Genomic DNA, 55,815 nt, shown 5'->3' with positions numbered 1-55,815 from the left:
CCCGCCAACCCTCCCCATCCGCCGGCCCGCGTCGCACCGTGCCCAACGCCATAGCATTCGCCGTGCCGTGCCAGCCGGAGCACGGAACACGAATCATTTCAGCGGCTTACAAGGAAGCAGAGCCAGGGGGCGCAAGCGGAGCCGGACGGCGGCCGGAAAAAACTACGTTCGCGGGCCGAACAGCCTGTCCCGGCGTACCGGCCCCCTGTTGAAGCGACGACGAAGCCCTTCAGGCGCGCCCGACAGGTGGGCGCCACAGCCGGAGCAGGTCCTGGGCGAGCAGCTCGTGCATGGCCTGTTGAAGCGAGACGAGCATCTGATGGAGTGACTCGGCGGTGTCACCGTGGGCTTCGAGCACACGCTCGTGCCGCCCGTCGAAGACGCGCAGCCTGCCCGGGACGAGCGCGATGACGGGAAGCGTCGGGTGACGTTTGCGGAGCAAGCCCAGGAAGAGCGGGTGGTCCTCATCCGGGCGGCGTACGTCCACCACCACCAGCGCGGGAGGCCGGGACGTCAGCGAGGCGAAGGCGTCGTCCGCATCCCCGGTGACGGAGATGGCCAGGTCTGGCGCCTCGAGGATACGGCGCAACAGCTCGCGCGAAGGCGCGTGAGGACTGACGATGAGGACCCGGCGCATCTTGCAGCTGAATCTAGCCCTTCCAGACGGCGATGGTGGCGCCGATGAAGGCGAGCCCGGAGCCCAGCACCCGAGGGAACGTCACGGGGCGGCCTTCCACCATCGCATCCCACACGAGGCTGGTGAGGAGCTGCGCCGCCATCAGCAGCAGGACGGACTGCACTGCCCCCAGGCGGCTCATGGCCAAGGGCATGCCCAGGACGATGATGACGCCGCACAACCCCGGCAACAGGTGCCAGGGCGTGAAGTCGCTCAAGCGGCCCTGGCCCGCCGCGGCCTCCGGCCAGAGCGCCGGCACCGTGCGCACGATGAAGTACACCGCGAAGGTGGCCACCGTCGCCACCACCATGTTCAAGAGCACGGCGCTCATCAGGCCCCACTGGCCCCCGAAGCGACGGTTGAGACCAGCCTGGGCCACGACCGCCAGGCCACACAGCATCGGAACGAGCGAGATGAAACGCATGCCGCGCGTTGGGTACCGTGAACAGCGCATGCCTGCAAGCCTGCCTTCCAGGCCTTCAATGAGACTGGCGAAACCCAGGATGACCGGCTAGGTCCCTACACGCCGATGCCGTCGCCCACCGAGCTCCACTTCGACTGCGGCACCCTCGTCGCGCCCACGCTGCCGGAAGATGCTCGCCTGCGAGCCCTCTTCCAGAAGGACGGGCGCACCGGCGTCTACCGCGCGCCCGCGTGGCATTACCGCGAGGCGGTGCTGCGGCTGCGGGAGCTGGGCATCCCCTACGAAGACAAGGCGAAGCGCTTCGAGCCGCTGGAGCTGCCGCTCACCTCGCCCATCCAACCCTTTCCGCATCAGCAGCAGGCGCTGGAGGCGTGGACACGCGCGGGCGGACGTGGACTGGTGGAGCTGCCCACGGGCGCGGGCAAGACGCTGCTGGCGGTGCTCGCCATCGCCCACGTGAAGCGGCCCACGCTGGTGGTGGTGCCCACGCTGGACCTGATGACGCAGTGGCAGGGCGTGCTGGCGCGCCACTTCTCCGTGCCAGTGGGCCTGCTGGGCGGCGGCGTGAATGACCGGCAGCCGCTGACGGTGACGACGTACGACTCCGCGGCGATGCAGACGGAGTTCCACGGCAACCGCTTCGGCCTGCTGGTGTGCGACGAGTGCCACCACCTGCCCGCGCCCAGCTACCGCTTCATCGCGGAGGGCTCGCTGGCACCGTACCGCCTGGGCCTCACCGCGACGCTGGAGCGCGCCGATGGCGGCGAGCGCGTCTGCGAGGAGCTGTTGGGTCCCCGCGTGCACCGCTCGGACATCCGGGAGTTGCAGGGTGAATACCTGGCGCCCTACGAAGTGAAGCGGGTGGAAGTCCCGCTGACGCCCGACGAAAAGGCGCGCTACGACACGGCGCGCGCGCTGTACCTGGGCTTCGTGCGCAGGCTGGGCGTGCCACTCTCCGCGCCGGACGGGTGGGCGCGCTTCCTGGCACAGAGCCAGCGCAGCGACGAGGGCCGCGCGGCGTACCGCGCCTACCGCGAGCAACGGCGGATTGCGCTCACGTCCAGCGGCAAGCAGGAGGTGCTGTGGCGCATCCTCCTGGAGCACCGGGACGACCGTGTCCTCGTGTTCACCGACGACAACGAGACGGTGTACACGCTGGCGCGCCGCTTCCTGCTACCCGCGCTGACGCACCACACGCCCGTGCCCGAGCGCAAGGCGTTGCTGGCGGCCTTCGCCTCCGGGGAACTGCCGGTGCTGCTGACCTCGCGCGTGCTGAACGAAGGCGTGGACGTGCCCGAGGCGCGCGTGGGCGTGGTGCTCAGCGGCAGCGCGAGCGTGCGCGAGCACGTGCAGCGGCTGGGGCGCATCCTGCGCAAACGACCGGGGAAGCGCGCGCTGTTGTACGAGGTGTGCTCCGCACAGACGGCGGAGAGCAGCATCAGCGAGCGGCGACGCCAGCACGGCGCCTATCAGGAGGGCGGCTGAGATGCTGACACGCGAGCTGCTCAACTTCCGCGTGCGCCAGGGCGTCCTGCGCCCCGTCTTCGTGAAGCGCGATGACACGGAACTGCTGACCTTCGCCCAGGACCTGCTCGCGGAGGTAGCGGCCTCGCACGGCGGTCAGCGCGACGACATCGAGGAGTCGCTGGGCTTGAAGGCCGGCGCCTTCACCAAGCCCAAGGTCGCGCGCGGCCTGGTGAAGCTGGCGTTGGACCGGCTCCTCTTCGATGAGCCCGCGCCCGGCGTGACGGAAGCCCGTTGGGAGCGAATCAAGGCGGCGGGGCAGGTCCTGCGTGCGCTGCCTCCCGACGCCACGGTGGAGGACTTCGAGGCACGGCTGGCCCAGACGCTCCCCCTCCCCCTTTCCGAGGCCCGAGAGGCGCTGTACTCGGACCTGCCCGGCCACCGCCGGCTGGTGGGGTGGGACGGCGAGGCGCTGGACGCCCAGGACCTGCTGGACCGCTACAACCTGGCGCTCGCGCAGGGCCCCCTGCTGTCCGCGCGGCGCCTCCGCCTGCGAGCCCAGGCGCCAGACCTGCTGCGCGTGCGCAAGGTGCTCCGATGGCTCAAGTTCTGCCGCCTGGTGGCCGAGGTGTGGCGCGACGACGACAACTGGGCGCTCGACGTGGAGGGCCCCGGGGCCATGCTGGCGCTCCAGAAGAAGTACGGCCTGCAACTGGCGACCTTCCTGTCCGTGGTGCCAGTGCTGGAGCGTTGGGAGCTGACCGCCACCGTGGAACCTTCGCGGCGGCAGGCCACGCTGATGCTCAGCCACAAGGACCCACTGCGTTCGCCCCTACCCGCCGCACTGGGTCACATTCCTCCGGAAGTGGCCTCCCTCGCGGACGGCTTCGCGGATGACGCCTGGGAGCTGGACCTGACGCCCCTTCCCCGGCACGTGGGCGCCTCCGGACTGTGCGTGCCGGACCTCACCTTCCGCCACCGCGAGTCCAAGAGAGAAGTCGCGCTGGAGCTCTTCCACGCATGGCATGCGGCGCCCCTGGCCCGGAGGCTGACGGAGCTGCGCTCGCGGCCGGACGTGGGCCTGCTGCTGGGCGTGGACCGGGCGCTGGCCAAGGAGGCCGCGGAGCGAGAGACGCTGGAGGCCCACCCGCAGGTGGTGCTCTTCAACGGCTTCCCCTCCGCGCGCAAGCTGCGGGAGCGCCTGGCGAAACTGGAGCCCGGGCGGTGAGCGCCGCGCTCACCCGCCGGCAACATGCATCAGCCGCGCGGCCTGAACTGCGCCGCGAGCACGCTGAGTATCCGAATGGACGTCCGGTCCAACTGCTTGGCCCGGCGCATGAGCCGCCGCAGCTCTGCGGACTCGCCGTAGTCACTGGGCGGCTCGGCGGCCCACTTCACCTCCTGCACCGGCTTGAGGCCCAGCGCCTCGTCCGCGGAGATGGAGAGCACCGTGCACAACCTGCGGAACGTCTGGATGCTCGGCAGCATGTGGCCGCGCTCGAGCCGGCCATAGACTTCGCTCGCGATGCCAATGCGCTCCGCCACGTCGGCCTGGGTCAGGTTCAGTCGGGTCCGAGCAAGGCGAGCCGCTCCGCCAAGGCGGGATGCGAGAGTCTTTTCCATGGGTCGTTAACCTAGCGGGTCCGCACATGTCGATATGACTTGAGAGGTTGGCATCCAAGAACTTCCTGAGTAGTCTTGTAGGTAGGCAACCTCGTGCGTTTGGCCAACCACACAGGTCTCACCCTGCTGGCGCGAAGACCATGCTGACCTTCTTGTTCGTGGACGAAGACCCACGTTCACTCGCGGCGCTGCGGCGTCTCGTGAGGGATTTACCCGGCGGGAAGCGCTTCGCCCGCTGCGTGGAGGAGGCCCTCGCGCTCGTGAAGGAAGAAGCGCCGTCCGTGGTGGTGACGGGCGATCTGCTCCCGGACGGAGACGGGCTGGGGCTGCTGGAGCAGGTGCGTGCGAGCCACCCCCGCACCGCCTGCGCGCTACATGCGGTGATGCCGCCCCTGGCGCGGGACATCACCTGGATGGACCGCGCCGCGCCACCCTCGGAGGTACATGCCCTGCTGCGGATGCTGGGCATCGGTGCAGCATCGATGGGAAGCCCGCGTTAAGGTGCCCGCTCGACGCGCCATGAAGCTCTACGCCATCAGCGACCTGCACTTGCGCCACAACGACAACCGCCTGGCGCTCCAGGCGCTTCCGGCCCATCCGGAGGACTGGCTCATCGTCGCGGGGGACGTGGGCGAGACGCTGGCGGAGATGGAGCTCATGCTGAGCACCCTCACCCAGCGCTTCCGCCAGGTCATCTGGGTGCCCGGCAACCATGAGCTGTGGACCATGCCGTCGGAGCAGCCGCAACTGAAGGGTGAGGCGCGCTACCAGCGGCTGGTGAGCCTGTGCCGCAGCTACGGCGCCCTCACGCCGGAGGACCCCTACCCTCGCTGGCCCGGCCCGGGCCCCGAGCGCGTCATCGTCCCCATGTTCCTGGGCTACGACTACACGTTCCGCCCGGACCATGTGCCCGCGGACAAGGCGCTGGAGTGGGCCTGGGAGGATGACCTGCTGTGCACCGACGAGGTGCTGCTGCACCCCGAGCCCCACGCCAGCCGCGCCGCCTGGTGCGCCGCGCGCGTCGAAGCCACGCGGGCCCGGCTGGACGCCCTGCCCCCGGGCTGCGCCACCGTCCTCGTCAACCACTACCCGCTGCGCTACGAGCACGTGCGACTGCCGCGCATCCCCCGCTTCTCCATCTGGTGCGGGACGAAGCAGACGGAGGACTGGCACACCCGCTACCGCGCGGAGGTCGTCGTCTCCGGCCACCTCCACATGCCCGCGACGCTGTGGCGTGACGGCGTGCGCTTCGAAGAGGTGTCGCTGGGCTACCCCGTGCAGTGGAAGTACCGGGGCGTGCACGCGTGGGAGAGCTGCCTGCGCGTCATCCTCCCCGGCCCCACGCCGTAGAAAGCACGAAGCCCCGGGCGCCGCGTGAAGCGGAGCACCCGGGGCCTCATCGGCGCGGCTCAAGGCCGCGCCGTCACTTCAGACTACTTGGGCAGCGGCTCGAGGAAGGAGCCGATGAGGACGATGCCCTCGAAGCCATCCTTCGCGCCGTAGACCTCGATGTAGTAGCGGCCAGCCGGAGCGTTGATGAGGTTGCACTTCTCCGACTGGTGGTCCTTCACGCTGCGGCAATCGTAGTCCGCGTGCGTCGGGGCGCCACCGCGCTTGACGTAGAGGTCGGGGTTGCCCGTGCCCTCGCCCGTCTGGATGTAGATGTTGTTCTTCCCCTGGCCCGGGCGACGCTCCGGAACGTCGAGGATGAACACCTGCGAGGAGCCCGCCGCGCCCGAGAGGTTCTCCACGGCGATGCCGCTCTCGATGGGGACGTAGCCACCCTCCCAGGTCACGGTCAGCGTGGCGTCGGAGTACGCACGGTAGCCGTTCACCATCGCGTACCACTTGCCGTGCTGCGGAGCCGCGAAGGTGCAGACCTCGTTGTTGCCACCGGCGTACGGGCGGCAATCGTACAGCGCGGTGGTGGGCGCGTTGTTGTAGCGGACGTACAGGTCGGCGTCACCCGTGCCACCCGACAGGGTGAAGCGCAGGTTGTAGGCACCTTCCGGCACCGTGACCTCGAAGTACTTCTTTTCGTTGGCGCCACCCGACACGACGACCGGCGTGTCCTTGACGATGGGGTCCGTCGGCGGAGGCGGAACCGGGACGCTGACGCCAACGGCCTTCCACGCGTTCGACACCGACTCGATGGTGGCGGCGTCGTAGCCGAGCTGCGCCGCGGCCTGCTCAGAGATGGTCTTCGCGGCCTCGAAGTTGGACGTCGGCACCATCAACGTGTTGGCCTTGTAGAAGATCTGCGCGGCCTTCTCGATGCCGATGCCCGCCACCACGATGGTGCTCTTGCCACGCGGGTGCGTGCCACCCTGCGACAGGAGGTAGAACGCCAGGTTGGAGATACCGGAGCTGTAGTGCACGCCGGTACCGGGCACGTAGTTGTGGTAGTGGTCGAGCGAGTCGCCATCCAGCGCCGGGTCGTTCATGTAGCGCAGGGCGTCGTTCGGGATGGACGGGGTCCACACGTCGTCGCCAATCAGCCAGTGACGCGGGGAGACCTCGTCCGCGCCGTCGCCGTACCACTCGCACACCGCGCCGAACACGTCGGACATCGACTCGTTCAGGCCGCCGGACTCACCCGAGTAGATGAGGTCCGACTCGTTGTCCGTCACGGCGTGGGTCAGCTCGTGCGCCGTCACGTCCAGCGAGTTGGCCAGGTTGGTGGCCGTCACGCCGTCGCCATCGCCGTACACCATCTGGGTACCGTCCCAGAAGGCGTTCACGTAGTTGACGCGGTGGTGCACGGTGCTGATGAGCGTGCCGCCCGCGTTGTCGATGGAGTCACGACCGAACAGGGTGTTGTAGCAGTCGTAGACGGTGCCCAGGTGGTCGTAGTTGGTGTTGACCACGGGGTCCGCCACCGGCGCCTGGCCCTCGGTGCGAACGACCGGACCCGGCAGGGTGGTGGTGTTGTTGCCGTTGTGGAGGCGGCGGTCGAGGGACTCCTTGATCTGCGGGATGCGCAGCATCACATCCGCGTTGCGCGCGTCCACCAGGACCCAGTCGCGAACAGGCGTGCCGTCCGCCTTGTTGCCGTGCTGGACGACCTTGTACATCAGGCGCAGCTCGTCATCGACGCGCCAGTACACCAGCTCCGGGTTCTTGTCGGTGACCCAGCCCTTGAGCGTCTCGCGGTCGGAGTCCACCGCGGACGTGGCAACCTCACCCGCGATGGTCGCCTTCAGCTCGGCGCGCAGGTCGCTGCGGACGTTGGTGTTCGCCGCGAAGACCTTGCCGTTGCGCGCGTGCAGGATCAGCTCGCCGCCCAGCACCGGGATGTCGTTGTGCTTCACGGAATAGCGGTAGTGGCTGTCACCCTGCTTGTCCGTGTGCGCCTTCTTGAAGACCAGGTTGCCCGGCTCCAGACGGAACGTCGGCGCCACGGCGTCGACGACCGGGGCCAGCGCGGACGCATTGAGCGCCTTGGGACCCGCGGCCGGAATATCCGGCAGAGCAATCGACAGACCGGTGACGAACTGCGCCACCTTCTGGTTGTCCGTCAGAATGACCTTCGCGCCATTCTCCAGCATCGCCGCCTTCGCGGCATCCGTAGGCTTGTCGGCCTCGGGGGCAGGGGTGGACTCGTTGCAACCGACAACGACAGACAGCGCCGCGACACCGAGCGCTCCGCGCACTCTCTTCTGCACCATGTAATCCTCCTAAGCGGAAAGATTAGGAGGCACGATGACACAGGGATGACGCGTATTTCAAGGTTGCGCGATTATTTCAGTTTCTATCCTCTTCTTAGACTTCAGGTTATTTACGATTAATCCTTTAGTTTCATGAACTTGCGAGGTCCACTACGAGTGCGAGCCACCTTCTACGTGACGTGACAGGTCGTCCAGGCGGGCCTCGGTTTTCCACAGGTCGTGTGAACTTTGTGCCGGACTCGGGGTCCGCCCGCGCGCGTGAGGCAACACTGGCATCGCCGTGGCTGGCCATTACGCTTCCTGTCCGGGAGGCAACGATGCGCGCATTGCAGCTACAGCGGCTGGACGGCCCTGACGGGCTCCAACTGGTGGACGTGCCCGAGCCCGAGGCGGGGGACTCGGTGCTCATCGACGTGGTGGCGGCCGGGGTGAGCTTTCCGGACCTGCTGCTCACCCGGGGGCAGTACCAACTCAAGCCCGCCCTGCCCTTCATTCCGGGCGTGGAGGTGGCGGGCGTGGTGCGGCAGGCCCCCGCGGGCGCGGCGGTGAAGCCTGGGCAGCGGGTGATGGCCTTCAGCTTCGGATTGGGCGGCTTCGCCGAGGTGGCCGCGATTCAGCCGGAGATGGTGTTCCCCATCCCCGCGGACTGGAGCTTCGAGGCGGCCGCGGGCGTGGTGATGAACTACCACACGGCGCACTTCGCGCTGCACCGGCGAGGCCGGCTCAAGGCGGAGGAGAGCGTCGTGGTCCATGGCGCCGCGGGAGGCGTGGGCACGGCGGCGGTGCAGGTGGCGCGCGGCGCGCAGGCACGCGTCATCGCCGTGGTGAGCGACGCGCGCAAGGCGGACGTCGCCCGGCGGGCCGGCGCGCACGAGGTGCTGCTGTCGACCGGAGACTGGGTCGCGCAGGTGCGGGAGAAGACGGGCGGCCTGGGTGCCAACGTGGTGGTGGACCCGGTGGGCGGCGACATCTTCGACAAGAGCCTCAAGTGCCTGGCGCCCGAAGGCCGGCTGCTGGTGGTGGGCTTCGCGAGCGGCCGCATCCCCGAGGTCCAGGTGAACCGGCTCCTGCTGCGCAACATCGACGTGGTCGGCGTGGCCTGGGGCGGCTTCCTCCTGCACGAGCCATCCCTGACGCCCACCATCGCCAAGGACCTGGAGGCCATGGCAGACCAAGGTGTGCTCACGCCTGTCGTGGGCCCGGTGTTCCCGCTGGAGCAGGGCGCGCAGGCCCTGCGTGAGTTCGACGCCCGGCGCGCCACGGGCAAGGTGGTGCTGCGCATGCGCGAAGGCTGACATGGCCAGGAGGCGCCAGCGCGAGCGTGCTCGCGCCCGGTGCCCGTTGATTGAACGCCGGGCATGCGGCCTGCCGCGTGTGGCCATGCCCGGCGCTGCCGACTTCGCGGGGGAACACCACCTTGGTGCAGGAGGTGACGCCACCATGGCGGATGACATTTTGGAGCGGCAGCACCAGCGCGAGCGGGAGCAGGAGCGCAGGCGGCTGCGCGAGGAGGAGCAGAAGGACCTGGATGTGGAGTCCCACCGGGGACCGCGTCCCCTTGAAGGCTACGCGGGGGGCCACACCTCGTGGACGGACCAGCAGGATGACGACTCCGCCCGTCAGGTTCATGCGGGCGATGCCCAGGCCTCCTGGGAAGCCAGCGAACGACAGGCGCGACTGGAGCCGGAACCCGAGCCCGCGCGCCGTGAGGATGAACCGCCACCGGGTGGCGAGCGCTCCCGGTGAAGCGCGGCCCACGACGCGTGGGTCAACGAAGCTCGGGCACCTCGCGCTCCAGCGTCTCCGCCGCGCGTGCATCCTTGGGCAGGCCGAAGCGCTGGCGCGAGCACGCCAGCAACTGCCCCGCGTAGACGGTGTCCTCGAGCGCCTCCTGGTAGCGGCCCAGCCGCGCCAGCGTGCGTGCCCGCTCGTCCACCAGCCGGGCCAGGATGCGGGCCTGCTCCGCGTGTGAGAACAAGCGGACCACGGAGCGCGCGTCGAAGCACACCAGTGTGTCGAACTCCATGCCCAGCGCGGCCGTGCAGGCTTCGCGGATGTGCAGGAGGCTCGTGTCCAGAGCCGCCTCCGCCCGTGCCCGGGCGATGTCCGGAGCCAGACGGCCGAGTTCTCGCACGGCATTCAGGGTGAAGGCGTAACGCAGGACGGGCATGCGGATGGGAACTACACCCCAGCCGCGAGGATTCATCCAGTCGCCGCGAGTGTCGAGTGTCGCCCCCAGGCCCGCCCCGGGGCACTCCCGCGAAAGAACGTCACTGGCCGGGATGGAATGGCGCCGACTACAGTTTCTCGTCGCGTTCCAGTCACCCCCACCAAGGACGACGAGACATGAAGGACCTGGACGCCATCCTCCGCGCGCGCGCACAAGCTCGCGGCCCCCTGGTCCTGGCCACGGTGGTCGAGGTATCGGGCTCCGCCTACCGGCGGCCGGGTGCGCGGATGTTGATGAGCGAGGACGGATGGCTCGCGGGCGGCATCAGCGGCGGCTGTCTGGAGGCCGACGTCGTCCGCAAGGCCTTCTTCTGGACCACCACCGGGCCCCGCCTGCTGCGCTACGACTCCACCAGCGACACCGCGGAGGACGAAGGCGCCTTCTCCTTCGCGCTGGGCTGCAACGGCGTGGTGGACGTGCTGCTGGAGCGCTGGGAGGCGGGCGCGGGCGAGGCCCTCTCCTTCGCCGCCGAGGCGCGGGAAGCGGGACGCCGGGCGGTGGTGGCGACGGTGTACCGGGGCCCCGCGGACGCCGTGGGTTCCCGGTTGAAGCTCCGCGATGACGGCACCGAAGCGGGCCAGCTTTCCGGCGCACTGGGAGACGCCGTGCGCGACGCCGCACGCAAGGCGCTGGAGACGGGCCGGACGTGGAGTGGCCCGTGCGGCGGCGCGGACGTGCTGGTGGAAGTCGTGGAGCCGCCCCATCCCCTGGTGCTCTTCGGCAGCGGCTTCGACGTGGCCCCGGTGGTGAACCAGGCCGCGGCCCTGGGCTGGCATGTCACGGTGGTGGCGGACCGGCCCGCGCAGGCCCTGTGGCGCCGCTTTCCCCAGGCCCATGCGGTGGTATCGGCGAAGGCCCCGGACGCGCCCAGTGCGGTGCCCCTGCCGCCTCGTGCGCTGGCCGTGCTGATGACACACAGCCTGCCGCAGGACCGCGAGCTGCTGGCGCAGCTCCTCCCACGGCCCCTGCGCTATCTGGGCGTGCTGGGACCTCGCTCGCGCATAGAGCGATTGCTCGCGGAGCTGCCCTCCCCGCCCACCGACGCGCACCTGGAGAAGCTGCACGCGCCCGTGGGCCTGGACCTGGGCGCGGAAGGCGCGGAGGAAATCGCCCTGTCCATCATCGCCGAGCTCCAAGCAGTGGTCGCCGGACGCGAGGGCGGCAAGCTTCGCGAGCGGCGCGCGCCCATCCACACCGCCGCGCCCCCGCCAGTGCGGAGGCTCGCATGACGGTGGGCGTGGTGCTGCTGGCCGCGGGCGGCTCCTCCCGGCTGGGCCACCCCAAGCAGTTGGTGCGCTACCAGGGCTCGACGCTGGTGCGGCGCGCCGCCGAGGCCGCGGCCTCCTTGCGGTGCGGCCCCGTGGTGGTGCTGCTGGGCGCGTCGCGGGATGCGGTCTCAGCGGAGCTCACGGGCCTCGCCGTGCGCACCGTGGACCATGCGGACTGGGCCGCGGGCCCTGGAGGCTCCCTGCGCGCGGGACTCCGTGCGCTGCGGGAGATGGAGCCCCCCGCGCTGGACGCCGTGCTCGTGTTGCTGTGCGACCAGCTTCGCGTGGATGCCGCGCACTTGCGGACGCTGCTGGATACCTTTGAACGGACTCGTGCGTCCGTGGTGGCCTCCGCCTACGAGGACACTCGAGGCGTACCCGCCCTCTTCGCGCGTGAAGTCTTCCCGGAGCTGGAGGCGCTCAGCCCGGGCCAGGGCGCGCGCGGTGTGATTGCGCGCGTGGCCTCGCGCGTGGTGGACGTCCCGCTGCCCGGGGGTGGCGATGACGTGGACACGCCCGAGGATGTCTCGCGGCTGACGTGAACCGAGGCCGCATCCGTCGCGCCGCGAATACGCGCATCGGCCCCGAGGCTGGCCCTCTGGTACGTCAGTGCGTATTGCCACCGCCGCGCACCGCTCCCCACCTTCTGCGCGCAGGACTTTCAGCAAAGGGGGGCTCATGTCCAAATTCAGGTTCCCGGCGGCGCTGGCCGCCTCGGCGGTGATGTGTTTCTCGGTCGGCTGCTCCAGAAATGCCAAGACATCCCAGGGCGGGATGCCACCCACGGCGCAGCAGATGCCACGGCAAAACGAAGGCCTGCCACCCAACGCGCAGGCGGAGATGAAAACGGACTGCCCCATGGACGTGTCCGGCGCGCAGGCCCGCGCGGAAGACATCCCGGAGGGCGTGGCCCTCATCATCGTCACGCCGGAGACCGACAAGGTGGCGGACCTCCAGCAACGCAGCCGGAGGATGATGCAGTTCCAGCAGGAGCACGGCACGGGCGGCAGCGGCATGGCCCAGCCACCGGGCGTGGACTACAACGAGATGGGCGGCCGCGAGGAGCCGGGCTCCGCGGGCGCGCCGTCGGTGCCGTCCATCGCCAGCGTGCATGACTCACCGGAGGGCGTCGTCATCGTCTACACCGCCGTCGACCCGGCCCGGCAGGACAAGCTGAGCTCCGAAATCCACCGGAACGCGAAGTACCTGGACACGGGCAAGTGCCCGGGGATGGCGGCGGACTGAGCGCGACCTGAGGCCAGCGCCCGAGGCCCTGCCCCCCGCAGTCCAGGTGGCCCGTGCGCTGGCTTCATCCCCCGAAGAGGCCCGCTGTCACGCCAGTGGCGGCAGGTGCGTCAGGAGCCGCTGCAGGTCCGGCTGAAGCTCGTCCGGTGAGGCGCTCGCGAGCACGTCCACCGGATGCGTGCCCCAGGTGACGGCGTAGGTCCGCAGCCCCGCGGCCTGCCCCGCGCGCAAGTCCAGCGCGGTGTCCCCCACCATCCACAGCCCGCCCGTGCCCAGGGCCGCCAGCGCGTGGTGGATGACGTCGGGCGCGGGCTTGTGCGGAAAGCCATCCGTGCCCTGGACGTGGTGGAGCAGCGAGCCCAGGCCCATGGCGTCCACGAACTTGCGCGCCATGTCGGGGCGCTTGGTGGTGGCCACCGCCAGCAGGTAACCCCGCTCGCGCAGCGCGCGCAGCACCTCCACCACGCCCGGGTAGGGCCGCGAGCGCCGGTGGAAGTTGAGCGGGTAGTGCTCACGGTAGGCCACGCACAACGCGGGGACGTGGTCCGGCTCGAACTGGCTGTACATCCAGTCCAGCGGGTGGCCGATGAGCGCACGCACCTGCTCGTAGGTCGGCGCCGGAAGCCCCAGGTGCCCGAAGGCGTGGAGGAAGCTGTCGATGATGTCCGGCAGCGAGTCCACCAGCGTGCCGTCGAGGTCGAAGAGGATGCCGCGAGAAGAGGAAGCGCTCACGCACCTTCCATACCCCCTCTCGCGCCCCCTGTCCTCCCTCCGGACTCAGGGCGAGGCGTGCTCCAGCGGAGCAGCGGGCGCCTGCTCCAGGACGCACATCCACAGCCGCTCCTCCTGCACACAGCGCGTACCGCGAATGGCGCGGAACTCATGGAGCCGCTGCGGAATGGAGAGGTAGATGGTCTCCGGGTCGAGCCTGCCCGCCCGGACATCGTCGTCGAGCCCCAGGCAGTAGGGCTGCGCGCGCGCGTCATCCAGTCGCGCGACATAGCCGCTGTTGAAGGTGAGCCCCAGCAGGTAGGCGCGATAGGCCCAGCGGTGGAAGTCCATGGGCCCGGCGCGGCAGCCCCGTCCGGAGCCGTCATGCATCTGCGGCGGGTAGAGCACCAGGTGCTTGCGTCCCACGGCGGCCTCGCGCAGCGCCTCGGACGGCTGTGTGTTCCAGGCCGGCCCTTCCTTCGCTTGATGACCCCGCCCCAGATTCACGTCGAAGGCTTGCAGCACCAGCGCCAGGGCCAGCAGCGACGGCGCCACCGTGGGCCGGGGCAGGCGGATGAGCGCGAGCGCGGAGCCCAGCGCCAGCACGTAGTACAGCGGCCACACGAAGCGGCCGGAGGAACGGAAGGGCTCCACCCACCGCATCACCGGCGCGTAGAGGCCCGTCAGGTCCGCGATGAACTCGCCTTGCAGGGTGATGCGTGAGGACAGCGCGAAGAAGCCCAGGCCCAGCGCCACCAGCCCCACCGGCACCAGCCTGCGCCACTGCCGCGCGACGAGCGGCGCGTCCCGCACGAGCAGGATGAGCGCGGTCCAGAGCGCGAAGAGCACGCCCAGCCCCAGGTAACCGAAGCCTTCGTACTGGGCGCCCTGCCTCGGCAGCGCCCCCAGGAAGCGCGACCAGGAGTCTCGGTAGCCCAGCGGATTGACGAACGCCAGGAGGTCCGCGGAGAACCCACCGAAGGCGTCGGCGCCCAGGGTGCGGACCGTGCCGAGGTAGCCCAGCACGTAGAACAGCACCAGCACCACGCCCACGTTCACCACGGCGCCCAGCAGCGGCCACCGCCAGGGCAGCCGCCGCTCCAGCGCGGTCCGAATGCACAGCGCCAGCGCGAGCGACAGCACCATGGCGGTAATTACAGGGTGCACGCCCGCGGCGAACACGCACAGCCCCAGCGCGATGCCCAGCGCCTGCTTCGCCTCGCGCGCGTCCCGCTGCGGAATCAGGTTCAGCCCCACCAGCAGCACGAGGGTCCAGTGCGCGCACAGCGCTTCGTGCGCCATGCTCATGCGCGCCAGCAGCGTGGGCGACAGCACGAGCAGCGCGCCCACCAGCCACTGCTGCGGCACCGTCGCGCCCATCCGCCGCGCCACCCACGCGGACGAGGCGCCCTGCAGCATCAGGCACATGCACATCCACGGACCGATGTACTGGAAGTCGGCGGGCAGCAGGCTGGAGAACGGCCGCAGCAGCAGCGCCACCCAGGGGATGGCGTCCATATAGCCGAGCGTCGTCCCGAGCGGATGCAGGTAGCCGTCGATGGCGCCCAGCGGGAAGCGGAGCGGCTCGTTGCGGAAGAACAACCAGCCCAGCAGGTGCTGGCTGAAGTCGTCACGGATGAGCCAGGCCAGGCGGGTGGGATTCAGCGCCGCTGGACCGTAGATGGCCAGGAACGCCAACAGCCCCACCCCGGCGGCCCCCAACGGGCCCGCGTTCGCCACGATGAACGATGCAACCGTGTCCAGGATGCGCCGCAGCCGCTCGGGCAGGGCGGGCCTCATGGACGGAACTCACGCGTGGCGACGGAGACGAAGGTGACGCGCGCTTCGGGCATGGAAGCGCCGCTTGAAGCACAGCCGTTTCAGGGGCGTCAAGCAGCCCCGGCGCAGACAGGGGCGCCCCTGCCCTCCACCTCCAGGGCCTCCACGTCCTCGGGCTCCGAGGTGAGCCGCCACAGGGCTTCCTCCAGAAAGCCCAGCGCGCCACGCAGGTCCGAAGAGGCGGCCTCTGGCGGGGCGCTCCGGGCCCGCGCGATGCGCCGGCGCACCGACTCGAAGGCCCGCTGCGCCCGCGCGACGTCGTCCCGGGCCGCTCGTGCCTCCGCCAGGTCCACCGCCGCGCGAAGCAGCGCGGCCAGCTCGCGCAGCACCGGGTCGTCTCGCAGCTCCGGCGCGCCCTCCAGCACGACGAAGCTCGCCTCCGCCGCCGCTGCGTCTCCCACGCACGCCTCCACCACGGCCCGGTACACCGCGAAGCGCAGCACCTGCCCGCGCGACACGCGCCCCAGGCCGGACACCGCCTCCGACAGCCGCGCCCAGGCTTCGCTCCACGACCCCAGGGCCAGCTCCGCGCGCCCCAACTCGCCCAGCGCGGTGCCCTCCAGCAGCCGCTGCCCCAGCTGCCGGCCAATGCGCGCAGCGGCAAGCAGGTGCTCGCGCGCCTCCTGCGGGCGCCCTTCCTCCAGCAGGTAGCAGCCCAGGTTGAGGCGAGCCAGCGCATGCCCCGCCCGGTCTCCCACACTGGCCGAGCGCGCCATCGCATCCTCCAGCAGGCTCATCGCCTCGCGCGTGCGCCCCATCTCCCCGATGGCCACCGCGCAGTTGGACAGGAAGCCCACCTCGAACGTCACGTCGCCCACGCCGTGGAAGAGCGCCTGCGCCGCGCGCAGGTGGGGAATGGCCGACTCCGCGCCGCAGCGGGCCTGCTCCACCAGCCCCAGGTTGCCCACGGTGTAGGCGTCCAGCCAGCGGTCGCCCTCCGACGACAACAGGCGCGCCTCGCGCACCAGCGCCCAGGCCTGGGACAGCTCACCTTCGTGACGGGCCACAATCGACAGGTCCACCAGCACGCGCTTCTCGCCCGCCACCGCGCCCAGCGTCCTCAGTGATGCGCGTGCGCACTCCAAATCCCTGCGGGCCGACACCAGGTCGCCCGCCTCCAGGAACACGCGGCCACGCACCGCCACGGCCTCGGCCACCAGCCTGGGCGCGCCCATCACCCGGTCCGTCAGCGCCAGCGCCGCGTCCAGCCGCTCGAGCAACAGGCGCACCGGGCCGCGCGTCACCACCTCCGGCTCCAGCGCCACCAACGCCTCCAGCGCCCGCTCCACCGAACGTGACGTCGCGGGCGTCACGGCCAGGGCGTTGTCACACGCCGCCAGGAGGTTCTCCCGCTCCAGCGCCAGCCGCTGCAAGGCCTCCGCGCCGCCCTGGCTGCGCACCTGCGCGCGCAGGCCGTGGGCCAGCGACAGGTACCAATCCGCGTGCCGCTCCGCCAACGCGGCCGCATTGTCCACGCCCTCTTCGGCCAGCCGCGCCGCGGCGTACTGACGGATGCTCTCGTACTGGCCCAGCCGGGAGTCACCGCCGGGCAGCTCCGCCTCCAGCACGCGCAAGAGCGACTTGACGCGCAGCGACTGGAGCACGTCCAGCACGGCGGGCCCGTCCGCAGGCAGCCCCAGCACCGCTTCCGCCGCCTCCAGCGTGAAACCGCCACGGAACACCGAGCAGCGCGCCAGCGCGGTCCGCTCCTCCGGCTCCAGCAGGTTCCAGGACCAGTCGATGGCGCCTCGCAGCGTCGCCTGCCGCGCGCGGCCATCACGCCGTCCCGTGCGCAGGAGCTCGAAGCGACGCGTGAGCCGCTCCCGAAGCTGGCTCACGCTCAACAGCGCCATGCGCGCGGCGGCCAGCTCGATGGCCAGGGCGATTCCATCCAACTGCCGTACGATGTCCGCGACCATCGGCGCCTCGCCGGCCGTCAGCTCGAAGTAGCCTCGGGCTTCCCGCGCCCGCTGCGCGAACATGCGCACCGCGTCCGACCGGACCAGTTCCTCCAGCCGGGACTCGCCTTCCTCCGGCACCGAGAGCGGCGCCAGGTCCAGCAGTCGCTCACCGGGAAGGCCCAGCGCCTCGCGCGACGTCGCCAGGAAGCGCGCGCGAGGCGCCAGTTGGAGCCAGCGCCCCAACGTGGCGGGCAGGTGCTGCACGGCCTGCTCCAGGTTGTCGAGGATGAGCAGCACGTCGCCACAGTCGTTCAGCGCGCGCCCCAGCCGCTCCGCCGGCTCGGTCGGGTCACCGTCCGCGCGCAGGGGGATTCCCAGTGCATGGCCCACCGACAGGCAGAGCGCCTCCGCGGTCTGGGCCTCGGCCAGCTCACACAGCCACACCCCGCCCTCCCATTCCCCGGACTCCAGCTCCAGCGCACCAAAGGACGTGGCCAGCCGGGTCTTGCCCATGCCTCCCGGCCCCAGCAGCGTGACGAGCCGCGCGCCATCCGAGAGCCAGCGGCGGAGCTGCCCGAGTTCGGTGCCTCGCCCCACCAGTCCCTCTTGGAGCACGGGCACGTTCCCCTGGCGATCTCTCGGCGCACGTGGAACTCCGAAGCGCCGCTCCGACAGGTGCGCGGGCAGCACCTCCACCAGGGCCACGGCATCATCGATGCCCTTCAATCGGAACGCGCCCAGGGGACGCACCGCAGGCCGGCCCAGCGGCTCCAACGCCTGCGCGGCCTGCGCCCAGGCACCGCCACTCACCAGGACCTGACCTCCATGGCCCGCAGCCGCCACGCGCGCCGCCACGTTCACCATGCGGCCCAGGTAGTCCGTCCGGCCGGAGCGCGCGTCCACGCGGCACTCCGGCTCGCCCACGTGCACGCCCATGCGGACCCGCAGGCCCCGGAACAACAGTCCTCCGGGCCCCACCTCTTCGGCGGCCTCGGGCTGGGAGAGGATGTCCAGCGGCCAGGGCGCGCGCAGCAGCACGTCCTGCGCCTCCAGGCACCACGTCAGCGCCTCCAGCACCGAGGGGAACGCAATCATGAAGGAGTCCCCCTGCGTCTTCACCTCGTAGCCGGTGCTGCCGACCAGCAGGGAGCGCAGGACGCGGTCATGCACCTCCAGCGCGTCACGCATGCCCGCGCCACAACGCTCCCACAGCCGCGTGGAGCCCTGGACGTCGGTGAAGACCAGCGCCACGGAGCCCTCGGGTGGCGTCGCGGAGGCCGGCTGGGACTCCTGGCCGGGCAGTGCCCTCAGCATGCCCGCCGCGGAGCCTGCCAGCCTTCTCGAGGACACATCACCCATCGCACGCTCCTGCGATGCCCGTTCCCGCTGAAGAGATGACACCACGCGGAACGAACACCGCCCATGCGTGACGGGCACATGCTCCGGGCCTCAACACAGGCAGCATCCGGCACGAGACGCTCGCGCGCGGACGCGTCCACAACGCCACGGCACCCTCGCCCCGGGAGGCACCGCCGGTGTGACCCCCGTGCCCACCTCCAGCACGCCTCGACTGTCCGCGACCGCAAACATTGCCCGCGGGTACGGGTTGCCCGCACGCATCCCTGGTGCAATTTTTCGCGCCGGCCACCCTTCACCCTGCCCGCACTCCTCGGGGTGGCCCCGCCCGGACACTTGCACCGCGAGCCGTCCGGCGACCTGGACCCACTGGGGAGTCGATGAAAAAGACACTGCTTCCGAAGACGTTTCCGATGCTCGCCCTGACGATGCTTGGCATTGCGGGCTGCGAGCCGCCGCTGCCAGACACCGCGTCCCCGACCGGCGCGCTGACGCAGCCGCAGGAGTCGTTCAACGGGCTGTCCTTCAATGGCCTGTCATTCAACGGGCTGTCCTTCAATGGCCTGTCATTCAACGGGCTGTCCTTCAATGGCCTGTCGTCGGAAGCCTTCAACACCTGGTTCCAGGCCAATCCCTCACTGGCCGACATGGCGATGCGCTACGTGGTCCGCTGCGCCGTGCCCGCGGGGCAGACGCGCACCTACACAGAGCCCACGATGGAGCAGTCGTACACGTGGGAAGGCGGCCTGGGGCTGGCGCCGGACTGGGCCAGCGGAAGCCCGGCCACGCTGGCCGAACAGCAGGTCGTCTCCGCGTGCCTGGCGGCCCACGCCAACCGGCTGGGAGAGGAGCTGCTCATCTCCATCCTCGGCCTGGACGGCGCTGGCGCCGTCATTCCCTACACGGCGCAGGAGCTCGCCACGCATTCCCGGCAGGAGTCGTGTTTCTTCGGCAACCTCTTCAACGCCGAAGGCATCCACGTGGGCGCGGAGCGCGCTCCGCTGAGCGCCCAGGAGAGCACCTCGCGCGCCTGCGCGGGCCTGCTCCACGATGGCACGGAGACGCTCGTGCCCTGCGCCCCCATGGTGTACGTGGGCGCCTGCACGTCCCACTGCGCGCTGGACTCGAGCGGCCTCTACTACGAGTCGTGCACGCTCGGCGGTGTCACCTACCGCCCCATCACCACACGGCTGTCCCCCACGAATGTGAATGTGTGTGGAGACAGCGTATGTCAGGCCACGGAGCAGTGTGGCACCTTGGACCGGTACGACAGTTGCGCACAGGATTGCGGCCCCTGCCCGTGAGGTGAGCCGCGAGAGCGTCTGCTGTTGGACGCTTGACGTGTGCGCGTGGAGGAATGGATTGGAAGGCGCATGGGCGTGGCTACTTCCCTCTCTCATGCACCTCACCCCATCCCGCCCCATCCCCCTGGGCCTGCCAAGCGCGCTGCTCGTCGCGAGCGTGCTGCTGGCCTCGACGTCCCACGCCCAAACCACGCCGCTGGAGGACAACAACCGCATCACCGCGGGCTACATCGAACTGGCCTATGAAGTCGGCGGGCTGCTGGACCCCACCCTCACCCCGGGTGGCACCAGCGCCGTGCGGCCCAACTGGTTCGTCTTCGCGCCGCATGCCTCTCGCACCGGCGGCGAAGGCCTTCTCGGCGCATCACTGGCCCGCAGCGTCATCCGCGCCGCCCGCGTCCAGCCGTCCCTGTCGCTTCAGCAGGCGCTGGGACGCGTGGGCCTCACGGGCGCCCTGCATCTCTCCGTCCAGCAACTGGGCCTGCAACTGGTGCTATCGGGCCTGCCCTTCGACGTGGCGGCGTCGCTCGCCTCGCTCACCACGGCGCTCAATGGCGCGGCCCTGCTGGACGCGCGCACGTTGCTCACCACCACGGCGCGCTTCGCCGCGCTCTACGCGAGCGCGCCAGGCGTGCTCCCGCTCGACAAGGCGGAGCGCATCGTGGACACGCTGGAGCACACGCTGAACGAGAGCAACCTCGCCATCTTCACGGACATTGGCGGCTCGGGGCGCCTCTACATGGACTGGCGCGCGGGGGCCGGCGTGGTGACGCCCGAGCGCGTGCTCACGGAGTTCACGCTGGTGGGCGCCGTGCCCACCCAGTCCCGTCAGGCGTATGACTACGCGCTCGCGCACGCCTTCGACACGCCGCGCCCGTTCGAGTTCGACACCCTCTTCCCTGGCATGCACTGGAAGAGCCTGCTGGTGGCGGCCTTCGCGCTCTACGAAGAGGCCCGCCTGGCGCCCACGCCGGCCGCGCGTGACGCGCTGATCGCCATGGGAAACAACTACATCGCCTGGCGTGAGCAGCACGACATGGCCCAGCCTGTCTTCTCCCCCGCCGTTCAGCGCCCGGACGAGGTCTCGCGCGTCGAACTGCTGCGCGCCATCACCCCGCTGCTGACCACGGACTTCGGGACGATGACGTGGACGTACGCGGACTTCGCCTACAGCCGGCCGGACCGCGACGGCAACCCGCTCACCTCGCCGCCCACTGAGTACAACTGGGCCATCTTCTGGGACCGCTGGACGGGCATTCTCTTCGCATTCGACGCGGCCTATCTTCAGCCCACGGCGCTCTGGGTCATGCCTGAACCCCTGGTGGACCCCACGGCGGCAGCGAACGGAGGCTGAGCGCGCATGGGCGAGTCGGGGCGGCCTGGGGGGGGCCGGAAACGGGGGCGCAGGGACCGGCGCCGTGAGCCTCCTGACTCACCAGGAGACCCCGCGAGCGCCACGCCGGGCGGCTTGACGCCTCCGGATGGCCGGGAGACCTTCCCGGCCCCCATGAGACTCGCTCCGTCTTCCGAGCCCGGTCGTCCCTCGGAGCCGCCCCCCGCAGTCACCACCGAGCTGCCTGCTCACGCCGCCGACGAAGTCGGCCTGTCCGCCGAGGCCCGGTTGTGTGTGCTGCAGGAGATGATGGGCGAGGCCTTCTTCACGCTCGACGCCCACGGCCGTGTCCGCGAGCTGAACACGCACGCCGCCGCCCTGTTGGGTGTGTCGGCCGAGCAGGTGCGCGGCCAGGAGCCCTGGCTTGCGCAGCCCGAGCTTTCGGGCACGGTGCTGCACGAACGGCTGATGACGGCGCTGACCACGCGCGAGGGCGGCCGCTTCCTGGCGGAGCTGCCGTCGCGGACCTGGCTGGAGGTGACGGTCCGCGTGGTGGGTGACGAGACGTGGGTGCTGGCCACGGACATCACCCAGCGCCAGCACGCGGAGAACGAAGTGGCGCGCACCGAGGAGCGCTTCCGCCAGTTGGGCGAGCGCTTCCAGGTGGCGCTCGACTCCGCGCAGATGGCCGTCTGGGAGACGAACCTCGTCACCGGCCAGGTGTTCCGCTCCGAGGCGCATGACCGGCTCTACGGCTACGCACAGCCGCAGGCGGAGTGGACGCACGAGAAGTTCCTCGCCTCCATCCACCCGGAGGACCGCGCGGAGGTGGAGGCCCAGGTCGCCGCGCTCTTCACCCGGCACGTGGACGCCTACACGTCCACCTTCCGCACCTGCTGGCCGGACGGGAGCTGGCACTGGCTCACCAGCCGGGCGACGGTGATTCGCGATGCCACGGGCCACGTCGTGGTGGTGCGCGGGGCCATCCTGGACATCACCGCGCTGAAGGAGACGGAGGCCGCGCTGCAACAGGCGGTGCGCACGCGGGACGACTTCCTCTCCATGGCCAGCCACGAGCTGCGCACGCCGCTGACGTCCCTGCGCCTCCAGTTGCAGTTGCTGCGGCGCCTGGGCGCCTCCACGCCTGGCGCGACGCTCGGCTCGGAGAAGGTCGCCGCGAAGCTGGACAACACGGAGCGCCAGTTGCGCAGGCTGGGCGCGCTGGTGGACAACCTGCTGGACGTCAGCCGCATCCAGACGGGGAAGCTGGACTTCCAGTTCGCCGATGGAGACCTGGCAAGCGTGGTGTCGGACGTCGTCTCCCGCTTCGCCGAGGAGGCCCGCCTGGCGGGCGTGCGCCTGGACTCGCACGTGGACGCGCCGGCCCCGTGCCGCTTCGACCGGCTGCGCATGGAGCAGGTGGTGAGCAACCTGCTCACCAACGCCTTCCGCTACGGCACGGGCAAGCCGGTGAAGGTGTCGCTGACGCACGCCCCTGACAGGCTCCGGCTGGTGGTGCAGGACAGCGGGCCGGGCATTCCCGCCTCGGACCGGGATCGCGTCTTCGAGCGCTTCACCCAGGGCGACAACGCCCAGCGGCGCGGCGGCCTGGGGCTGGGGCTCCACATCGTCCGGCAAATCATCGACGCGCACGGCGGCCGCGTCCACGTGGAGGAAGCGCCCGGAGGCGGCGCCGCCTTCGTGGTGGATTTGCCACGGTAGGGCAGGCGCCACCCCGTTCCGCGGGGCGCGTACGACATCCACTTGTGGACACATGCGGGGCGCGGCCCACGGGGTGACACCCGGCCCTTCCTCCGATTTCTTACACCCTGACGCTTTTCGGGAAGGACTTGGCGTCATCAGTGAATCGGGGTTCGCCGAACATGTGCAATATGCCGTCCCGGTTCGGCGTCCAAGCGGGCGTGGGTGGGTTGCTCGTCATGGCCGCGCCGGTCGTTCCGTCAGGAGGCGCTCCGATGTGGATTGAGAGCATCATCATGCCGCGCGAGGACGACTCGGAGCCCTACGTCCCGGCGCCACAGCGGGACCGGCGCAGCGGGCTCGCGGCGGCGTTGGACGAGAGCCGCAAGCTGCGCGACAGGGTGCAACGCTTCGTGAGCGCCCACGACTTGTCGGACGGCGTGAGGTGGCTCAGCGAGCCCGGCCTCCTGCCCGTCATCACCATCCACTGCACGGACTTCGCGCTGGCGAAGCTGCGCGAAGCCGCGGACTTCGTGGTGGGCTGCGCGGCGCCCATCGACGTCTACCCCGCGCTGGTCGGCGCGCAGGGCCAGGTCGCTCCCGAGGCCCTGCTCACCTCAGCCGTGCCCCAAATGCAGCGCCGCATGTAGGGCCGCATCACGGCGTGGGGATGCGCCGGTAGCGCGCCACGCACAGTTGGTAGATGGCATAGGCCACCAGCCCCAACGCCACCAGACCCAGAAGCCAGGGTCCGAAGGGCTGGCGCGCCAACGTGCCCAGCGCTTCACCCAGGCCGCCCGCCTCTCCCGGGTCCGCGCGCAGCGCCGCCTGGATGAAGAACCAACCCACCAGCAGGAACACCACGCCGCGTGCCGCGACACCGGCCTTGCAGATGCGCTCCACCCAGGTCCGCCGGCGCGCGGCCAGTCCGGACAGACTCAGCTCCGCCAACATGTGTCCCTTCCAGGACTGGTAGAGCTGGTACCCGGCGAACGCCATCACCGACAGGCCCACCATGACGACCAGGACCTGACCAAAGGGCTGGGACAGCAGCTTGGCGGTGAGCCCCTGGTTGCCGCCGCCACCACCGCCACCTCGGCCGCGAAGGAGGTTGAAGGCCGTGAGCGCGAGGCTGGCGTGAATCACGCCGCTGCCCGCCATGCCCACGCGCGCCGCGATGCCCTTTGCGGAGCGGCCTTTGTCTTCCAAGTCCCAGGCGGCCTGGGCGAAGCGCCACAGCGCGAAGGCGACGAGTCCCACCCCCAGCAGCGCCAGCAGCACCGAGCCGAAGGGTTGGCGCGCCACCTCCTCCACGGCGCCATGGGTATCCGTCGCCTGGCCTCCTTCACCCGCGGCCAGCATCAACGCCAGCACCCCAATCACCGCGTAGACCGCCGCACGCGCGGCGTAGCCCACGCGGGCCGCCCACTCCACACCGCTCCGGCTCGCGCCCTGCCCCGCCCGAGCCACCCGATGGAGGTCGGGCCGGCGCAATGTCCCCGTCGCCATGTGTCCTCGTTCCTTTCCGGCGCCACCGCCATGTCCGAGCAGGAACGATGCACATGGACACGCCGCGCCCCAACGGACGCTCGCCTGGCCGCTCGCCCAGGCCTCCGGGGTGGCGTTCCCGCTTCAACCGAAGCGCTGGCGAAGCATGCCCCGTGTCCCGAATCCCAACACCGTCCAGGCCACACAAACACTGCCCTCACCACAATCAGACGCTCAACACCTACCAAGCGTCGTGTCCCCGCTGGCACGATTGCGTCACCATCTCCCATCCCATCAGGCGAGGAGGTATAGCGGTCTCACGTGGGCGCTGGCGCCCCCATGCCATGGAGGGCACGTCACTCGCATGCGGCTCATCATCACGTTCCTGCTGGGTGTGGTCTGCGGCGGCATCGGCGTCTGGCAAATCAAGCCAGATGCGACTCCATCTCCCATGGAGCACTCAGCATCACTGAATGCTGTCGCCACCAGGCAGTCACCCACTCCAGGCCCATCCACTCCCGCCGTCCGGAGCAAGGCCCCTCACCCGCCTTCGCCCGTCACTCCAGCACCGCTCCCACCCCACGCCGCGCCTGGAGCGACGGCCCAGCTCGAATCAGAAAGGCAGGCACAGGTCGCCAGCCTGGAGGAGAAGCTCCGGATGGAGCGAGAACTCCGAACACTCGACCAAGGCGAACCGGTGCCCGTCCCCGCTTCCCTCGACGCGAGATTCCAGGAAGCAGCACTGGTGGAGTCCATCGGGAAAGCGCTCGCCCAGGCTGGATTCGAAGATGCCTCTGTCTCCAGCATCGACTGCACCGAATATCCCTGCATCGTGTATGGCGAGGGAATGGGGGCGCGTGATGACTTCGAGCGGCTCTCGGTAACGAGCGCGTTTTCAGACTATCGCACCGACCGGCAACAAGCATTCGGGTGGCGGATTGGGGGAACCGATGCGCCAGAGAAGCGATACTTCGGGCTGGCGCTGTACTCGCGCGACGAATCGCCCGAGCGCCAGGAAGCGCTCAATCAACGCATCCAATACCGCAGCCGGCAGATGCAGCAGACCCTCCCGCGTCCGTGAATTGACGACGGGCCTCCCTCGCAATCTCGCAGCATTGAAACGCACAGCCAGACAGCCCGTCCTGAGGGCCGCATGGCCGTGCCCGTTCCTCTTGCCACGGAACTTCGTGCGGACGCCCTAGTCGCAGCCGACGCGCTGCGTGCTCACCACGACGTTGTCAATCCACGTCTCGGAGCCGGACGCTCCCAGCGGGTGGACGAAGCCGTAGCCCACGGAGAAGTTGTTGAAGGCGCGCATACCGATGTTGGTGAAGTCGTGCGCCAGCGTGCCGTCCACATAGACGCGGGTGTTGCCGTGCGTGCTCGACGGGCTGTCGCGGCGGACCTCCCACTCCAGGCACACCCAGCGCCCCGCCTCCATGCCCAGCCGGACGGGCTCGGGCTGGCGGTTCCATCCCTGCCCTTCGCGGAAGGACCAGTCATCCAGCGCGAAGCCGCTGTCCTGCATGACCTGGAGTTCGAAGCCACCAAAGTCCGCGCCGAAGTTGGACAGCACGAAGAAGGTGCCCATCTGCCCGAACACTCCCGGCAGCGAGCGCATGTAGACGTGCGCGCGCACGAAGAGCCGGGTCTCGAAAGCCGGGATGCTCTTCTGCCACTGCGCGATGGCCTTGCCAGGACGCTGCCGCTCGTCGTGTCCATCCTCGGTGAGGACGTGCAGCGCGCCCGGGCCGTTGCGGGTCCGCGTGCTGTCCACCTGGAGGGAGGCGTTCTCCGCGCTGGCGCTCCAGCCGTTGGTGTCGTTGCCGCTGTCGAACAACTCGCAGAGCAGCGCGTTGGAAGGACAGGTCCCGGGCTCGGTGCTGGGCCCCGGGTTGTCGTCGCCCGCGTCCGTGCCGGAATCCGTTCCCGCGTGGGTGCCCGCATCGGTGCCGGCGTCATTGCCAGGAGGTTGGTCGTCACCATCGTCCGAGCACGCCGGCAGCACGCCCAGGGACAGGACCGCGAGGGGGAGCAGGAAAGACTGCTTGAGACGCATAGGTTCAGGTATCCGGACAGGCCCGCGGGGCCGGGCATGCGCTGAGGGGACGCGGTCGGCGGGCTCCCCGGACCGGTGCCGACCGTCACTAATCCCTATCACTCGCAGTGCCTGCGGGTCACCTGGGCTGGACCGACCCAGGGGGCAGCCCGACCTGCATCCGAATTCATGGCGAACGGCGCCGGAGTCGTGCAGGAATCTGCGCCATGAAACTCTTCTACTCCCCTGGCGCCTGTTCGCTGTCGCCCCACATCATCCTGCGTGAGGGCGGCTTCTCCTTCACCACCGAGAAGGTGGACATCCGCGCCAAGAAGACGGCGGCGGGCGAGGACTTCCACGCCATCAACCCCAAGGGCTATGTCCCGGCGCTCCAGTTGGATGACGGCAGCCTGCTGACCGAGGGCCCCGCCATCGTCCAGTTCCTCGCCGACCAGGTCCCCGACAAGAAGCTGGCCCCGGCCAACGGCACGCTGGAGCGCTACCGCCTCCAGGAGATGCTCAACTTCATCTCCACCGAGATTCACAAGGGCTTCAGCCCCCTCTTCAACCCGGCGTTCCCGGATGACGTCAAGCGGCTGACGCGTGAGCGGCTCGCGCAGCGCCTGGGCCTGCTGGAGGCGGTGGTGGCGAAGCAGGCGTTCCTGCTGGGCGACCAGTTCACCGTGGCGGACGCGTACCTCTTCACGACGCTCAACTGGGCCGGGCACACCAAGGTGGACCTGGAGCCCTTCCCCGCGCTGCGCGCCTATCACGCCCGCGTGGCGGACCGGCCCTCCGTGCAGGAGGCCCTGAAGGCGGAAGGCCTCGCGAAGTGACGGCGGCCTTCGTCAAGCTGCTCGTCACGGACAGCGCGCGCTCAGTGGCCTTCTATGAGGCGCTGGGCTTCACGCGCGTGAGCGCCGAGCCCCCCTTCGTCCACCTCCGGTGGGCGGAGGCCCTGGACGTGTACCTGGTCACCCCGCCGCCGCAGCTGAAGCTGGAAGGCCGTCGCGGCACAGGGGTGCTCGTCGGCCTCCGCGCCGAGGCGCCCCACAGCCTGGACGAGGTGCTCCTGCGGGCCCAGGCCCAGGGCGCCGCCGTGGACGGCCCCACGGTGCAGCCCTGGTACACCCGGGAGCTCATCGTCACCGACCCGGACGGCTACCGGCTGAACTTCATCGAGCCGGCGTAGCCGCGCTTCACCGCGGGCCAGGGCGCTCGGCCTTCACCCGAGGCCGCCGCCCTGCGCCCCCGCTTGTCGAACCGCTTGCCCTCCAGAGGCGACGTCCGGCAGGCACCTCTCCGAGCAGCTTCTGCGCACAGAGGAGCCGGACAGGTCCGGGGCATGGAAGCGACGGCCCTCGCCGGTTACGGTGCGGGCCTCCGCTCCCGTCTCATGGAATCCCGCGTCGCCGCCCTCTTCACCCACGTGCGCGAGCACGCCGAGAATCGCCCAGGCATCTACCGGATGCTGGGGCCTTCGGACGAAGTGCTCTACGTGGGCAAGTCCGTGCGGGTGCGCACGCGGCTCTTGTCGTACTTCCGCGCGGAAGCGCACGAGAAGGCGGCGGAAATCATCGCCCACGCGCACCGCATCGTCTGGGAGTACACGCCCAGCGAGTTCGCCGCGCTGTTGCACGAGTTCCGCCTCATCAAGTCACAGCGCCCCCTCTACAACGTGGAGCACAAGCGGGACCGGGGCCACTGCTTCATCCATCTGACGCGCGAGCCCGTCCCCCGGCTGCGCGTGGTGAGTCGCGCCAGCAGCGAGAGCGGCGACTACTACGGGCCCTTCCACGGACGGAGCGCCATGTCCGAAGTGGTGCGCGCGGTGAGTGACTTGCTGGAGCTGCGCGACTGCGCGGCGGACACGCCCATGCGACTGGCGGACCAGGGCCAGCTCTTCCCACTGAAGCAGGAGCCGTTGTGCATGCGCGGGCAGCTCTCGCGCTGCCTGGCGCCCTGCGCCGGCGGCTGTACTCGCGCGGAGTACGACGCGCGCGTCGCCCAGGCCCGCGCCTTCCTCGAAGGGACGTCCGACACGCCGCTGACGCTGCTGCGTGAGCGCATGGCGCTGGCGGCCCGCAGGCTCCAGTTTGAATACGCCGCGGAGCTGCGGGACAGGGCGGAGCGGCTGGAGCTGATGCGCTGCTGGGTGGTGGAACTGAGCCAGATGCTCAAACGCCTCTCTTTCGTCTACACGGTGCCCGGCCATGGCGGCGATGACCGCGTCTACGTGGTGCGCCGGGGCAGCGTGCGCGCGGAGCTGCCCGCGCCCGTCACGCTCGAGCAGCAGCAGGCGCTGGAAGCGAAGGCCCGTGAAATCCTCGAGCGGCCCGAGCCGGAGACGCTGGGCTTCCGTGCACACGAAGCGCAAGAGGTAATGCTCATCGCCCGCTGGTTCCGCCTGCACCCCGAGGAGCTGAACGAAGGGCCCTGCCAACTGGCAGGGCCTTCTTGTTTAACACGGGCCTCGCGATGAAAATCGCAGGGCCTTCGTGCTTGAGCCCCTGAATCTCAAGGGATTTTGGCTCGCGGTGCTGAAGAGGGCGCTCTCAGCTCTCCACCCTGCAGAGCGAGACGCCCCCTCTTTTCCACCGCCGGTTGGGCTCTCTGGAGCGCTCTTTCGCCCATTTTGGGGAGAGAGAGGCCGAGAGTGGTTAACAGAACTGTTAACCACTGGGTCGGCCTCATTCTGAGAATCCGGGGCTTTCGATGTCGCACCTTCCAGGGTTGCATCGTTTCCCGGTCTCCAGGTCGGCTCGGAGCCTTTTGAAGCCGGCTCGGACCCTCGTGGCTGTTAACCAAGAGAGCGAATCGCTGCTGGCATTTACCGGGTACTCACGATTTCGTCGGGTGGCGCGGATTTTCCTCGGGCATCCACTGCTCTAGACAAACGCGCCCTCGGATGCTGGCGACGGCAGGAGACGCCGCCAGTGGGGGTAGTTGTGCCCTGAGCCGCCGAGGTCCCTGGAGGATGCACGTCATCGACTGGATTGCTTCGCCCGGCTGGAAAGCATGCGCGACGATGAACCGTCGCGCTTGCTCATTTGAAAGCAAACTTCGAGAGATGGGCGTTGGAGCTAGGTTGGCCGTGTCCTCACGTCATCCACAGAGGCCGTCACAGCGAAATTGATAGAAAGTCCCGCATCCACTTGTCTGCATCGTGCATGAGTAGGCTCGGCAAGTGTTGCTCCCACAGTATTGACTAACCCTGCTGCACTGGCACAGCGGCGCCAATGCTGGCGGAGCATCCGCGGGTGCTTCCACGGGCCCCAGCGTGGCCACGATGGCGATGGCTTCCTCTGCTCCAAAGACATCCCGGATCTGCGCTCCAATGAGGGCGAGGCTAGGATGTTCCTCCTGGGTGAAGAGCTCGGGAGTGAGCAGCGCGAGCGCCGACTTCAAGGCCGCGGCTTGCGGCTTGGAGAGGTTCGGATGGGAGGCGGCGTACTGGTTGAGATGCTCACGCCACAGCGACGCCTTTTGGACAGGCGAAAGCTCCGCGACGACGGCCTTTCGATAAGCCATTGGAAGGTGGCTCAGGTCCTTCAGCTCTGTCGGAAGATTTCCTGCATGGGCATTGACCCAGTCTTGAACCTGCTTCTGGGCCGCCTCGCACGAGTCTTCCGCGGACGCCAACGTCGGCGCCAGCAGCGTTGCAGCAGCCAGAAGCGCGACTCCGAGAGACAGCAGTGTGGATTTCACGGTGTGTCTTCCTTTCCGTACATGAGTCACCCCATCGGGAATTCCGCTGGGAGCTCGGACGAGAAGAGGGACTGCGCCATCACGCGTCCCAAAAAATCTCTCGGTCGTTCGTGTTTATGTTCCCACGCGTCATGCATTCCCTGCGGGGGCAGTGGAGGCAATTCCTCCCAATGCGCGGCCGCTGGTTGATCGGAGTGTCCACGATTGGTCAAAACGTGCGTCGCGGACACTGCCGCCGCCGCGAGCGAGTTGGACGTGATTCGTGTCAGTGGACACAGGAGAGGTGGCAGGTCTGGTGTCCGACATGACGGACGCTCCGCGTTGCCTCTCATTCATGCGTCGGCTGATAGGGTCAGAGTCCAGGACGAACCGAGAAGATGGAGTACGGCCTGGGGCCGCGCGCCTGAAGCATCCCCTCACTTTCGATTTTCCTCGGAGCTAGCTCGTTCGGCTGTCCATGCGTTGTCCGAGGAGAATCTTCAACTGAGAGGATAGCTCAGCCTTCCTGCGGCGAGGGAAGGCTGAGTGGGCTCAGCCCGGGGCGCGGTCTGTAGGCATGAGGGCAGCAGGCGCCCAGCTCGGCCTGGCGCTCACCTCCGCCATCTACCTGCGGCCAGGGGAGTTCGAGTGGGTGGACCTTGGGACGGTATCCCAGCAGATCCCTCTGCATCGCCGGCCCAAGAAATCGACGACCTCGCGCGCTTTGCTCACTCGCCTTGACGCACCGCCAGGGGGGCCTTGGCGCACCCATGACGCGGTTGCCGAGTTCGGAATAATACGATCTGGTCACGTCCTTCGGCTTTCGAGCGACTTCCCTCGGGAGAGTCTCTTGGACACTGGCAGGAAGCCCTGCGGAGCTCTTGCCTTGTGAGAAAGCTCGATGTGACCGCGTAGTGCTAGGGGCTGTCCCTGATCTCGTGTTCGGGAGTCGACCCGGCGTGCCGGACTATCTGGCACGTTGGGGCAGGGCCTCAATCGAGGAGGTTTTTCAACGAAAGTTCACGCCGTCACGACGGCGGGAGGTAAGCCGCTCCACGTCGCGCTGACGCCCGGCCAGCAGCACGAATCCACAATGGCCGAAGAGCTTCTGGTGCACGCAGAGGGCGCCGCTTTCATCGCGGATACTGGCTATGACGGCGACCGCATTCGCGCCAACGTTCGAAACCCAGGATGAAGCCTGTCATCCATTCGAACCCGAGCCGCAAGCGGGCGTTGCCGTTAGACCGCGCCCTGTACCGGCTGCGCTACCGGGTGGAGTGCTTCTTCCACGACCTCAAGCGCTTTCGGGCTGTCGCCACCCGCTACGACAAGACAGCGAAGTGCTACCTCGCTGTCCTGCACGTCGCATCCATGCTTCTTTGGCTGCGCTAATCCGGGACAACCCCTAGGATTGAGAGATGACCCCGTTTCCCAAGGTATTGAAGCGCCAGGACTACATCCAGGAAGGCGCGAACCCGGCGCCTGGCGCGATGCTACTGGCGTGCACCGTTGGCAGTGACGACGATGTCCCCCAAAGCCGCGTCATCGTCGTGCGTGACGGCCTTGAGCTGGCGTTCCGCTTCACTGGTGACGCCGCCGTATCAATCGACGCGGCGGCAAAGGGGCCCGGGTATGTGCTTGGAGAGAACGGGACGGTCATCCGCTTCGATTGGAGTGGGGCGACCTCGCCCGCGGAACTCGAGCAGTCTCAGCGGAGCTTCTTGAATCCCGCTGTCGAGGACCTGGGGCCATTGCGACGACTGCGGCTGCTCGGCAGGGACCTCGTCTGCGCCGGTTCGGTTGGACAGGTCTACCAACTTGTCGGTGACCGGTTCACCGCTTTGCCCCAGCTCATCATCGATGGCGAAGACGTGACCATCGAAGACATCGCGGGCCCGTCCGCCGCCGACATGATCGCGGTGACCTCCGATGGCCATGGCGCGCGATTTGATGGCAAGACCTGGCACAAGCTGCCGTTGACCAGCAACTCCAGCCTCAATTGCGTATGCCGCCTGCCGAGGGGGCGATACGCAATCGCTGGCGACAACACGACGCTGTGGATTGGCGCCGCGAACAAATGGCAGGCTGTGCAGGCACCTGAACTGGAGCGCGACTACACAGGCATCGCCGCAGACGGCGCGACGCTCTATCTGGCACACCTGGGAGGCATCGATGTCTACGAGGGAGGTGCTTTGCGTCCGCTGAAGATTCCGAGCCGACGACGGAATGAGTTTGTGGTGCTTCGCTCCGGGCCAGATGGCATCGGTTCGTTCGCCGGGCGCAGCGTCGGGATGATCGTGGCAGGACTGTGGCAGGTGATGGTCTAGGGGCTGTCCCTGATTAGCGCAGCCAGAGAAGCATGGATGCGACGTGCAGGACGGCGAGGTAGTTGGTTGCCGTCTGGTCATAGCGGGTGGCGACAGCACGAAAGCGCTTGAGGTCGTGGAAGAAGCACTCCACCCGGTAGCGCAGCCGGTAAAGGGGGGTGGGTAACGGCAACGCCCGCTTGCGGCTCGGGTTCGAATGGATGACAGGCTTCATCCTGGGTTTCGAACGTTGGCGCGAATGCGATCGCCGTCATAGCCAGTATCCGCGATGAAAGCGGCGCCCTCTGCGTGCACCAGAAGCTCTTCGGCCATTGTGGATTCGTGCTGCTGGCCGGGCGTCAGCGCGACGTGGAGCGGCTTACCTCCCGTCGTCGTGACGGCGTGAACTTTCGTTGAAAAACCTCCTCGATTGAGGCCCTGCCCCAACGTGCCAGATAGTCCGGCACGCCGGGTCGACTCCCGAACACGAGATCAGGGACAGCCCCTAGTTCTACCGCTCCAGCCTTGAACTCCGGGCTGAACCTACGCCGCTCCCGCCGATTCTCTTTCTTTTCGCTTCTCTGCCATCGAACCCCCTTCCATCACATCGGAGGGCCACGGAACTGGCTCTCCGGCAATAGGTGAGCGTCCCCTCGAAGGTGAAAGAGAGACACGCGAGCTGCCAACCAGACTCACCCAGCAGGGAAGCCTGGTTCTGGCGCCTGTCACCACCTACGACCAGGGACTCCCCTTGGAGTTCGAGCCGCAGAGCAGCAATATGCGCAGCTTCCTTCTCGGGGCTCTCTCCACGAAATGTGGGAGAGCCACTGAACTGGGACAGACTCAGAGGCTGGCGTACTCTATTGCCAACATCTCGCCATAGCTACGACAGAGATGGCCATCTCAAAGTCCGTGTGAACATTCAATCTCAAGTGGCATCGCATCAGCCACCTCCTGGTTTACGAAGACCATCTTCATAGTCCAATGACCACCGCCGTTGGGCTCAGTTACCTTGTACCCATGTTGGGCCACACTCATCAGGTGATCGCCAACCTCGCGTCGGAAGTATTTATACACGGACAATAAATAATCGTCGCTTTCCTTCCGGGCTGCCGACCTGTCCTCGTCTCCGACAAAGGCTTCAGTTACCTCGGTGAAGCTCAGCAGTCCTAGTCCTTTGACCGGGTGAATTCTGGCGGGTCGTAGCCGAACCTTGCCCGGGCCTTTGGGACAGTGAACCGCCAGCGGATTCGCAGCCGCTGGCGGTTGGCCCACCCCTCCCATGCGTCAGTTTCCCGGTCGAGCTTGTCGAGGGTGGGGATTCGCCGCTTGCCCAGGCACTGACGGGACAACAGCGAAATCTCTACCTCTGCCTGATTGAGCCAACTGCCATGCACGGGCGTGAAATGCACCGTGAAGCGGCGCCAGAGTCGACGACCTGCTCGCCTCCCATATCGTAAACGCCCGATCACGAATTTCGCACGCACTCAGGCGGCGCGCCGCAGATGGACCATGCGGAGGATAGGACTGGCACGCCGCTGGACGTTGCGAGCGTGCAGGTAGGAATGGACGCGCCGCATGAGCTTCTGGAGGGTGCGGCAGCGATGGTTGCGAGTGACGTTGGCGTGGAGGTCCAGCCAGACGCGCTCAATGCGATTGGCGTCCGGGCAGTAAGGCGGCAGGAAGTGGAGGACAATCCGGCCGCCGAGTTGCTCGTGCGCCTTTCTCGTCTTCTGGCTGCTGTGGATGGAGGCGTTGTCCAGGATGAGGTGAATTCGTGGGGCGCCAGGGTACTCACCGGCGATGCGCCAAAGCAGTTGGATGAAGAGTGAGCTGGCCTTCGACTTGCCTTCCACCCAGGTGAGGCGGCCCGTCTTCGAGTCCAGGGCGCCAGCCAGGTATCGCTTCTTGTTGTTGCCTGGCGTGAGTACCACTCGGCGCTGGCCGGGCAGGCACCAGTCGCGCCCCACCTTCGGGTTGAGATGGATGTCCACCTCGTCCACGTAGAGGACCGGCTCCTCGGACCGGGCATATGCTTCCAGGCACCGCAGCTCGAATAGACGCCGGCGCCGCTTCCAGCCCGGCCAAGGGCAGCCCACGACGGGGTTGGCCGCCTTCAGGCTCGCACCGAGGGTGGCAAGCGCACGGCCCATGGTGGCAACCGACACCCGCGCCAGGCCCCGGCGCTCCATCTCCACGCGAGCAACTCCCGCGTCCACGTCGGGCGGCACCAGCCCACCTCTTCGGGAGTACCCGCCAGCACACGCGAGAGAATGGCGAGGAAGCGCTCATCCACCTTCGCCTCGCCATTGGCTGCCCTGCGGTCCAACAGGGCTTTACGCCGTCCCGTCCGGTAGCGATTGACCGCGGAGACGACTGTGGAGGTGGCGCACGCCAGCGCACGTGCGACCTCGCTGCACGAGTGGCCGCGCGACACTCCCACCACTGCCATGCACCGCCGCAGGGTGAGCGGGCAGCCGCTCCTTTCACCCCAGAGGATGAGAGAGCGGCGCTGCAGCCCCGACAGACGGGGCGTACCTTTGTCCCTGGGCGGGGCCTTCTCGCACTCAGGATTTCTGCGCACACAGAGCCGAACGGGAAGTGCCCCTGCCACTTCTTCCGTCGGCTCCGTGCCTGCCTGTCCTCCAACCTCGTTCGAGATTCGTGAGGGTCGGTTGACATCGTCAAGGGCACGAGAATCCTCTAGCGGTTCTGTGCAAGACCGCAGGACAAGGATTGCTGCAAGGGAGACCGAGAGAGGGAGCGCCAGCCCTGACTCAAAGCCTGACCTCAGGAGCTACGAAAGAGGCCCTATCATCGCACTTGTCACGACAGGTCGGAATCAGGCGCATGGGCCTGCGCAATGGCAAAATCCTTCACTGTTCGTGGCCAGGCCCGGCAAGTGTAAGCACTAGGTCCAATATCCAGGCGCTGGCACCTAAAGTAGAAGTGGCTTCCCTCCTCCACTTCACAGCAACTGCAGCCCTACAGATACCGTCGCTGGGGTGAACCCCTGGTCTCGCTTGAGTCAGAGACGTTGAGCGCCCTGCCGCTGCGTTCGCGGACACAAGTCTCCATGTGGGCCCTCTTCGGCCTCACATTGGATTCACCCACATAGACAAACCTGTTGACCCACGCGGCCTCGGCTCTATCCAGGAGCATCGGGCCTTATTGAAAAGGAGCCTATGACAATGAGCGCTGACTTGGATTTCGATACAGCATATGAGATCGGCTGCGAGGGATATTCCTATCTCTATTCCCTCGTGTTGATGGACGTGACGCGCCGGCAGATGACGAACGTCAAGGAAATAGACCTCCCCACCTGGCGCGGTCCAGCCAACGTGTTCATGAACAACGCGCGCTTCCCGGGACCGGAAGATCGTACCGTGGTGCGCCCCAACTTCGACACGCTCTATTCGAGCGCGTGGCTCGACCTCACGAACGAGCCCATGGTCATCAAGGTCCCAGCGTCCGATGACCGCTACTACCTTCTGCCCATGCTCGACATGTGGACGGACGTCTTCTGCTGCCCTGGCCCCCGCACGACGGGTACCGCAGCCCAGGAGTTTGTTGTCGTCGGTCCCGGCTGGAACGGGACAGTCAACCCCGCACTGAACCTGCAACGGATCGACGCACCAACGCCGTATGTCTGGATCATCGGACGAACGCAGTGCAACGGGAGCGAAGCGGACTACGCCCTCGTGCACCAGTTCCAGGAGGGCCTCCAGATCATTCCCTACTCCGCCTATGCAGCCGGGAAGCCGCCGCCGCCGCCCGTCGGGTCAGACGGCGATGACATCAGCCGCGAAGAGCCGTTGGTCATCGTAGAGAAGATGACACCCGAGGAGTTCTTCGCCTATGGCGCGGACCTGATGCGCCAGAATCCAGCGCACGCCAATGACTACCCCATTCTCGCGCGCCTGGCGCGGGCAGGACTCGTGGCGGGCCAGTCATTCGACCTGAACGCAGCCCCGGCGCTGGTGCGAGACGCCTTCAAGAGAGCGGCCCCCGACACTCTTGCCGACATGAAGGCGAAGCAGCGCTCCATCACGCCATTGGTGAATGGCTGGACCTACGCGAACGAGTTGATGGGGACCTATGGGACGAGTTACCTCCGCCGCGCGATCATCGCCCTGATCGGCCTGGGCGCCAATCTCCCGCAGGACGCCATCTACCCCGTCGCCTACTCCGCCATCCATGTGGACTCCCAGTTCAAGCCGCTGGACAGCGCTTTGCGTTACACGCTTCGCTTTGAGGCCAATGGCCTGCCTCCAGTGAACGCGTTCTGGTCTGTGACGCTGTACGACGAGCAGGGATACCAGGTCCCGAACGATATCGACCGCTTCTCGCTGGGCACCCGTAACAACCTCGTCCCGGACCCCATCGATGGCTCCGTGACGTTGTACGTCGAGCGATCCATGAGCGAGACCGATTCGAGGCGGCCGAACTGGTTGCCGGCACCCCAGCAGGGCCCGTTCAATCTGACCCTGCGGCTGTATTCGCCGAAGACGGAGGCCATCAACGCGGATTGGAAGCCGCCCGCGATTACGCAAGCGAAGTGAGCCTCGACAGCCGGGAATGAACGGCTGCGGCACCCTCTACTCCTGTGCCAACCCCAAAGCATGCCGCTGCGTCGAGAGTGCGCCACGACCAGCACGTCATCGCGTCAAGACGAGTGAGCGAGGCGCGCACGCGGGCCAGACCGGCCCAGATGGGGCCACCTGGCAAGGGCTTCGCCCCTGAGCCTGCGCGCGCCTCAAAGCATGCGTCTTTCACCCACCTCAGCGCGTCGCCCGCGAGCCTACGCGCACCACGGCGCCACGTACTCATTGTGAAGCGGACGTCGGCGAATCTGAATCATGGACGAGAGGTCACCCACGGTGTCATTTGCGGATATTCAGTCGGGGCCGATTGAAGGGCTCGCCCAGCCTCCTCTTTGAAGCCGCTGGATATTACTCGGTTTTCGGCCCTCAGAGAGGTTGAGCCCTCTCAGGGAAAAGCCGAGAACGAGTTCGCGCAGGGCTTCATTCGGGGAGCTGACTGAAAGGCCCTGCCAACTGGCAGAGCCTTTTTGTTTAACGCGGGCCTCGCGATGAAAATCGCGGGGCCTTCGTGCTTAAGAGGGTGTTGTCGAACCCTCATGCAGGAGCGAGTCGTCGCAGCAGGAGCGCTGTCATGGCCAGCCAGCTGAAAGCCTCGCTGGAGGCGGGCTTCTGCTCGTAGTCTTTGCTGAGGCGGCGAAAGAGATTGAGCCAGCCGAAGGTGCGTTCCACGACCCAGCGGCGCTCCACCACCATGAATCCGCGAGGAAGCGGTGGCCGCTCAAATTCGGGAGGCAGGCCGTACCAACGCTGCCGCCCCTCGTTGGGGCGACGGACGACGTCCCCCCCCATCCGAACTTCTCCTCCAGCCAGCACTTGCACCGGCCCGCGTAGCCCGAGTCCACCCAAAGCCTCCGCATCCGTGGGAAGTCTTCCTTGGACTTGCCGCCCAGCAGCAACTGCGCGCCGTCCCTGTCCTGGACATTCGCCGGATGGACGTGCAGCGCGTGAACGAGACCTTCTGTATCCACCAACAAGTGGCGCTTGCGGCCCTTTACCTTCTTGCCACCGTCATAACCGGCGGCCCCCCTTTTCCGTCGTCTTCACGGTCTGACTGTCCAGCACGCCTGCACTGGGATGGGCATTGCGTCCTAACCGGTGGCGTGTCTCCGCGCGCAGGGCAGCGTGGATGCGCTCGAGTAGCCCAGCGTCACGCCAACGTCGGAAGCAGCTGTACGCCGTGTCCCACGGTGGAAAGTCGCGCGGCAACATCCTCCAGGAGATGGCTCCCCTCGTGATGTACGGGAGGGCATCGAGAATGCGCCGACGTGGGTGGAGGGGTGGCCGACCGCCCCGTCGGTTGAAGTCCTCCAGCACCGGCTCAACCAGCCGCCACTGCTCGTCCGTAAGGTCTGATGGATAGCTCTTCTCCATGTCCTCACGGACAACCCCCTCTAAGACAGAGCCTTCCTAACGAGGAAGGCGAATGGTGAAGGCCGCGCCACCACCAGGCAGATTGCGGGCGCTGATACTTCCCCCATGAGCCACGACGATTTCGCGCGTGATGTAGAGCCCCAGCCCGAGCCCCCCGTAGTGGCCGCTGGAGATGGCACGCTCGAACCGGTCAAAAATACGCGAGAGCGCTTCCGGCGGAATCCCGGGCCCTCCATCTGCAATCTCCAGCACCGCATCCCTGCCATCGCTCGTCAGGGCAACCCCTACGGTTGTCCCAGCCGCATACTTGAAGGCATTGGTCAGCAGATTCGTAATGGCCTGCTCCACTCGCAGAGGGTCCCACGCCCCCGTCACACCTGGCTCAATGCGCGCGGACACCGCGCAGCCTGCCCCCATGGCGGAGAGTTGGTGCTGCTCCAGGAGCTCATTCACCGTCTGGGAAAGACTCAGTGGCTCAAGCTTCAGCTCCAGCCGGCCGGTCGAGAGGCGTGCCACATCCAACAACGTCTCGACCAGGGTCGTGAGCCGCCAGGTGCTCCGGGTCGCCCGCTCAAGGGTGGAGAGCACTTTCGGGTCCAGCGTCTTCCTGCGCATGAACTCCAAATGTAATTGCAACGCAGCAATGGGGGTCTTCAGCTCATGCGAGGCGACGGCAAGAAACTCGTCGCGAAGCCGAATGGCTTCGCCGGCCTGTACCAGCCGCAGCCTTTCCTCCTCGGCGAGCTTGCGGTCGGTGAGGTCACGCGTCACCTTGGAGAAGCCACGCAGGACGCCCTGGGCGTCGCGCACTGCGGAGATGACCACGTCCGCCCAGAAGTGCGTACCGTCCTTGCGCACGCGCCAGTTCTCGTCCTCGACACGTCCCAGCCGCTTGGCGTCGGACAGCAGACGTGCCGGGCGCCCGCTGTCGCGGTCCTCAGGCAGATAGAACCGAGAGATATGCTGGCCGATGATTTCATCGGCGCGGTAGCCCTTGATGCGCTCGGCGCCGGAATTCCACGTCTGCACCCGCCCCTGGGGGTCGAGCATGAAGATGGCGTAGTCTTTCACGCTATCGACGAGCAAATGAAGCTGCTCCTCTGCCACTGCGGCTCGCAGGTCGGCATGGCGCGCAGAGGGCGAAGAAAGCCCTCCTGGCTCCACTTCCTGTCCCGGGGTCGCAGGGGGCGAGGAGGCTGCGGCCGGTGCAGTCATCTGGTCTGAGCGAGACTTTCTAGAGGGAGGCATGTTCGCGGAGTTCGAGCAACCGTCCATGGACGGAGGGCGAAAGTTCAGGGGTTTATACGAATCAACACCTCGGACATAGGTGGTTTTGAGCACGCGCCTGTTCCCGTCGATGAGTGACGGGAAGTAGACGCTTGCCGCATCCTCCTCAACGGATGCCACAGGAGTGCGTTCGGCGCGCTGCCTCCGCATGCCTGCCGACCTGGTAGGTGACCAGAGGCCCTTGGGAGCCTTTATTAGCCCCCTGGAGCGGCAGCCAGCATCCCTGCAGACTGGAACGAAGAGCGGCTTGAGACCCAAAGGGGTTGACTCAATACACGGCCCCCTTCTGTGCCGCCCCCATTCGGTAGTCGCATTGTGAGTGTGCCGATGTCACGCCTCGCAGTGCGTCGCTGCGAGTGAGCGAGGCGCGCAGCTGTCGCGTTTCGAGTGCCGGCGATGCGAAATCCGAACCACCAAGGTCTCAGCCCGGCCTTAAGATTCGAGCCCCTACCTCTCCGCCTCCATGGACTCCAGGGCTCACGTCCGGGTGGACGCATGCGCCAGGCCGAGCGAAGCAACAAGCGCCTCGAGCAGCAGCGCTCTCGTAGTCAGTGGTCCGAAGGAGCCAGGCCGATCTCTCGGGGGGAGAGGCAGGCACGGCACCTGCGTGACGTCGTGGTGACGCGCTATCCTTCGCGAGCCCTAGCGCTTGAGAAGGAAGCACACCGTCCGAAGGCCCGGAGGCACCCCATCATGTGGCTGTGGAAGGAAGGCGAGGACTGGCACGTGCGGCTGCAGCGCCCGGGCGGGGTGCGCTGGGGGTTGACGCTCCTCCTGCTGCTCTGGAGCGTCGGGTGGCTCGCGACGACGGGGCTCGGATTGAGCGGACTGTTCCTCCTGGGCTCGGCGCTGCTGAGGCCCGTTCCCCTGGTGGAGCAGGCCCCGCTGGACATCACCTCGTCGTTGCTGGCGGTGCCGGCGGCGCTGTTCGTCCTGGGCTGGGTGCTCGCCTGGATACCCGTGGGCGCGTACCTGGCGCTCAGCCTGGTGCGAGCTGTCAGCCAGGAGAGGCTGAGCTTCAACCGCCACGGCGTGACGCGGCGGTTCTCGTGGGGCCCGTGGCGCCGGAGGCTGCAGCTCCGATACTCGGACATGGGAGACCTGTACCTCAGCAGTAACGCGGCGACCCTGACCGCGTTGTTGCCCACCGGGGCATCGGTGACGGTGGCCACGTGTGGCACTCCGGAGCAGCACCGGGAGCTGTGGGCGCGAATGCATGCCTTCTGCGAACTGGGGACGGGGACGGCTCGGCTCGCGCGCCTCGTGCCACAAGACCGGGAGGTGGAGCCCCTGCCGGATGGAGGCGAGGTGCTCCGGAAGGTGCGTTGGGAGCGCGCCGTGTGGGCCTGCGTCTGGTGGGTGGCGGCGGCGCTGCTCGGCGCTGGGGCGCTGCTACTGGTGTGGCGACAGCGCTTCGACGAAGGAGGCTTCGCCCCGGCGTTCCTGGCGGTGGTGCTGGGCGCCCTGGCGTGGCTGATGGGCCTGCGGGGCTGGAGGACGCTCCAGGCGCGGGAGGAATGGGAAATTCGACGTGGCGGCTTCGTTCGCGCCTTTCGCGGGCTCTTCGGGACGCAGCGGCTTCGCCACCGCGTGACGGAGTTCGAGGTGCAGTGGCGTCCGGATGAGGAAGGCTCGGGGTCCTTCGTGCTGTGGCTGCGCTCGCCCGATGGTGACGTGGTGCTCAAGGAGGACACCGCGGACCGTCGTCCCATCGAACACCTGGGAGTCTGGCTTGCCCACCGCGCGTGCACGACTCTGAGGTGGAACGCGACGGCCCCTGCTCCCCAAGAGAGGCTTCGAGACGACGCGGCGGTGAACGAATGAGAGACCGAGATGGCGTGCGGTGGAGCATCAAACCCAAATTCGGTCGCCGCATTACGCATGCACCAAGGCGATGCGAAACCAAGCGTCAATGCGAGCGAGCGAGGCGCGCGGGCTTCGCGCGTCCCTGCTCGGCGAGGCGCTCCGAAATCATCGTCAGGCTCATGACCACGCCAGGTCGATGTGGACCAGCGGGTCCGCAGGCATCTCCACCTTCGCGGTTCGTGCCGCGCGGAAGGCCTCGCCCACCACGCCGATGTCCGGGGCCGCGCGAGCCTGGCCGTCCAGCCAGTAGCGGCTCTCCGTCTCCGCATGCAGGTGGCTCTGCACCCAGCAGACGAGCATCGGCATCTGCTCCTCAACGTTGAAGCGTGGCAGCTTCGCGCCGCGCGCCAGCATCTCACTGAGGAAGCGATGGACAGCACTCGCGCGGACAGCGCGCGCATAGGCGGGCTGCTTGTCGCTGACTCCGCCTCACCCGAGCCGACGCCCCGCCTCCCATCCTCCTTCTTCTGGGGATGGATGAGAGGCGCGGGCGCCGGCCGGGAGCCTGGCTCTGGCGGAGGCGACTGAGGTCGCCGAGCGCCTAGCGGCAACTCCTGTCGAGGACGTAGCCGACGTACATGGAGGTGTTCGCGCTATCCACCGCGAGCCCGCGGAGATAGCCATTTGTGCCACAGCCGAAGGAGTACTCGGGCAGGTTGCCCACCTTGCAATTCGTGTCTCCTCCGCCCACCTTGGGCATCACCGTGATTTCCCCCGTCTGGAGATTCCTGCACGACAGCACAATCGTCGACAGGTTTTGCTCACTGCACCATGTTTGATTTTGCGCATCCTTTGCCCAGCCGTTGATTCCGGCGACCTTTTGGACGACTTCTCCCGCCGCACAGTCCTGGGTGAAGGGCTCGCCGCCCGTGCCGCCAATCGAGGGAGCGCTCGTGGTGGCACCGATGATTCCTCCGGAGTCGAAGCGGGCACAGCGCATCCCGAGCGCATCCAACCATTCGCCTGCCCGCCCGTGGATTCCGACCGCCACCTCGTCGTCCCCGCACGTGAGTACCTGGACGGTGTCGTTCTTCTCGCACTTCTTCCCCGTGGCGTCGCGCAGATACCCGGCTTTGCAGGTCCAGGGACAGTCGGCCTTGGCAGCGGTTGGACTCGTATACACCGCATTCTCGGGTGCGTTCGTGCAGGCATTACGGGTATTGGAGCTCGCGGGCGACCAATACCCGATTCCCACGTCGACACAGACTTCGCTGGAGAGGTACTGGCCCGCGCCGCAGACGAACGACACACAGGTGTGAGGACTGGTCGACGTATCGCACTCCAGACCCGCGGCGCAGTCACTCTGCTGGAGACACACCTTTCCTTGAGAACAAGGTGCGCAGGCCCCCCCGCAGTCCACGTCGGTCTCATTCCATTCCTTCTCCCCATTATCGCACATTGAGGGAATGCAGGCCCGAACGTTTGGGGAGGCTTCGTAACAATACAGGTGGTACCCCTGCACCTGCAGCATACAGTCGGAGTTCTGCTTGCACGCCTTGAGGACATTGCAGCGTGCACAGACGGGACCGCCGCAATCCACGTCCGTCTCGTCACCGGATTTCTTGCGGTCCTTGCAGGAGCTCGGGACACAAAAGGTGCCGTCGCTCACCCCTGACGCACAATCTGCCCCCACCGCGCATCGCGCTTTCACCTTGCATTTCGCGCAGTCCTTCCCACCGCAGTCGATGCCGCTCTCGTCCGCGTCCTGGACACCCGTGTTGCAGTGGTTCTGCACACATACTCCAAAGTTCACTCCAGACACCTCGGACTTCTTGCAGTACCCGGATGCGCAATCCTCGGGGCGGATACAGCCCTTCTTATTGCCGCAGGGCTTGCACTTCGAACCGCCGCAGTCGATGCCCGTCTCGTCTCCGTCCACGACGCCATTGGCGCAGTGGTCCTTGGCCGAGCACTTACCCGCGTTGCAATACCCAATTGCGCAGTCCGAGTTGACCAAGCAGCGCTTGCCCGCAGCACAAGCGCCGCAGGAACCACCGCCACAGTCTATGCCCGTCTCACGCCCATCCCGCTTCCCATTGCCACACGTGTTCGCGCAATAGCCCAGGCCATCCTTCAGACTGAACGTCTTGGGCCCCAAGAGAGAAAACTGAGTGGTGTAGACTTCGAGGGGGCCAATGTCCCATCCAAGCCCCGCCCCGGAGGAACCCAAGTAGCTGGTTCCCGGGGGCTGGACCCGCCCGCCCACCTGGACACCGAAGTTGGCGTCGAGCCCCAGGGTGATGTCCGCCTTCGCCTTCTTCCCCTCGCAGCGTGACGCATACTTCGCACTGGCCACCAGTGACGCTCGGACACCAGCATTCACACCGAGGGCGTCGTACACGTACACGTTCAGGCGGGGGATGAGCCCGCAGACGACCACCAGGCTGCCTTCGCCAGTCACCTTGACATCGGTGTTCTTCGCAGTGGCGAGCTCGGGCTGCGTGTTCGTCAACACTCCGTTCTCGTAGTTCGCCGTGAACTTGAAGGTCGCGTTCTGCTCATACTTCACCTTCGCCTTGACGCCCGCCTTGGCTTCGAATCCACACTCGAGGTCCAGCTGGAGGGTCTGGGTAAAAACAACCGGCACGGGCCCAACAAGGACGGTCTGCACGGCTGGCTTCGTGACGAGGATGTTGCGCTTCCAGCCTCCTGCGGGCCGCATGTCCGGATTGCCCAGGTACTTCTGCTTCGCATCGGCAAGGGTGTCCTCGGCGAACTTCGTTCTCTCCGCGAGCTTCTTCGCGAGTGCGGGGCCCTCCAGCGTGCCCACGGATGCTATCGTGGCATTCAGAATGGCCTCGAGGTCGAGCTTGAACTGGGCCTTGCTATCCACGTTCAGCGTCATTCTCGTCGAGTCGCGTCCCGCCAGAAGGCCGGGCACGTGCAATTCCACCTGCGCGCCTGGGTTGAAGGTGTACTCCACCGCCGCGCTTCCACTGCCCGAAATGGAGAGCGTGTACGGAGTCTTGCCTGTCTCGTTGAAGGTCTTCTTGTATTCCTTGAGCGTGAACAAGGGGCTGGCGTAGTTGTTTTTGATTTCGGGCTTGATATCCACGCCCTTGGTGATTCCCTCGACCGTCACGGCCTTCCAGATGTCCACCGCCGCTTCAGCCACCGCCCTGGCCGCTCCGCCTATGGCCTCGCCCACCGCCTTGATTGCGTTCCAAATGGAGCCCAGGAAGGGGTCTCCCGGCTGACTCGGGTCCAACCCCTCCTCGACTTCGGGTAAGGGCTCATCGTCGGGATTACCCTCGGCGCTGGGGGACATCACATTCGCATCGACGTACAGGTGGCTGGCGGCCCATTCGAGGTCGAGCTTCGAGATGTCCACGGTCTCCATGTTCGAGTAGTCGAACGTAAGCCGCATCTCTCCCTTGACGATGTCCTCGAGCGCCGCGGCCTCCGTCGCCACGACGAGGGTGTCATCCACCTCGGTGACGGAGACGACTCTCCGGGCGAAGCCCAGGGGATTCGCGCCCGGGCCGTCACTCGGTGCGGACACCACGATTTTGCCGGCTTCCCACTCCAGCACCTCAGGGTTCTCCGCCCTCGGGAAGATGAGCACGTCTGGCCGGACGACGACGGTGCGCGCCTGGGTCTCCGTGACGACCTCCACCCAGGGCTGGGGTTGAAGGTTGTTGTAGTCGGGCTCGAACTGGGGCTCCCACACGACGCTGTCGAGGTCCTCGTGCGGGCTCTTCGCGGTGAATTCCGTTGGGGGCTCGTCCTCGGGGAGCGTCTCCGCGCACGAGCCAGTCAACAGGAGACAGGCGAGAATCGCCAGTGCAGGGAGTCGGCTGCCACCCATCCAGCGGCGCCGGGAACGTCTTCTCTTGGACATGGAGACTCCGGGGGTAGGGAATCTCGAGGCTCAGCAAGTGCCGTTCCACGGACAACCCCGCGCGGTTCCTCCGAAGAGGAGGACGTGGTGAGGGGGGCTGACGTGTCATTGAGGCAGCGTTGACGTGTCAATGGCGCTGTACCTACCGGACGCACATCGAGACCTGGACCAGCCTGAAGTCGTTCCGCCCCAAGGACGAGGAGGCTCAGGACGATAAGGGGCCGCCGGACGACAAGGGCAACCCGACGGTGGACTTCCACGGCCACAAGCGCAGCAACGCGAGTATGAGTCGAAGATTGCCCCGGAGGCGGAGCTGGTGCGCAAGGGGAAGGGCAAGGAGGCGAAGACGAGCTACTGCCTCAATGGGCTGATGGAGAATCGGTGCGGGCTGCTCGTCGACATGTGTCTGCTGGAGGCCACGGGCAGTGCCGAGCACAACCCGGCCATCGACATGCCGCACGAATCCGTTGTGCTACCCCAAATTCGGTCGCGGCCTATTGAGCACGTCAAGACCACATTCAGTAGTGCGTCAATGCGAGCGAGCGAGGCGCGCCAAGTCCTTGCTTTGTCTAGCTAGGGAATGAGCAAGGCGAGGCTGCTGATACCCGGCCTGGGGCGCCGGGCCAAGGCCCTCATGAAAGCCCGCGTACTCTCGCGAGCATTTCAAACACCTCGAATCACAGCTCATAACAAATATCAGGACAGAGGCGGCGCAAGAGCATGACGCAGCAGCCGATTACGAGGAATCCGACGTGGACGTCGTCCCTGTGCTCGTCGCGGACTCGACTGCAGCGTAGCTGGTTCTTCCAGGCGAGTGTGCGCTCCACAACCCAGTGGTAGCGTCCCAGCCGCTCCTCGGATTCGAGGTCTGGACGCGCGATACGAGCCGTGATGCCGCGCAGCCGCAGCCCACCCCGCTTCCTCTGGGACACGTAGACCTTGTCTCCGTGCAGCTTTCTGGGCCGGAGTCGTCGCTGCCCCGGAGGCGTCCTCACCGCAGGCACAGAGTCGACAAGCGGGAAGAGTTCGTACGTGTCGTGTACGTTGGCCGCCTCCACCGACTCAGTGAGCGGAAGCCCCTGGGCGTCTACGAGAAGATGATGATTGCTGCCCGCCTTCGCTCTATCCGCCGGGTTTGGGCCCGTGAGAGCCCACCTTTTAGAGCCCGGAGGGTCGTCCAGAAGCCGACGCTGCAACTCGTTCCACACGCCAGCTCGAGTCCACACCTCAAACTGCCGCCAGGCCGTCATCCCCGACAGGCCGAACTGCTTGCGAGACAGCATCTCCCAAGGGATGCCGCTTCTGAGCACGGAGACGATGGCCTCCAGCGCCGCCCGGTCATCCGCTCGAGGACGTCCGGGCTTTTCTTCGGCTTCGGTGCCGACAGCAGCGGTGCCACTCGCTGCCAGAAGGCGTCGGGAATGAGTTCGCAAACCGTCTTCCTCAAGGAGGAGATGGCCCTTGCTGCTGGCCAGTCCGGTCCGCACTTTCGTTAGGTACTGTGAGCGCTTCCAAATAGCGTCCAACACTGTTAGTATGACCACGGAATTACTTGATGCCCCACAGCACGCCGTGGTTCATCCACAAGACCGAGGCCCCCTGTTCCCAGGCGCGGCGCGGACTCTCTTCACATAGCGAACAGTATGAACTTACCCATGCGCCACATCAGTTCATCCTTATCGACGCGATTCTCCATGTTTGTCCTGGTCTCTCTGGCGGCGGGCGCCGTGGCCACGGGCTGCGTCGTGGCGCCCACCGACTCGCACGACGAGCCCCCCGGCTCGACTGATTCCATGTTGACGGAAGCGCAATGCGAGTACTTCGCGGCCAAGGGCAAGGTGCAGATCTGCCACGCGACCGGCTCGGCCACGCATCCTTACTCGCTCATCACGGTCAGCGAACGCGCGTGCATCAACGGTCACGCTTCCCACCCCGGCGACTACGTCACTAGCACCGACCCGAGTTCCCCCCTCTACGACCCCACGTGCCAGGGGCAGGGCTGCCTGCCCGAGAACGCGCCGTGCGACGCTACGATGCCCTGCTGCGACGGCTTCACCTGCAGGGAAGGCACCTGCCAATTCGACCTCTGCGCGGGCGTGCTCTGCGAGCCCCTCGACGCGTGCCACACCGCAGGCACCTGTGATCCGTCGACCGGGCAGTGCTCTCATCCGATAGCCCCCAACGGAACGGCGTGTAACGACGGCGACGCCTGCACCCAGCCGGACACCTGCCAGGAAGGAGTCTGCACCGGTGGCCCGCTCATCGGCGACACGACCAGCAACATGGCCCACCAGTGGACCTTCGACGAGGTCGGCGGCAGCACGGCCCTGGATTCGGCGGGCACGTCGGACGGAACGCTGGGCAGTTCGGCGTCGCGGACGGCCAGCTTCGACGGCTCCGGCGCCATCACGCTCACGCCCACCCAGCAGTGCGATCTCAATGCCCATGTCGACTTCGGCCTCGCGCCCGGGCAATTCGGGACTGGCGCGTTCACCGTGAGCTATTGGCTGAACACGACCTTCAACATCAACAGCAGCGGCGAGCTCATCGGGAACCGGGTGGACGGGAGCGCAGGCAACTTCCTCTCGGCCAGGCTCAACGGCAGCGCCGCGACGTCGCTTGAGATTTACGAGGACGGGGCAGGCACCAACGGAGCAGGTTTCAACGTCTCTCCGACGCCGCTCAACAACGGCAACTGGCACCACGTCGCCTATACCCGCAGCGGGACCTCGCTCAAGATGTACATCGACGGCGTGCTGGTTGGCTCCGCGACCAGCGCTGCGACAACGAACCTCACGGGCGCCAATTCGTTCCGCATTGGCCGCAGGCTGCCGTTCTGCCCGGACAACCACTACAGCATTCCGGCTTCGTTCGACGATGTCCGGATCTACAGCCGCGAGCTCACCGCCTGCGACGTCGCCGCGCTGACGACGCCCTAGCGCCGGAGCCGCGGTAGCGGCCTGGAGCAGAGGGGGCTCGGAGGGCCTCCGACAAGGGGGCCATCCGAGCCGTGTGCCAGGCCGGTGGAAAGCCTCCTTGAGGGGACTCGCATGTCCAGGCCGCCCTCCCACGAGGGGCGCGACAGGGGCCTGGGACTGGTCCAGTTGGCGATGCACCCCCGGCCTGGGGTTGGCCCTCGCGCCGGGCCCCGCCTTGTACTCGCCGTAGGCAGCCCCAGGTACTCCAGAATCGCCCGCCCTCTCCCGCTTCCTCCATGTACGACACAACCTGTGCCTACCCAAAAATCAGCTCGCAGCGGCATGCATGCGTCACTGCGAGTGAGCGAGGCGCGCGAAAGGGCGTTGTCCGCCGAGGCGACTTCTTCCCTGACACAGGGGGCTCCCTGTAGGGCAGCCTGGTCATCGTGTTGGTGCTCGTCGCCGGCTTCGTCTACGGCGCCCGCGGAGATCGCGAACTGCAGCAGAAGAAATCGGAGCTGCTGGCGGCGGGGTGCGTTGTTGGGGACGGATTCTCGGCATCGCCCCCGGGGGAGATAGCACGACCATCAACGGCAGACGGTGGATGGGGGTGCGAATCACCGTCGAGGCCAATGCCGCGGTCGATCCTCGGGGTGTGCAACCCCACGCCGTCGGCACCCGGGTAGCCGACCAGGTCGTCATCGGGGCCGAGGTCTCGGAGCTCCAGTTCGCGCTGATGATTCCAGGCTACTTCTGCGCGTTCCTGTTGCATCCCAGAGACCATCGCAACACGCGCCTGGACGGCTTCGTGACCGCCCAGGGGCAGGTCGTCGCCAAGCTCTAGCGGAGGTCAGACCTGGAGCTGTCCGTGGACGAAGGCAAGCTTCGGGCTGCGGAAGCCCATCAGGACCCACGCGCCCAGCAGCTTGACGAAGAACGAGACGGATTGGTGCTTGCCGTTGGGGACGTCCTCGGGGAGCACCGTCCCGGGCGGGAGGTCCGAGGTCATGGTCCGCAGCTCGAGCGGGGGCAGCGTCCCTTCGGGCCAGAGCGCGCCATAGAGGCTGAGCCAGTGGCCGTTCTCGAACTCGAGGAAGACGGGCGTGTTGCAGCAGGTGGCGACGACCCGGCGGGTCTTCGCCTCGGGCGTGAGCCGGAACTCCTTGAGGTGCTCGGTGCCCTGTTGGAAATGGACGCGGTCCTTGCGGTAGAGCACGAAGCGCGTCGCGCCAAGGGAGCTCAGGACCGGCCGGGCCCCGGGGAGCGTCTGAAGCCTGGCGCCGGCCGCGCGGCAGCTATTGCAGCAGCATTCGGCGCTGATGATGGGGACTCCCCGCACCTGCAGGAGGACCTTTCCGCAGGCGCAGCCGAGCTGAGGGGGTTGGGTCATGGCGATGCTTTCTCTGGGAGGGGACGGTTGAAGAGGAGGCGGATGTAGCGGTCCAGGTGGTCCAGGCTCTCGCGCACCAGGGCGGCATCGTTCCCCGCCTTGGCCAGGACGAAGGTGCCTTGAATCACCGTCTGCGTGTGGCGCGCGAGGCTCGCGGCCGTCCAGCCGCCGGAGATGCTGTGCCTACCCGAAATCCGGTGCTGCGTCATGCGTGGGTCAAGGCGAGTGCGCGCCGCATAGGGGGCCGCCGAGTTCCTGTAGCGGCAAAGAAGGGGTGGAGCAATGGGGAGGCGGCCTCGGGGCGTACCAGGCTGCCGCTGCGCGCGGCCGGCTCGGCGCCCCCCAAGCGGGGACGCAGGCCGGACCCGCCGAGATGGGCCGCGGGGCCACCTGGGCAGTGCTTCGCCCCTGAGCCCGCGCGCGCATCGAAACCATGCGACTTTCACCTACCCCAGCGAGTTGCCCGCGAGCCCACGCGCACCACGTCGCCACGCACTCACTGTGAAGCGGACACCGGCAGATTGGAACCACGGACGAGAGGTCGCCCACGGCGTAGTTTGCGGAGATTCAATCGGCCTCCGATTGAAGGGGGGCCCCCAGCCCTCTCCTTGAAGCCACTGAATATTACTCGGCTTTCGGCCCCTCAGAGAGTTTGAGTCCTCTGAGAGAAACGCCGAGAACGAGTTCGCGCAGGGCTTCATTCGGGGAGCCAAGAACCACAACGGGACACCTGAACCGCAGGTGGAGTTTCATCTTCCGCCCCATACTGCACGCAGAGAACTGCAAGGAGTGCTTCACGTCTTCTCGGCCAACATAGAAATGCTCACACCAGCCACTGAGCGCTGGCTGGTGCGGAGCCAGATTGTCAGCGAGCCGAACCACGGCCGCATCTACCTGGAGCTGGCCGAAGGCGACGAGGCCGAGGCGATGCGCGGGATGGCGCTCCTCAACGCCCTGCTGGGCTGAGCGGCAGAGCAAGGGGAACCCGCGCCGCCGCACCGCGCGGGTTCCAGACCAATCCTGAGACATTGAAACACCACGGAAAACACACCCAACCCTGGGCGCTAGCCACATTCAACGTAAGACACCCAGCACGATTTACTTCACCTTCCCACGCAGGGATGTATGCGTTTATCCACAGCCACCGAGGGCCCCGCCAACCCCAAAGGAACGCACGCCATGAAGACCGCCCCAAAGTCCCGCCACGCTGGCAATACGATGGCAAACCGAGCCCCAGAACGTCACGTTGAATCTGAGAGCACCTAACGAAAGTCAGGGATGGACTGGCCGCAGACAGGGGCCAGCCCCAGGTTGAGGGGCATGGTCCGCGAACTCGTCCCCGACGCCTCGTGGCAGCGCGTCGCTCCCTTGCATCCTCCTCCTCGCCCCAAGAAGAAGCTGGGTCGACTCGAGCGGACGACCGGGCGGCACTGGAAGCCATCGTCTTCGTGCTGCGAAGTGGCATTCCCTGGGAGATGTTGCCCCGCAAGCAGTTCGGCCTGTCGGGCATGACGGCCTTGCGCAGACTGGAGGAGTGGACCCGAACAGGCGTGTGGCAGACGTTGCAAGGACGGTTGCTCGACGAGTTGGGCCTGCGCGGCAAGGTCGACTTCTCCAGGGCCTCCATCGACTCCTCGTACGTCCGGGCGTCGAAGCCAGGGAGCGACTCGGTCCCTACCGATGGGTCGTGGAACGGACCCAGGCCTGGAAGAACCAGTTCCGCCGACTTCGAGTCCGCGACGAACGCAGGGACGATGTCCACTTCGGCTTCCTCGTCTTCGGTTGCTGCCTCATGCTTCCGCGCCGCCTCTACCCTGACTTTCGTTAGGTGCTCTCCCCCCCCCCGCGACCTTCTCGACCATGCCTGTCTGTGCGGCCGTTTCCCAAGCAGGACGATGACGGAGTGGGAGTTCGAGAAGGATGGCGAGGTCGTCAAGGTCGAGCCGACAGGGCCGTTGAGTGTCCGGGTCGGAGGGGCGACCGACCTCGCCGTCGACGCGGCGATCGCCGGTTGCGGCATCGTCTACCTCTTCGAGGACTGGCTGCGTCCTCACGTGGAGCGCGGTGTCCTCGAACCCGTCCTCGAGCCCTGGTGGCTGTCCTTCTCCGGGCTGTTTCTCTACTACCCCGGGCGGCGTTTCGTGCCAGCGCCGCACCGGGCGTTCGCCGACTTCATCAAGGCATCGGCGGAGCAGGCCTGCCCCCCCCGGCGACGTCACAACGCGACGTTGACCGCGACACCCTCGCGCCCGGTCGCCCACTCGCGCAAGTACGTGTTGAGTTCCCCGAAGAACGATATCGACACCAGGTCCGACACCGTGAAGAGCTCCCGGAGCAGTGCGCCCACGTGGTTGTTATGTGTTTCGGCCGCGTCAGCGTCCACGTACTCTTCGATGATCGAATAGTGACCGGGCTTCTGCGTGGTGAACCACTGGTAGCGCAATGTTCCCGGCTCGGTCGCGGCGACGGAGGCCAATGCCCGCGCCGCTCGGAGGAACTCCGTCTCCCCGCCGGTCCGTGTCTTGAATTCACAAATCACCAGAAGGCTCATTCGACGCTCCTGCACTGGCTGCATTTCGAGGGCTGGCGTCCGTCATACCATCCGACAGGCTTGAAGTCGTCAACGAACGCATGCCGGTGGAGCCGCCCTTCCCGCAGCATCCTCTTGACGCACGCATGGCGCAGCGTCCTGATTCTGGCGCGGCGCGGGGCAGGTTCGGTCCTGCGCTGGCGTGCGGTGCGGGGACGACTCCCTGGAGGAGGGTGACGGATGCACGAGTACGATTTGATCGCGGACTGATATGCCTCCCACCGTACGGGCCAGATGGGCGTCCCGGAAGTGACGGCTCTCGCGGCCGCGCTTCCGGCCGGCGCCTGGGTGTTGGATGTCAGCTGCGGCACGGATCTGCCGCTGACGCGGATGCTGCTGGAACACGGCTGCCGCGTGCTGGGGGTGGATAGCTCTGCGAACTGCTCGCGCGATTTCAAGCGAACTTCCCCGATGTGCCGGTCCTCTGCGCGCCAATCCAGCCGTGTGAGCTTCAGGCGCGGACGTTCGACTCGGCGATCGCATGGGGCGTCCTGTTCCACCTGCGCCACGAAGAGCAGGCGCAGGCGATCGCCAATATCGCGAGGGCCTTTGAGTCTCGGAAAGAACCGATACGGCACGCCTCAGCCGCAGGTGGACATCCGCCTACCGCGCGGCTCCAGCCACCGGGCGACGAGCGCGATGCTCTACACCTTCGCCGCCAGCCTGGAGCTGCGCACGCCCACCAGCGAGCGATGGATTGTGCAGACCGAGCGCCTCGAGGAGGCGAACCACGGCCGCATCTTCCTGGACCTGGCTGAAGGGGACCATGCCGAGGCCATGCGGGGCATGGCGCTCCTCAACGCCGTGCTGCCGCGCTGAGCAGCAGGAGCTGAGGGGGAACCCGCGCGCAGCACCGCGCGCCCGCCAGCAGCCCGGCGCCGGTGGAAGGCCCCTCTGGCTGAACCAGCGGACGCGGCGGGGAACTCCGCGCCGACACATCCCGCCAATCCCCCCGGCCTATCGCCAGGACAATCACACACACTGGAGTTCCGCCTGCCGCCCCGAGCCCAGAAACGCCGGGCTGCGCGCCCCCCACAGAAGGCCGGCGTGAAACCCCACGAATTCTCGCGACAACTCCAGACAGCCAAATCCACATCGCCAGTTGCCGAAGATGACTTGCTTCATTCGCACGCCAGAGCGTGTATGCGTTTCGCGACGGGCGCCACAGCCCCGCGCGAACGCGAGAGGCAAACTCCATGAAGACGCTCCGGTTTGGAATTGAAATTGGGATGGTTGGCGCCAGCCGCCAGAAGCTGGCCCATGCGATTCAGAGCGCGGTGGGCGGGCACGTTTCTGGCGACTACCGGGGCTGGCAGGTGACGGACGCCCAGGGCCGCATCTGGAAGGTGGTGTCGGACGCCTCGCTGAGCGGGGGCGAGTACAGCGGTGAAATCGTCTCCCCCATCCTCACCTACCAGGACATGGACGCCTTACAGCAGGTGGTGCGCGCCGCGCGCGAGGCCGGCGCCCGCGCCGACGCCTCCACCGGCATTCACATCCACGTCGACGGCAGCCGCTTCGACGCCAAGGGCGTCACCAACCTCGTCAAGATGGTGCACAAGCAGGAGCGCCTCCTGGAGGCGGCCCTGGGGGTGAGCGCGGCTCGGCTCGCCCGGTACTGCCGGCCCGTCGACGCGGCCTTCCTCCAGCGGCTGGAGGCTCGGCGCCCGCGCACCCTGCAGGAGGTGAATGAGGCTTGGTACGGGCGCCGCAACAGCATGCCCAGCCGCTACGACTCCAGTCGCTACCATGGCCTCAACCTCAACAGCCTCTTCTTCCGGGGCACGATTGAATTCCTGTACTTCACCGGCACGGTGCACGCGGGCGAGGTGAAGGCCTACGTCCAACTGGTGCTCGCCCTCGCCGCCCGGGCCCTGGCTTCGAAGGCCGCCTCCAGCAAGCGCCGCGACTTCAACCCCGCCACCGCCAAGTACGACTTCCGGGTGTTCCTCCTCCACCTGGGGCTCATCGGCGAGGAATTCAAGACGGCCCGCCTTCACCTCCTGAAGCGACTGGAAGGCAGCGCCGCCTGGAAGGGCCAGCGCCGCGACAGGCGCGGCTCGGGCGGAGGGGAGGACGGCTCGCCCGGCAGCGAAGGCGCGCAGGGCGGCAGCGACGGCGCCCAAGGCAGCACGCACGAGGCCCTGGCCGCCTGAAGCAGCCTCAACGCCGGGGCCCTTCGGGGCCTTGGCCAGCCACGACAAAGGCGGGCCGCGCGCCCGGCCTCCACGGGAGAATCTCCATGCTCTCCTTCGCCTACGGCTCCAACCTCGACAGGGCCCAGATGCGCGCGCGCTGCCCCAACGCCACCGTCGAAGCCCGGGCCACCCTTCCTGGCCACACCCTAGAGCCGGTCTCGAAATTGGGCGAGCAGGCATGAGGGCGAATGCCAGGCCGCTGATCGACATGGAGGGGATGGACATGTTCGAAGCTGACCGGTGGACCTGACGGATGAACAGTGGAGCTTGATTGAGCCGCTCCTCCCCGCGCGGAAGCTGAAGCGGGAGGACCGGCCTGGGCGAACGCCCACGCCTTCCCGGGCGCTGTGGGACGGCATCCTGTGGATTCTGAGAACCGGGGCGCAGAGGAGCGAGCTCCCGCGGGAGAAGTACCCGCCCTACAAGACGGTCCATCGCTGGTTCCAGGGCTGGGTGAAGGACGGCACCTTCCGCTCCGTCCTGCGCGCCTTGGCCCTGGACCTGAAGGTGCGTGGAGGATTCGACCTGAAGGAGGGCTTCGTCGACGCGTACTTCGCCTCGGCGAAAAAAGGGGGCCCTGCGTCGGGAAAACGAAGCGGGGCAAGGGGACGAAGGTCATGGCAGCTGCAGACGGCGCTGGTCTTCCTCTCGCCATTGGCACGGCAAGCGCTTCTCCCCACGAAACCAAGCTCCTCGAAACCACCCTCGACGAGAGCCTCATCGACGAGCTTCCCGAGCGGCTCATCGGCGACAAAGCCTATGACGCTGACAAGCTCGACGAGCGACTGTGGCATCAGCGGGGAGTGAAGCTGATTGCCCCGCACCGCCGAGGCCGCAAGACGAAGACGCAGGATGGGCGCGAGCTACGTCGATACCGCCGACGATGGAAGATGAAGCGGCTTTTCGCCTGGCTCCAGAACTTCCGGCGTCTCGTCACCCGCTATGAAGTGAAGGTGCAGAACTTCCTCGGCTTTCTCCACCTCGGCTGCATCCTCATCCTCTTGAGGCAATTCTGAGATCACTTCTAGTCCTACAGTTGCAGTTCGGAAGAAGCCGCAACCTCCTCCCTGTTGAAAGAACAGGAGGGGGAGGAGCGAGGCTACGTATGTCGTCGACAATCGACGCAGAGACGCGAGCGCACGAGGTGCGCCTGGTCGGCCAACTCGGCGCGGAAATGGAGGAGGTAGGGGCTTGGCTGCAGCCCCACTTCCGCAGGCGCGAAGCACATGCCGCTGCAGTGGAGTACGTGAGGGCGTTGCTGGGGCGCGCGCAGCGGAAGAATGCGTGGGGCCTTTCAGAGGACGCGGGGCACGGCGCCCCGTATGCCTTCCAGCACCTGCTGCTGCGCGCGAAGTGGGACGCGGATGCAGTGCGCGACGACGTCCTGGAGTACGCCCGAAGGAGTCTGGGGGAAGGCGGCATGCTGGCGGTGGACGAGACGGGCTTCTTGAAGAAGGGAGACAAGTCCGTCGGCGTGGCGCGCCAGTA

49 protein-coding genes and 6 pseudogenes are annotated in these 55,815 nt (G+C 67.3%); 31 read left to right on the top strand and 24 right to left on the bottom strand.

The window, feature by feature from the left end:
- Window positions 1-229: 229 nt before the first annotated feature.
- Together FL344_RS22185 and FL344_RS22180 are read right to left on the bottom strand one after the other, a co-directional pair.
- The gene (locus FL344_RS22185) at window positions 230-637 is read right to left on the bottom strand and encodes a response regulator (RefSeq protein WP_090492128.1); all 408 of its coding nucleotides are present in this window, start codon (window positions 635-637) and stop codon (window positions 230-232) included.
- Between the two features lie 13 nt (window positions 638-650).
- A complete protein-coding gene (locus tag FL344_RS22180; RefSeq protein WP_228565270.1) occupies window positions 651-1,100 on the bottom strand; it encodes a DMT family transporter in 450 nt (149 codons plus the stop codon).
- A gap of 105 nt (window positions 1,101-1,205) precedes the next feature.
- Here FL344_RS22180 and FL344_RS22175 point away from each other — a divergent pair, with 105 nt between their 5' ends.
- Together FL344_RS22175 and FL344_RS22170 are read left to right on the top strand one after the other, a co-directional pair.
- Window positions 1,206-2,585 (top strand): DEAD/DEAH box helicase family protein, encoded by a 1,380-nt coding sequence (locus FL344_RS22175; RefSeq protein ID WP_141594088.1) that lies wholly within the window; start codon window positions 1,206-1,208, stop codon window positions 2,583-2,585.
- A gap of 1 nt (window position 2,586) precedes the next feature.
- Window positions 2,587-3,792: a DUF790 family protein gene (locus tag FL344_RS22170; RefSeq protein ID WP_141619923.1), complete on the top strand. Its 1,206-nt coding sequence runs from the start codon at window positions 2,587-2,589 to the stop codon at window positions 3,790-3,792.
- 29 nt (window positions 3,793-3,821) lie between these two features.
- On the opposite strand, the gene FL344_RS22165 is transcribed toward FL344_RS22170, so the two are convergent.
- Window positions 3,822-4,187 (bottom strand): helix-turn-helix transcriptional regulator, encoded by a 366-nt coding sequence (locus FL344_RS22165; RefSeq protein WP_090492124.1) that lies wholly within the window; start codon window positions 4,185-4,187, stop codon window positions 3,822-3,824.
- Between the two features lie 140 nt (window positions 4,188-4,327).
- On the opposite strand from FL344_RS22165, the gene FL344_RS22160 reads away from it, so the two are divergent.
- Window positions 4,328-4,687 (top strand): response regulator, encoded by a 360-nt coding sequence (locus FL344_RS22160; protein WP_225909505.1) that lies wholly within the window; start codon window positions 4,328-4,330, stop codon window positions 4,685-4,687.
- A gap of 19 nt (window positions 4,688-4,706) precedes the next feature.
- Window positions 4,707-5,537 carry a metallophosphoesterase gene (locus tag FL344_RS22155; RefSeq protein ID WP_011556054.1) on the top strand — a complete coding sequence of 277 codons (831 nt, stop codon included), beginning with the start codon at window positions 4,707-4,709 and terminating at the stop codon, window positions 5,535-5,537.
- Between the two features lie 83 nt (window positions 5,538-5,620).
- Here the strand turns inward: FL344_RS22155 and FL344_RS22150 are convergent, their stop codons facing one another.
- On the bottom strand, window positions 5,621-7,855 hold the full coding sequence (locus FL344_RS22150; RefSeq protein ID WP_141594085.1) for a M4 family metallopeptidase: 2,235 nt from the start codon (window positions 7,853-7,855) through the stop codon (window positions 5,621-5,623).
- 317 nt (window positions 7,856-8,172) lie between these two features.
- Between FL344_RS22150 and FL344_RS22145 the strand changes: the two genes are divergently transcribed.
- Window positions 8,173-9,150: an NADPH:quinone oxidoreductase family protein gene (locus FL344_RS22145; protein WP_141619922.1), complete on the top strand. Its 978-nt coding sequence runs from the start codon at window positions 8,173-8,175 to the stop codon at window positions 9,148-9,150.
- Window positions 9,151-9,295: 145 nt separating this feature from the next.
- Window positions 9,296-9,601, top strand: a complete 306-nt coding sequence (locus FL344_RS22140) for a hypothetical protein (protein WP_141594083.1) — start codon at window positions 9,296-9,298, stop codon at window positions 9,599-9,601.
- A 22-nt stretch (window positions 9,602-9,623) separates the two neighbouring features.
- Here the strand turns inward: FL344_RS22140 and FL344_RS22135 are convergent, their stop codons facing one another.
- Entirely contained in the window at window positions 9,624-10,025 is a 402-nt protein-coding gene (locus FL344_RS22135; RefSeq protein ID WP_141594082.1) for a hypothetical protein, read from the bottom strand.
- 176 nt (window positions 10,026-10,201) lie between these two features.
- Between FL344_RS22135 and FL344_RS22130 the strand changes: the two genes are divergently transcribed.
- From FL344_RS22130 to FL344_RS22120, 3 genes are all read left to right on the top strand, one after another.
- Window positions 10,202-11,314 carry an XdhC/CoxI family protein gene (locus FL344_RS22130; protein WP_141619921.1) on the top strand — a complete coding sequence of 371 codons (1,113 nt, stop codon included), beginning with the start codon at window positions 10,202-10,204 and terminating at the stop codon, window positions 11,312-11,314.
- Window positions 11,311-11,895: an NTP transferase domain-containing protein gene (locus FL344_RS22125; RefSeq protein WP_141619920.1), complete on the top strand. Its 585-nt coding sequence runs from the start codon at window positions 11,311-11,313 to the stop codon at window positions 11,893-11,895. Before FL344_RS22130 ends, FL344_RS22125 begins: the two co-directional genes overlap by 4 nt.
- A gap of 136 nt (window positions 11,896-12,031) precedes the next feature.
- Window positions 12,032-12,598, top strand: coding sequence for a hypothetical protein (locus FL344_RS22120; RefSeq protein WP_228565269.1), 567 nt, complete (start codon window positions 12,032-12,034; stop codon window positions 12,596-12,598).
- A gap of 87 nt (window positions 12,599-12,685) precedes the next feature.
- On the opposite strand, the gene FL344_RS22115 is transcribed toward FL344_RS22120, so the two are convergent.
- The 3 genes from FL344_RS22115 to FL344_RS22105 form a co-directional block, all read right to left on the bottom strand.
- A complete protein-coding gene (locus FL344_RS22115) occupies window positions 12,686-13,330 on the bottom strand; it encodes an HAD family hydrolase (RefSeq protein WP_141619918.1) in 645 nt (214 codons plus the stop codon).
- A gap of 45 nt (window positions 13,331-13,375) precedes the next feature.
- Window positions 13,376-15,109 (bottom strand): DUF6311 domain-containing protein, encoded by a 1,734-nt coding sequence (locus FL344_RS22110; RefSeq protein ID WP_141619917.1) that lies wholly within the window; start codon window positions 15,107-15,109, stop codon window positions 13,376-13,378.
- A gap of 89 nt (window positions 15,110-15,198) precedes the next feature.
- Window positions 15,199-18,486 (bottom strand): adenylate/guanylate cyclase domain-containing protein, encoded by a 3,288-nt coding sequence (locus tag FL344_RS22105; protein WP_141619916.1) that lies wholly within the window; start codon window positions 18,484-18,486, stop codon window positions 15,199-15,201.
- 299 nt (window positions 18,487-18,785) lie between these two features.
- Here FL344_RS22105 and FL344_RS22100 point away from each other — a divergent pair, with 299 nt between their 5' ends.
- The 4 genes from FL344_RS22100 to FL344_RS22085 all read left to right on the top strand — a co-directional run bounded on the left by FL344_RS22100 (window position 18,786) and on the right by FL344_RS22085 (window position 23,393).
- Entirely contained in the window at window positions 18,786-19,709 is a 924-nt protein-coding gene (locus FL344_RS22100) for a hypothetical protein (RefSeq protein ID WP_228565268.1), read from the top strand.
- A 94-nt stretch (window positions 19,710-19,803) separates the two neighbouring features.
- On the top strand, window positions 19,804-21,063 hold the full coding sequence (locus FL344_RS22095; protein WP_141619914.1) for a hypothetical protein: 1,260 nt from the start codon (window positions 19,804-19,806) through the stop codon (window positions 21,061-21,063).
- A 6-nt stretch (window positions 21,064-21,069) separates the two neighbouring features.
- The gene (locus FL344_RS22090; RefSeq protein WP_141619913.1) at window positions 21,070-22,764 is read left to right on the top strand and encodes a PAS domain-containing sensor histidine kinase; all 1,695 of its coding nucleotides are present in this window, start codon (window positions 21,070-21,072) and stop codon (window positions 22,762-22,764) included.
- Between the two features lie 254 nt (window positions 22,765-23,018).
- The gene (locus FL344_RS22085) at window positions 23,019-23,393 is read left to right on the top strand and encodes a hypothetical protein (RefSeq protein ID WP_141619912.1); all 375 of its coding nucleotides are present in this window, start codon (window positions 23,019-23,021) and stop codon (window positions 23,391-23,393) included.
- A gap of 7 nt (window positions 23,394-23,400) precedes the next feature.
- Here FL344_RS22085 and FL344_RS22080 read toward each other — a convergent pair whose 3' ends face one another.
- The gene (locus FL344_RS22080) at window positions 23,401-24,252 is read right to left on the bottom strand and encodes a DUF1206 domain-containing protein (protein ID WP_141619911.1); all 852 of its coding nucleotides are present in this window, start codon (window positions 24,250-24,252) and stop codon (window positions 23,401-23,403) included.
- Window positions 24,253-24,889: 637 nt separating this feature from the next.
- Between FL344_RS22080 and FL344_RS22075 the strand changes: the two genes are divergently transcribed.
- A complete protein-coding gene (locus tag FL344_RS22075) occupies window positions 24,890-25,312 on the top strand; it encodes a hypothetical protein (protein ID WP_141619910.1) in 423 nt (140 codons plus the stop codon).
- A 117-nt stretch (window positions 25,313-25,429) separates the two neighbouring features.
- Here the strand turns inward: FL344_RS22075 and FL344_RS22070 are convergent, their stop codons facing one another.
- Window positions 25,430-26,290 (bottom strand): hypothetical protein, encoded by an 861-nt coding sequence (locus FL344_RS22070; RefSeq protein WP_228565266.1) that lies wholly within the window; start codon window positions 26,288-26,290, stop codon window positions 25,430-25,432.
- 206 nt (window positions 26,291-26,496) lie between these two features.
- On the opposite strand from FL344_RS22070, the gene gstA reads away from it, so the two are divergent.
- The 3 genes from gstA to FL344_RS22055 all read left to right on the top strand — a co-directional run bounded on the left by gstA (window position 26,497) and on the right by FL344_RS22055 (window position 28,751).
- On the top strand, window positions 26,497-27,105 hold the full coding sequence (gene gstA, locus FL344_RS22065; RefSeq protein WP_141619908.1) for a glutathione transferase GstA: 609 nt from the start codon (window positions 26,497-26,499) through the stop codon (window positions 27,103-27,105).
- Window positions 27,102-27,461 carry a VOC family protein gene (locus FL344_RS22060; RefSeq protein WP_011556072.1) on the top strand — a complete coding sequence of 120 codons (360 nt, stop codon included), beginning with the start codon at window positions 27,102-27,104 and terminating at the stop codon, window positions 27,459-27,461. Before gstA ends, FL344_RS22060 begins: the two co-directional genes overlap by 4 nt.
- A 204-nt stretch (window positions 27,462-27,665) precedes the next feature.
- Entirely contained in the window at window positions 27,666-28,751 is a 1,086-nt protein-coding gene (locus FL344_RS22055; protein WP_228565265.1) for a UvrB/UvrC motif-containing protein, read from the top strand.
- Between the two features lie 623 nt (window positions 28,752-29,374).
- On the opposite strand, the gene FL344_RS22050 is transcribed toward FL344_RS22055, so the two are convergent.
- A complete protein-coding gene (locus FL344_RS22050) occupies window positions 29,375-29,977 on the bottom strand; it encodes a bacteriocin fulvocin C-related protein (protein WP_228565264.1) in 603 nt (200 codons plus the stop codon).
- A gap of 958 nt (window positions 29,978-30,935) precedes the next feature.
- Here FL344_RS22050 and FL344_RS40065 point away from each other — a divergent pair.
- Both FL344_RS40065 and FL344_RS22035 read left to right on the top strand, forming a co-directional pair.
- A pseudogene (locus FL344_RS40065) lies at window positions 30,936-31,348 on the top strand (IS5 family transposase).
- Between the two features lie 26 nt (window positions 31,349-31,374).
- Window positions 31,375-32,283 (top strand): hypothetical protein, encoded by a 909-nt coding sequence (locus tag FL344_RS22035; protein ID WP_141619904.1) that lies wholly within the window; start codon window positions 31,375-31,377, stop codon window positions 32,281-32,283.
- Between the two features lie 13 nt (window positions 32,284-32,296).
- On the opposite strand, the gene FL344_RS22030 is transcribed toward FL344_RS22035, so the two are convergent.
- The 5 genes and pseudogenes from FL344_RS22030 to FL344_RS39245 all read right to left on the bottom strand — a co-directional run bounded on the left by FL344_RS22030 (window position 32,297) and on the right by FL344_RS39245 (window position 34,714).
- Window positions 32,297-32,497 (bottom strand): transposase, encoded by a 201-nt coding sequence (locus tag FL344_RS22030; RefSeq protein WP_141619903.1) that lies wholly within the window; start codon window positions 32,495-32,497, stop codon window positions 32,297-32,299.
- The gene (locus tag FL344_RS40060; RefSeq protein ID WP_141619902.1) at window positions 32,494-32,709 is read right to left on the bottom strand and encodes a transposase; all 216 of its coding nucleotides are present in this window, start codon (window positions 32,707-32,709) and stop codon (window positions 32,494-32,496) included. The genes FL344_RS22030 and FL344_RS40060 overlap by 4 nt, the downstream gene beginning before the upstream one ends.
- An 830-nt stretch (window positions 32,710-33,539) precedes the next feature.
- Window positions 33,540-33,671, bottom strand: a pseudogene (locus FL344_RS39250) (IS630 family transposase); the annotation flags it as partial.
- A gap of 78 nt (window positions 33,672-33,749) precedes the next feature.
- Window positions 33,750-34,493 (bottom strand): IS630 family transposase, encoded by a 744-nt coding sequence (locus FL344_RS22015; protein WP_228565263.1) that lies wholly within the window; start codon window positions 34,491-34,493, stop codon window positions 33,750-33,752.
- On the bottom strand, window positions 34,379-34,714 hold the full coding sequence (locus tag FL344_RS39245; RefSeq protein WP_228565262.1) for a helix-turn-helix domain-containing protein: 336 nt from the start codon (window positions 34,712-34,714) through the stop codon (window positions 34,379-34,381). Before FL344_RS39245 ends, FL344_RS22015 begins: the two co-directional genes overlap by 115 nt.
- A gap of 739 nt (window positions 34,715-35,453) precedes the next feature.
- On the opposite strand from FL344_RS39245, the gene FL344_RS22010 reads away from it, so the two are divergent.
- Entirely contained in the window at window positions 35,454-36,824 is a 1,371-nt protein-coding gene (locus tag FL344_RS22010; RefSeq protein WP_141619900.1) for a DUF1254 domain-containing protein, read from the top strand.
- 576 nt (window positions 36,825-37,400) lie between these two features.
- Here the strand turns inward: FL344_RS22010 and FL344_RS22005 are convergent.
- Window positions 37,401-38,237, bottom strand: a pseudogene (locus FL344_RS22005) (IS5 family transposase).
- A 36-nt stretch (window positions 38,238-38,273) separates the two neighbouring features.
- Complete coding sequence (locus FL344_RS22000; RefSeq protein ID WP_228565261.1) at window positions 38,274-39,452, bottom strand: PAS domain-containing sensor histidine kinase; 1,179 nt, start codon at window positions 39,450-39,452, stop codon at window positions 38,274-38,276.
- 765 nt (window positions 39,453-40,217) lie between these two features.
- Between FL344_RS22000 and FL344_RS21995 the strand changes: the two genes are divergently transcribed.
- Window positions 40,218-41,348, top strand: a complete 1,131-nt coding sequence (locus FL344_RS21995; RefSeq protein ID WP_141619898.1) for a hypothetical protein — start codon at window positions 40,218-40,220, stop codon at window positions 41,346-41,348.
- Between the two features lie 159 nt (window positions 41,349-41,507).
- Here FL344_RS21995 and FL344_RS21990 read toward each other — a convergent pair whose 3' ends face one another.
- From FL344_RS21990 to FL344_RS21980, 3 genes and pseudogenes are all read right to left on the bottom strand, one after another.
- Complete coding sequence (locus FL344_RS21990; RefSeq protein WP_194863208.1) at window positions 41,508-41,744, bottom strand: hypothetical protein; 237 nt, start codon at window positions 41,742-41,744, stop codon at window positions 41,508-41,510.
- Between the two features lie 187 nt (window positions 41,745-41,931).
- On the bottom strand, window positions 41,932-45,231 hold the full coding sequence (locus FL344_RS21985; RefSeq protein WP_141619896.1) for a hypothetical protein: 3,300 nt from the start codon (window positions 45,229-45,231) through the stop codon (window positions 41,932-41,934).
- Window positions 45,232-45,908: 677 nt separating this feature from the next.
- Window positions 45,909-46,678: pseudogene (locus FL344_RS21980) on the bottom strand (IS5 family transposase).
- Between the two features lie 247 nt (window positions 46,679-46,925).
- Between FL344_RS21980 and FL344_RS21975 the strand changes: the two are divergent.
- A complete protein-coding gene (locus FL344_RS21975) occupies window positions 46,926-48,170 on the top strand; it encodes a LamG domain-containing protein (RefSeq protein WP_194863205.1) in 1,245 nt (414 codons plus the stop codon).
- 589 nt (window positions 48,171-48,759) lie between these two features.
- Window positions 48,760-48,993 carry a hypothetical protein gene (locus FL344_RS21970; protein WP_141619894.1) on the top strand — a complete coding sequence of 78 codons (234 nt, stop codon included), beginning with the start codon at window positions 48,760-48,762 and terminating at the stop codon, window positions 48,991-48,993.
- A gap of 6 nt (window positions 48,994-48,999) precedes the next feature.
- On the opposite strand, the gene FL344_RS21965 is transcribed toward FL344_RS21970, so the two are convergent.
- Both FL344_RS21965 and FL344_RS21960 read right to left on the bottom strand, forming a co-directional pair.
- Window positions 49,000-49,539, bottom strand: coding sequence for a GFA family protein (locus FL344_RS21965; RefSeq protein ID WP_141619893.1), 540 nt, complete (start codon window positions 49,537-49,539; stop codon window positions 49,000-49,002).
- Window positions 49,536-49,748: a hypothetical protein gene (locus FL344_RS21960; RefSeq protein ID WP_228565260.1), complete on the bottom strand. Its 213-nt coding sequence runs from the start codon at window positions 49,746-49,748 to the stop codon at window positions 49,536-49,538. Before FL344_RS21960 ends, FL344_RS21965 begins: the two co-directional genes overlap by 4 nt.
- Window positions 49,749-50,358: 610 nt before the next feature.
- On the opposite strand from FL344_RS21960, the gene FL344_RS21955 reads away from it, so the two are divergent.
- The 3 genes and pseudogenes from FL344_RS21955 to FL344_RS38585 form a co-directional block, all read left to right on the top strand.
- The gene (locus FL344_RS21955) at window positions 50,359-50,505 is read left to right on the top strand and encodes a hypothetical protein (RefSeq protein ID WP_153881180.1); all 147 of its coding nucleotides are present in this window, start codon (window positions 50,359-50,361) and stop codon (window positions 50,503-50,505) included.
- A gap of 354 nt (window positions 50,506-50,859) precedes the next feature.
- Window positions 50,860-51,367: pseudogene (locus FL344_RS38590) on the top strand (transposase).
- Window positions 51,294-51,713: pseudogene (locus FL344_RS38585) on the top strand (LysR substrate-binding domain-containing protein); the annotation flags it as partial. The pseudogenes FL344_RS38590 and FL344_RS38585, both read left to right, overlap by 74 nt.
- 41 nt (window positions 51,714-51,754) lie before the next feature.
- On the opposite strand, the gene FL344_RS21945 reads toward FL344_RS38585, so the two are convergent.
- Complete coding sequence (locus FL344_RS21945) at window positions 51,755-52,090, bottom strand: putative quinol monooxygenase (protein WP_141619892.1); 336 nt, start codon at window positions 52,088-52,090, stop codon at window positions 51,755-51,757.
- 588 nt (window positions 52,091-52,678) lie between these two features.
- Between FL344_RS21945 and FL344_RS21935 the strand changes: the two genes are divergently transcribed.
- From FL344_RS21935 to FL344_RS21915, 5 genes are all read left to right on the top strand, one after another.
- Window positions 52,679-52,948, top strand: coding sequence for a hypothetical protein (locus FL344_RS21935; RefSeq protein WP_228565259.1), 270 nt, complete (start codon window positions 52,679-52,681; stop codon window positions 52,946-52,948).
- A gap of 377 nt (window positions 52,949-53,325) precedes the next feature.
- Window positions 53,326-54,285, top strand: a complete 960-nt coding sequence (locus FL344_RS21930) for an amidoligase family protein (protein ID WP_141619891.1) — start codon at window positions 53,326-53,328, stop codon at window positions 54,283-54,285.
- Between the two features lie 86 nt (window positions 54,286-54,371).
- Window positions 54,372-54,509 (top strand): gamma-glutamylcyclotransferase family protein, encoded by a 138-nt coding sequence (locus FL344_RS21925; RefSeq protein ID WP_228565258.1) that lies wholly within the window; start codon window positions 54,372-54,374, stop codon window positions 54,507-54,509.
- 58 nt (window positions 54,510-54,567) lie between these two features.
- Window positions 54,568-55,343, top strand: a protein-coding gene (locus tag FL344_RS21920; protein ID WP_228565257.1) for an IS5 family transposase whose coding sequence is annotated in 2 segments (ribosomal slippage) — window positions 54,568-54,919 and window positions 54,919-55,343 — 777 coding nt in all. Because the reading frame shifts where the segments join, the coding sequence is not laid out codon by codon here.
- An 89-nt stretch (window positions 55,344-55,432) separates the two neighbouring features.
- A partial coding sequence (locus FL344_RS21915) for a transposase (RefSeq protein WP_141619890.1) occupies window positions 55,433-55,815 on the top strand: 383 nt, incomplete at its 3' end.

Source organism: Myxococcus sp. AB036A (assembly GCF_006547355.1).
Taxonomy (GTDB): domain Bacteria; phylum Myxococcota; class Myxococcia; order Myxococcales; family Myxococcaceae; genus Myxococcus; species Myxococcus virescens.
This window is presented reverse-complemented; position numbering and strand designations above follow the sequence as displayed.

Coding starts and splice junctions, on each gene's coding strand:
- FL344_RS22185 (WP_090492128.1), bottom strand. CDS start 637: ATGCGCCGGGTCCTCATCGTCAGTCCTCACGCGCCTTCGCGCGAGCTG.
- FL344_RS22180 (WP_228565270.1), bottom strand. CDS start 1,100: ATGCGTTTCATCTCGCTCGTTCCGATGCTGTGTGGCCTGGCGGTCGTG.
- FL344_RS22175 (WP_141594088.1), top strand. CDS start 1,206: ATGCCGTCGCCCACCGAGCTCCACTTCGACTGCGGCACCCTCGTCGCG.
- FL344_RS22170 (WP_141619923.1), top strand. CDS start 2,587: ATGCTGACACGCGAGCTGCTCAACTTCCGCGTGCGCCAGGGCGTCCTG.
- FL344_RS22165 (WP_090492124.1), bottom strand. CDS start 4,187: ATGGAAAAGACTCTCGCATCCCGCCTTGGCGGAGCGGCTCGCCTTGCT.
- FL344_RS22160 (WP_225909505.1), top strand. CDS start 4,328: ATGCTGACCTTCTTGTTCGTGGACGAAGACCCACGTTCACTCGCGGCG.
- FL344_RS22155 (WP_011556054.1), top strand. CDS start 4,707: ATGAAGCTCTACGCCATCAGCGACCTGCACTTGCGCCACAACGACAAC.
- FL344_RS22150 (WP_141594085.1), bottom strand. CDS start 7,855: ATGGTGCAGAAGAGAGTGCGCGGAGCGCTCGGTGTCGCGGCGCTGTCT.
- FL344_RS22145 (WP_141619922.1), top strand. CDS start 8,173: ATGCGCGCATTGCAGCTACAGCGGCTGGACGGCCCTGACGGGCTCCAA.
- FL344_RS22140 (WP_141594083.1), top strand. CDS start 9,296: ATGGCGGATGACATTTTGGAGCGGCAGCACCAGCGCGAGCGGGAGCAG.
- FL344_RS22135 (WP_141594082.1), bottom strand. CDS start 10,025: ATGCCCGTCCTGCGTTACGCCTTCACCCTGAATGCCGTGCGAGAACTC.
- FL344_RS22130 (WP_141619921.1), top strand. CDS start 10,202: ATGAAGGACCTGGACGCCATCCTCCGCGCGCGCGCACAAGCTCGCGGC.
- FL344_RS22125 (WP_141619920.1), top strand. CDS start 11,311: ATGACGGTGGGCGTGGTGCTGCTGGCCGCGGGCGGCTCCTCCCGGCTG.
- FL344_RS22120 (WP_228565269.1), top strand. CDS start 12,032: ATGTCCAAATTCAGGTTCCCGGCGGCGCTGGCCGCCTCGGCGGTGATG.
- FL344_RS22110 (WP_141619917.1), bottom strand. CDS start 15,109: ATGAGGCCCGCCCTGCCCGAGCGGCTGCGGCGCATCCTGGACACGGTT.
- FL344_RS22100 (WP_228565268.1), top strand. CDS start 18,786: ATGAAAAAGACACTGCTTCCGAAGACGTTTCCGATGCTCGCCCTGACG.
- FL344_RS22095 (WP_141619914.1), top strand. CDS start 19,804: ATGCACCTCACCCCATCCCGCCCCATCCCCCTGGGCCTGCCAAGCGCG.
- FL344_RS22090 (WP_141619913.1), top strand. CDS start 21,070: ATGGGCGAGTCGGGGCGGCCTGGGGGGGGCCGGAAACGGGGGCGCAGG.
- FL344_RS22085 (WP_141619912.1), top strand. CDS start 23,019: ATGTGGATTGAGAGCATCATCATGCCGCGCGAGGACGACTCGGAGCCC.
- FL344_RS22080 (WP_141619911.1), bottom strand. CDS start 24,252: ATGGCGACGGGGACATTGCGCCGGCCCGACCTCCATCGGGTGGCTCGG.
- FL344_RS22075 (WP_141619910.1), top strand. CDS start 24,890: ATGGAGCGAGAACTCCGAACACTCGACCAAGGCGAACCGGTGCCCGTC.
- FL344_RS22070 (WP_228565266.1), bottom strand. CDS start 26,290: ATGCGTCTCAAGCAGTCTTTCCTGCTCCCCCTCGCGGTCCTGTCCCTG.
- gstA (WP_141619908.1), top strand. CDS start 26,497: ATGAAACTCTTCTACTCCCCTGGCGCCTGTTCGCTGTCGCCCCACATC.
- FL344_RS22055 (WP_228565265.1), top strand. CDS start 27,666: ATGGAATCCCGCGTCGCCGCCCTCTTCACCCACGTGCGCGAGCACGCC.
- FL344_RS22035 (WP_141619904.1), top strand. CDS start 31,375: ATGACCCCGTTTCCCAAGGTATTGAAGCGCCAGGACTACATCCAGGAA.
- FL344_RS22030 (WP_141619903.1), bottom strand. CDS start 32,497: ATGAAGCCTGTCATCCATTCGAACCCGAGCCGCAAGCGGGCGTTGCCG.
- FL344_RS39245 (WP_228565262.1), bottom strand. CDS start 34,714: ATGGCAGTGGTGGGAGTGTCGCGCGGCCACTCGTGCAGCGAGGTCGCA.
- FL344_RS22010 (WP_141619900.1), top strand. CDS start 35,454: ATGAGCGCTGACTTGGATTTCGATACAGCATATGAGATCGGCTGCGAG.
- FL344_RS22000 (WP_228565261.1), bottom strand. CDS start 39,452: ATGACTGCACCGGCCGCAGCCTCCTCGCCCCCTGCGACCCCGGGACAG.
- FL344_RS21995 (WP_141619898.1), top strand. CDS start 40,218: ATGTGGCTGTGGAAGGAAGGCGAGGACTGGCACGTGCGGCTGCAGCGC.
- FL344_RS21990 (WP_194863208.1), bottom strand. CDS start 41,744: ATGCTGGCGCGCGGCGCGAAGCTGCCACGCTTCAACGTTGAGGAGCAG.
- FL344_RS21985 (WP_141619896.1), bottom strand. CDS start 45,231: ATGTCCAAGAGAAGACGTTCCCGGCGCCGCTGGATGGGTGGCAGCCGA.
- FL344_RS21975 (WP_194863205.1), top strand. CDS start 46,926: ATGTTTGTCCTGGTCTCTCTGGCGGCGGGCGCCGTGGCCACGGGCTGC.
- FL344_RS21965 (WP_141619893.1), bottom strand. CDS start 49,539: ATGACCCAACCCCCTCAGCTCGGCTGCGCCTGCGGAAAGGTCCTCCTG.
- FL344_RS21960 (WP_228565260.1), bottom strand. CDS start 49,748: ATGACGCAGCACCGGATTTCGGGTAGGCACAGCATCTCCGGCGGCTGG.
- FL344_RS21955 (WP_153881180.1), top strand. CDS start 50,359: ATGCTCACACCAGCCACTGAGCGCTGGCTGGTGCGGAGCCAGATTGTC.
- FL344_RS21945 (WP_141619892.1), bottom strand. CDS start 52,090: ATGAGCCTTCTGGTGATTTGTGAATTCAAGACACGGACCGGCGGGGAG.
- FL344_RS21930 (WP_141619891.1), top strand. CDS start 53,326: ATGAAGACGCTCCGGTTTGGAATTGAAATTGGGATGGTTGGCGCCAGC.
- FL344_RS21925 (WP_228565258.1), top strand. CDS start 54,372: ATGCTCTCCTTCGCCTACGGCTCCAACCTCGACAGGGCCCAGATGCGC.